Here is a 54,760-nt window from a genome sequence, read left to right as displayed (position 1 = left end):
CGCGTCATCCGCAGCTTCCGGCTGACAAAACAAAAAAGCCGCGCATTTCGCGCGGCTCTGATGTGGTCTGGCGCAGGACGCGCGACGTCTGCCTCACTTCAGCGAGGCGACCGGACCGCTCGAGGCTGCCGGGTCGGGATCGAAGCCGAACACGCCGACCAGATATTTGTAATAGTCCGGCATCTTCTCCTTGAGCGTCTCGCGCGACTTCGGATCGTGGAATTCGCTCTTTCCGGAGAGGAAGATGCTCGCGGTCACGGCAAAGAACTCCATGGGATTCTTCAGCGCATAGGATTCCTTGGGCAGCAGGTCCTTGGACTTGGCCAGGGCATAGTAGGCGATCACGCCCTTGTTGGCGTAGCCGTCCGGCAACAGCCGCGCGTGATAGGCGTGCAGCAGCTCGTGCAGCAGCACGGCCTCCTTCTCGTAACGCATCATGTCGGGCCGCAGCATGATCACGCCGAGGCCCGAATCGACCGCGAGATCGATGGCATTGGGATTGGTCCAGCGCTGCTTGCCGGGGTCCCAGACCGTCAGCGTCCGGGGCGCGCTGCGCTGGATGTCCGGCGTGACCCGGCCGTAGCACGCGGTCGCGGCACCTTCGTCGAGGCAGGCCAGCTCGCTCGCGACGATCGGAACGGTGTGGAAGAAGCGCAGCACGCGCGGCGACAGGCCGACGCCTTCGACGACGTCGATCTGGCTCTTCAGATTGTCGGTGAGCTTGTCGACATCCTTGCGGTCGCGATTCTCGGACAGGTCGAACATGTAGCCGCGGTAGCTCTGGAAGCCTGGCGGCAGCGGCTGCGCTGCGTCAGTGGACGCATCGAGCGATCCGGCAATGGATGGATTGGCGAAGAGCGCGCCGACGATGGTTGCGGTCAGCAGCAACGCAATGCGCATGATGAACCCCCTGATCTCACTTCGCCGGCAGGATAGGCCACCGTTGTTTGCGAAAAGTGAGTGGGGCAAGACTAAGGCACCGATGTTGAGGCGTGCTTAATCCTTGGTTGCAGATCGTGGAGGCGGATTAGGGCGGGGTTAACCAAGCGTGGATTGGCGGCGCGCTTCGGCGTAACATCCGCTTCGGGCACCGGGCCCTCACATCAGTAGCCGGAAGGAGGATGCCATGTATGCCGCCATCCGTCAGGCCAAGGCGAAAAGCGGGAGTGCGGAAGAGCTGGCGCGCCGCATCAAGGACGGCGCCGTTCCGATCATCAGCGACGTCGACGGTTTCCGCGCCTATTACGTCGTCTATGCCGGCGACGACACGGTGACCGCGATCTCGATCTTCGACAAGTTCGAGCAGGCGGAGGAGGCGAACCGGCGCGCGATCGCCTGGATCGAGAAGGATCTGGGGCCGCTGCTCGCCGGCGACGCCCGCGCCGTGGCCGGGCCGGTGATCGTGCATACGCTGGCGTAGGCCCTTCGTCATTGCGAGGAGCCCGCGACAAAATTGCGAAGCAATTTTGCGCTGGCGACGAAGCAATCCAGGCTGTCACCGCGGAGACAGTCTGGATTGCTTCGCTTCGCTCGCAATGACGTGGAAGCAGCCGCGCTCACAACTCCCGTGCATTCGAAAACGCAAACGAACTCACCCTTCTCGTCGTCTCGTCCAGGATCAGCGTGCGCGTGATCGGCGGCTCGGCGCGCTGGGCGCAGTTTTCGCGCTCGCAGAGACGGCAGTTGACGCCGATCGGCGTGCCTTCGGTCTTCTCCAGGTCGATGCCCGCGGCGTAGGTCAGGCGCGCGGCGTGACGGATCTCGCAGCCGAGGCCGATGGCGAAGCGTGGCTGTGGCAGCGGATGCGGCGCGACCGGGCGGCGCACCATCTGCGCGATCGAGAAATAGCGCGTGCCGTCGGGAAGCTCGATCACCTGCTTGAGCAGGCGGTCCGGCGTGTCGAAGGTCGAGTGCACGTTCCACAAGGGGCAGGTGCCGCCGAATTTCGAGAACGGGAACGTGCCTGACGAGAAGCGCTTCGAGACGTTGCCGGCATTGTCGACACGGAGCAGGAAGAACGGAATGCCGCGCGCGTTCGGCCGCTGCAATGTCGTAAGGCGATGGCAGACCTGCTCGAAGCCGGAATTGAAGCGTTGCGCCAGCACGTGGATGTCGTAATTGAGCGCCTCGGCCGCGGCGAGGAATGCCGGGTAGGGCATCATGACAGCGGCTGCAAAGTAATTGCCGAGCGTGATGCGGAACAGTCGCCGCGGCGCGTCGTCGAGCGGCCCGGATCGACCGATGATGGTCTCCAGATGCTGCGCGCATTCACCTAGGCCCAGCTGGAAGGCGAGCTGGAATGCGCGGCCGGGCGGGTCGACGAGCTCGGAAATCAGGAGCTGGCGACGGTGGCGGTCGAACCGCCGCAGCGTCTCGCGCATCACGTCGACGGGCATGATGCGGGTCTGGATCGAATGCTTTTCGCGCAAGCGCGCGGCCAGCGCCGCGTAGAGCCCTTCGGCGGGCACGTTCAACTCGTCGCGAAGAGTTTCCGCGGCCTGCTCCAGCTCCGGGAAATAGTTGCGATTGGCCTCGATCAGCTCGCGCACGCGCTCGACCGGGTTGGCCTCGTAGCGCGTGCCAACGTCGCGGTCGGCCATTTGCGCCGCCGCCAGCGTTTCGCCCTGACGCGCCTCGGTATAGGCCGCATAGAGCCGTTGCAGCGCATGGGTCACGCCCGGGCAGAGCTCGGCGAGGTCGCGCAGCTCCTGCTTGGGAACGTCGATCTGGCGGAACAACGGATCGGAGAAGATCTCGTTGAGCTCGGCAAAGAAGCGGTCCTCGTCGGCGGTGGCGAGGTCGCGCAGGTCGAGGTCATAGGTCTCGGCCAGCCGCAGCAGGATCTGCGCCGTCACCGGGCGCTGGTTGCGCTCGATCAGGTTGACATAGCTCGGCGAGATCGAGAGCCCTTCGGCGATCTGGGTCTGCGACAGCCCCAACTGCTGCCGGATCCGCCGGAAGCGCGGACCGACGAAGAGTTTCTTGCCGGAATCGGCGGCCATTTCAGTCTCCGTGTGCATTAAGGACAGTCTCATTGACCCAAATTTTTAACAAGATTTACAAAATAACATCTATTACATGTTCCGATGTTACATGACATCACCAATAAAAAACAAGGCACCTGTACGAAGTTTCCGTTTTCGCGTTTAGCTCCTGACACGCATTTCGCAATGCACTGTCAAAAATGTCGATGGCAAAACAGCCGTCGTCAGCGAAAAGGATCAGGCCATGAATTATCAGCCCCGCGGCATCAGCCCCCTCCTGCGCCCGGCTTCGTATCAGAGCGAGGTCGAGGCGGCTCAGACGCTTCTTAAGACCCAGCCGACCTGGAACGGGGTGACGGCCGAGGCCGTCGCACGCATGCGCCTGCAGAACCGCTTCAAGACCGGCCTCGACGTCGCCCGCTACACCGCGGCCTTGATGCGGGCCGACATGGCCGCCTATGACGGCGACCCCACCAAGTACACCCAATCGCTGGGCTGCTGGCACGGCTTCATCGCCCAGCAGAAGCTGATCTCGGTCAAGAAGCACTTTGGCAAGACCGATCGCACCTACCTGTATCTCTCGGGCTGGATGATCGCCGCGCTGCGCTCCGAATTCGGCCCGCTGCCCGACCAGTCGATGCACGAGAAGACCTCGGTGCCGGCGCTGATCGAGGAGCTCTACACCTTCCTGCGTCAGGCGGATTCCCGCGAGCTCAACGACATCTTCCGCGCGCTCGACAAGGCGCGCAAGGAAGGCGACAAGGTCAGGGAGAAGGAGCTGATCGGGAAGATCGACAACTTCCAGACCCACGTCGTGCCCGTCATCGCCGACATCGATGCCGGCTTCGGCAACGCGGAGGCGACCTATCTGCTCGCCAAGAAGATGATCGAGGCGGGCGCCTGCGCGCTTCAGATCGAGAACCAGGTCTCAGACGAGAAGCAGTGCGGCCATCAGGACGGCAAGGTCACCGTGCCGCATGACGTCTTCCTCGCGAAGATCCGGGCCTGCCGCCACGCCTTCCTCGAGCTCGGCGTCGAAGACGGCGTCGTCGTGACCCGCACCGACTCGCTCGGCGCCGGCCTGACGCAGCAGATCGCCGTCAGCCACAAGCCCGGCGACATCGGCGACCAGTACAACAGCTTCCTGGATTGCGAGGAAGTGACGGCGGAGAACGCCAAGAATGGCGACGTCATCATCAACCGCAACGGCAAGATGATGCGTCCGAAGCGGCTGCCTTCCAACCTCTACCAGTTCCGCCCCGGCACCGGCGAAGACCGCTGCGTGCTGGACTGCATCACCTCGCTCCAGAACGGCGCCGACCTGCTCTGGATCGAGACCGAGAAGCCGCATATCGAGCAGATCGCCAAGATGGTCGACCGCATCCGCAAGGTCGTTCCGAATGCGAAGCTGGCCTACAACAACTCGCCGTCGTTCAACTGGACCCTCAACTTCCGTTGGCAGGTCTACGATGCGATGAAGGAAGCCGGCAAGGACGTCAGCCAGTACAACCGCGCCGAGCTGATGAAGGCGGAGTATGACGACACGCCGCTGGCGAAGGAAGCCGACGAGCGCATCCGCACGTTCCAGGCGGATTCGGCCAAGCGTGCCGGCATCTTCCACCATCTGATCACGTTGCCGACCTATCACACGGCGGCGCTCTCGACCGACAATCTCGCACGCGAGTATTTCGGCGAGCAGGGCATGCTCGGCTACGTCAAGAACGTCCAGCGCGCCGAGATCCGTCAGGGCATCGCCTGCGTGAAGCACCAGAACATGGCCGGCTCCGACATCGGTGACGACCACAAGGAGTACTTCGCCGGCGAAGCTGCCCTGAAGGCGGGTGGCGTCCACAACACGATGAACCAGTTCGGCTAACGCATCAGGCACTTCGACAGGAGACTGACAATGACCACAGGCAGCAATTTCTGGGTGATCGGGGGCGAGTTCGGTTCGATGAACTTCCACAAGCTCGTGGAAGGCTCGGCCCAGGTCAAAGGTCCGTTCAAGACCCGCAAGGAAGCCGAGGACTGTTGGCGCGAGGTGTCGGAGGAGAGCCGCCACAAGGCCGGCGTCCGCTTCTCCATCGTGGAAGAGCCGTCGCGGGTCCCGGCCTGACGCACTGAACTAAGAAGACGTCCAAGGACGGATGGTCCCATCCAGGCCCTGCCTGGGTGGGATCGTCTGTTTTTGGCACGGGTGAAACGTCTGTGGGTGCCGTAAGTATCTGGAATTGTGGGCCCTTTGCGGACGCTGTGGTTGCTGATAGGTTAACCATGGTGTTTGAGGACGAGGCCGACAATGTCAGAGCCCGAAACCAGCGGAATCCATCCCAGCCAGCCGCGCCCGGTGCGGCTGCGCGATGCGCTGTTGCGCGCCCGGATCGAGGCCGCCGACCGGACCGGCGTGGTCGTCGATCTCAGGGACGCCGAGGTGGCCCGGCTCGAAATCCTCAACGACGCGCTCGATCCCTTGTTCGCGCAGGTGCCTGATAAGATCGACCTGTTCGACCGCGGCATCAGCCAGGGCGATACGCCCAGGCTCTGGATCGACGTCGTCGCCCATATCATGATGGGACGTGACAAGCGGCTGTACCGCTTCGTCCAGGACACCCGCTTCGGCCGCATCGTGCTCGCCGAATCGCACGACACCGCTGTTATCGTCGAGGCCGTCACCGACTATGTCGCGCGTCGCATGATCGAGCGCGAGCATGCGATGGTGGTCCCGCCCGAACCGCAAGCACCGGCCACCGAGCCGCCGCGCCGCTCGCGCCTGTGGCCGTTCGTGTTTGGCTTCATCCTCGGCGCCGCCGCCTTGTTTGGCGTCGCCGTGCTGGCGGCGCTGCGGAGCTGGTGAGGCTCCCTCCGTCGTCATTGCGAGGAGCCCTTGCGACGAAGCAATCCAGGAATCTTTCCGCGGAGGGACTCTGGATTGCTTCGCTGCGCTCGCAATGACAGTGAACTAAATCAACCGCGTATGCTTGATCTGTCCGATCTGGAATCCAACCCCCAGGCTCCGCACCGTCTGCTCGCAACGCCAGCCGGCATTGTCCTTCTCGATCGTGAACAGATTATACGCCGCCGCCGGGTAGCGTCCGTGCGCGAGCGCGGAGGCGGAGGGCACGCCGACCGCAGGGATGTTGCCGTTCGGGCCCTCGAACCACATCGTCGAATGAATGTGGTCGTGGCCGTGCAGGATCAACTCGACGCCGTGGCGTTTCAACAGTGCCAGCAGCTCGGCCGCGTCCGTCATCCGCTTCTGGCGCGCGACGGATTTCAGTGGGTGGTGCACCAGCAGCACGCGGAAGACGTCTTCCGCGGCGAGCCGGTCGAGAACCTGTTCGAGCGACGCGAGCTGATCGCGCCCGAGCGTGCCCGTCGCCATCAGCGGCAGGGTCGGCACCGCCGTCGACAGGCTGATCAGCGCCAGCGGCCCACGCCGACGGACGGCTGGGAAAGCCACGGTGTCGGGCGTGTCCGCGGCGATGTAGTGCAGGAACGTCTCGCCGAAACGATGACGCGTCGCGCTGACATAGGCATCGTGATTACCGGGGATCGCGGTGACGCGGTCGGGCGGGCCGACGCTTTCGAGCCAGGCCAGGGCCGGCGCGAATTCGGCTTCCAGCGCGAGGTTGACGAGATCGCCCGTTACCGCGATGTGGTCGGGCGCCTGCGCCTTCATGTCGGCAACCAGCGTGTCGAGCACCTCACGGCGCTGGTATTTGTGCCGATTGCGCGTCCAGTTGACGTAGCCGAGCGCGCGCTTGCCGGCGAGCTCGATCAGCCGCGGCTCCGGCAGTGGCGGCAGATGCGGATCGGACAGATGGGCGAGCGTGAAGGGGGCCATGGCGCGCGATTGCCTCGCTATTGCTCCGCTGTAATGGCAAGGTCGCAGCCGGCGCGCAAGCAGGGCCTCAAAAGGGGGTGTCAAGGAAAGCCTGATGGGAGAACGTCTGAACACCATTCGACGAAAATTCGAGCCGGTGCTGCGGCGCCTCTTCCATGTCTATTTCCTGTTGGTCCGCGGCATGACGCTCGGCGTCCGCGCCGTGGTGCTGGACGCGGAGAACCGGGTGTTCCTGGTCAGGCACAGCTACGTCAGCGGCTGGTACCTGCCCGGTGGCGGCGTCGATTTCGGCGAGACCATGGCGCACGCGCTGCGGCGCGAGCTCAAGGAGGAGGGCGACATCGATCTGATCGGAGATGCCGTGCTGCACGGCATCTTCCTCAACAGCCACGTCTCGCGCCGCGACCACGTCGCGGTCTACGTCGTCAGGCAGTTCAGCCAGGACCGCCTGCCCGCGCCCAATCACGAGATCGTCGAATGCGGGTTCTTCGCGATCACGGCGCTGCCCGAGGGGACCACGCCCGGCACACGGCTGCGGATCGCGGAAGTGCTGGGCGGCAAGCCCCTGATTGCGACGTGGCGCTGAGGGCGGGCTGTACTGGTCGTGAACACCTCTCCCGCCGGCGCTGAAAAGGAACTGAGCATCTTTGCTGCCCGATGGACCGCGCTGCGTTCAGGTGCTATCCCGCCAACTGACATGACCGATCTCTCACTCACCATCCTTCCCGAGGCCGCCGGCGACGCCCAGGCGATCGAACGGCTGCACGAGCGCACCTTTGGTCCCGGCCGCTTCGTGCTCAGCGCCTATCGGATTCGCGAGCACGTCGACCATCTGCTCGAACTGTCCTTCACCGCGCGCATCGGCACGCTGCTGGTCGGCTCGGTCAGGCAATTGCCGATCCTGATCGGCGACACGCCGGCGCTGCTGCTCGGGCCGCTCACCGTCGAGCCGCCGTTCCGCGACCGCGGCATCGGCCGTCTCCTGATGGAGCGCGCGCTGAAGGACGCCAAGGAAAAAGGCCACGCCATCGTGCTCCTGGTCGGCGACGAGCCCTATTACAGCCGGGTCGGCTTCAAGCCGGTCCCCAAGGGCCGCGTCACCATGCCGGGCCCGGTCGACGCCGCCCGTATCCTGGTGTTCGAGCTCGTCGACGGCGCCTTCGAAGGCGTGTCGGGCGCGGTCGGTCCCGACTGGAGCAAGGCGCGGGGGTAGGGGCTACGACGCTGCGAATTGGAAGCGCGGCGTTGCCTCATACACCGTCATTGCGAGCGCAGCGAAGCAATCCAGAATCTTTCCGCAAAAGCAGCCTGGATTGCTTCGTCGCAAGGGCTCCTCGCAATGACAATGTATGTCGGGGGCCGTAGGCCCGACTGACACGAGATCAGAACTTGAAGTTCGCGAATGCCCTGACGCCGATGCCGGGCATCAACACCTCGTCCTTGGTGTAGGACACCGAGTTGCGGATGTTCTCGTTGAGGAGATTGTTGCCGACGATGCCGGCCATCATCTCGCGTGCGCCGAACCAGTTGCGGTCGAGCTTGGTCTTGTAGCTGACTTCGGCCTTCAGCAGATTGTAGCCCGCCGTCGGCGTCTCCGCGATCACCGCGACGTTGTTCTGCGCGAAGGCATGCAGCAGGTTGACGCGCATCAGCCAGTTGTCGTCGCGCCAGAACACGCCGCCGCCCATTCTGAGCGGCGGAATCCGCGGCACGTTGGTGCCGTCGCTGAAGGTGGCGCGGACGAAATCGAGCTGGTTCTCGATGCCCCAGATGCCGCCCTGGAACGCGCCGACGTCGAGCTGCGACTGGAATTCGCCGCCGCGGAAATTCGCATTGCGTTGCGAGTAGACCGCCTGGTTCAGCTCGGCGCCCGGCGTGCCGCAGGACGCAAAGTCGTCGTCGCAGGACACGCCGGTGAGACGGCGGAAGATGAAATTGTCGAAATGCGTGTAGTAGACCGTCGCCTCGAACCGGAACGGCCCCGTCGCCTTGCGCACGCCGAGCTCGACCGACTTTGCGGTCTCGATGGTGAGGTTCGGATTGCCGATGTCAAAGGTCGCGGTCGCGTCGTGGCCGCCGCGGGAAAACAGCTCGGCCGCCTTCGGTGCGCGCTCGACATATTGTGCGGTGATGCTGCCGACCATGCCGCCCGGCAGGTCCTGCAACAGGCCGATGCTGCCGCTCTTCGGCGTGAAGGACGGATTGCGCGCGATCGCCGCCTGCGGCGTGCCGTCGGGCAGGTAATCGGCGGGGAAGTCCGGCGTCGTGCCGTGCAGCTCGACATGCTCGATGCGGCCGGCGATCTGCGCCCGCGTCGCCTCCGTGAACTTGAACTCGTTGAAGGCGTAACCGGCAACGCGGGTGCTGTTGTTGGGGTCCCACAGGCCGTTGAACAGCGTGCCGGGATTGTCGGGGCTCGGCGCGCTCAATTCCTGATGCCCGACCTGGAAGCCCAGCGCCGTCGTCACCTCGGCGAAGCGGGCGTTGAACGGCATCAGCTGCACCTCGGTGCGGATCTCCTGCTCCTTGTTGGTGAAGGTCTGCCTGATGCCGTCGCTGCTCAGGTCAGCGGGATCGGCAAGACCGATCTCGTTGTGCCGGTAATCCGTCGCGCCGGCCCAGAAGCGGACGGCATCGATCGCGGCCGCGTCGGGATGGTACTCGCCCTTGAGGTTGATCTTGGTCTGGTGGCCGTCGATCCGCGTGTTGTGGTCGGCGCCGTCGATGCCGGGGATGTGGTAGAGCGAGTCGTTCTGCGTGATCGACGCGCCGATATAGCCGCCCTGGAAGAAGTAGGAGCCGCCGATCGAGGCGCCGTCGGAGCGCGTCGCCGAGTTGGGCTGGCGACCGTTCACGGGGCGCGACTGGTCGGTGAGATAGGGATAGCTCGGGATGTAATAGTCGGAGGTCGTGCGGCCATAGGCGTCGGCATGGAACGCAAAATTGCCGCCGCCGGTATCGAGCAGCACGCCGCTTTCGACGCCGCGATCGACCGAGCTGAACGCGGTGCGCGTCTCGGCGGTGACGCAAGGCGAGGTCGCGGCGCTCGCGAGCGGGGCTTTGGTCGGCAGGCCGTAGGTCTGGAACGACGGCGCGCAGGACGGCATCGCGTCCGGAATCCGGTTGTTGGTGGCGCTGACGACGCCGCCGATCGAGGTCGAGCCGTAGCGCAGCGCGGCCGGCCCGCGCACCACTTCGACCTGGTTGGTGGCGAGCGGATCGATCGGGACGAAATGATCCTCGCCGAGATCGGACGCGCCACCGCCATTGGTGCCGTTCTCAACGATGCCGACGCGGTTGACATCGAGGCCGCGGATGATCGGCCGGCTGGAGGCGCCGGGCGCGAAGCTCGAGCCGGTGATGCCGGGCTTGGAGAACAGGAGATCGCCGAGTTGACCGCCGCCCTCGCGGCGGATCTCCTCGTTCGGCACCACGGTGACGGTCGCGAACTGGTTGGTCACGATAGGCAGCACGCCCTGCTGAGGCGCGGCGGGCGCAGGGGCTGCGGGCGGGGCTTCCGCCGTTTGTTGCCGGCTGCGCACCCGCGCGGTTCGCGTGCCGCGACCCGGGGTCCGCGACGGCACCACCGCTCGGCGCACGATCGGGCTCGGCGCCGTCACGGTGACGGCCGGGATCTCGGTCGACGATTTGTCTTGCGCAGGCTGTTGTGCCGGCTCTTGGGCGAAGGCGGGCGTGGCGGCGGCGCCGAGCAGGAGCAGGCTTGCTCCGCCAAGGCGCTGCGCGCGTCGCAATTGAAATGACATGGTTCTGATTCCAGCCAGGCCGTCCGCATGATGGTCCGTTGATCGGAGGCGGCCTGCCGTCGCAGCGCGACGGAATTCGACTTCAACTTCTCCCAGGCATTCGCCGCCATGCGGCGAGGCTGGGCGTGATCAAGCGTTGGAGGTCAGGAGGCGGGAGGGGCACGGGGCTGGAACGCCGTGCCGGTCGATTTCAGATGGATGAATTCGGCATCGGTGGTGCGGTGGAGCAGTTCGATCGCCCGCGGCAGCAGCAGCACCGGCGGCGTCGCGAACACTATTGTGCCCGCCATCGCGACGACGGCGCAGATCGCGCAATTGTCGTCGCCGGGATGCTCGCGGTCAGGACGGGCGGGCGATTGCTTCTGGACCGCGGCGCGGTCCATCGCAGCAACGCCCTTGGCGATGTCCTTGGCGCTGTCCGTCTGCTGCAGCGAGGATTGGGCGAGGGGCGCGGCCTGCGCGAACCAGTGGCTGTGGCCGAACGTCAGCGCGAACTGCACCAGCATCGCGAACAGCGCGAGCCGGGCACCGTGCCTCACATTTGACCGAAACCATTTCATCCGAAAGCGCCCCACACCGCGCGGCCAATCCCCTGGCATCGCGGCGTTACAATGTAACATCGCCCGATCGATCAGCGGATGTCAACGGCGGGCGGACCGGCGCGCGCAGGCCGCCGACCCGATGTGTCGTTCCGGCAACTAGAGTGGATTGAGATTAGGCCTGATGCAGCAACGCAGAAGGTGCGCTCCCTCTCCCGCTTGCGGGCGAGGGTTGGGGAGAGGGTGTCTCCGAAAGGCGAGACCCCCTGTTTGGAGAGAACCCTCACCCGGCGCTTCGCGCCAACCTCTCCCGCAAGCGGGAGAGGTTGAACGAGCCCCGATCAAGAGATCACCGCCCCTCGCGGACCCAGGTCGCGGCGAAGGCGCCGAGCAGCAGCAACAGGCCGATCAGGCCGGCGAAGATGGGCAGCACGCCGACGCCCTTCACGACGCTGGCATCGCGCATCCGCACGCCCATCCAGCCGTCGCCGTGGAAGACGCTGGTGGAGCGCACCGGCAGGATGCGCGGCAGCTCGACGCTGGAGCCACTGGCCACGCGCACGGCGTTGCCGCCGGTCGCCTGGGTCAGCGGCTTCAACGTGTCTGTGGTGGAGGTGACTTCCGAAAACTCCTTCGGATTGGTCGGGCCGACATTGATCAGCGCCTTCAGCGTGCCGTCGGTGGCCTGCCACAGGCCGAGCTCGTTCGCCGGCAGGCTGGCGCGCCACTCGCCGGGATCGCCGGGGCTGAGCGTCAGGTCGTGCGACACGCCCGACGGCGAGGTCACGTTCACCGGCTGGACGCTGTCCGACATGGTCTGGCGCACCACCACGAGATCCTTGCCCTGCACCTGGAGGCGCAGCGCTTCTTCATCGAGATCCGGCTGCTTCATCAGCCAATGCGACGTCCGCCTCAGCAGGTCGAGATGCGGGCCACCGCCCTCATAGCCGCGCGCCCACAGCCAGATGTGATCGGACAGCAGCAGCGCGACGCGGCCCTCGCCGAAGCGCGACAGGAACAACAGCGGCTTGCCGTCGACGCCGGTCATGACCGGCGGATTGACCGCGTTGCGGGTGTCGACGGTGCGGAAGAACCGGCTCCAATGCGGCGGCTCGGATCCCGAGCCCTCCAGCCCGCGCGTGACGGGATGGCGTTTGCCGATGTCTGACAGATGCGCATAGAACGGCTTTTCCGTCACGCCGACGGGCTCGGCCGGCAACACCGAATCCAGCGGCGTGCGCCAGATGCTGGTGTTGGAGGCGTAGTCGGGGCCGGCCGAGACCAGCACCGCTCCGCCGGAGCGCACATAGCGCGCGATGTTGTCGAAATAGGCGATCGGCAGTACGCCCTGGCGGGCGTAGCGGTCGAAGATGATCAGCTGGAATTCGTTGATCTTCTGCTGGAACAGCTCGCGGGTCGGAAACGCGATCAGCGACAATTCGTTGATCGGCGTGCCGTCCTGCTTCTCCGGCGGACGCAGAATGGTGAAATGCACGAGATCGACGCTGGCGTCGGACTTGAGCAGATTGCGCCATGTGCGCTCACCCGAATGCGGCTCGCCCGAGACCAAGAGCACGCGCAGCTTGTCGCGCACGCCATCGATGGCGACGACCGCGCGGTTGTTCACCGGCGTCAATTCTCGCTCGAGCGGCGAGGCCTCGATCTCGACGATGTTCGGACCGGCATGCTTGATGTCGACGTCGACGCTCGCGGCCTGGCCGCTCGACAGCGTGCGCTCGTTGATGACCTCGCCGTCCCTGCGGACCGTGACCTTGGCACGCTCGCCGGAGACCCCCTGGTCGTCGAGGCGGTAGCTGATGGTCTGGGTCTGCCCGACGATGCCGAAGCGCGGTGCCGCCGTGATCGCGATGCGGCGGTCGCGCTCGTCCTTCTGTCCGGTGACCAGCGCTTGTACCGGCGCCTGGAAGCCGAGCGCGGCGGCGTTCGCCGGAATGTCGTGGACGCGGCCGTCGGTGATCAGGAACGCGCCGGCGACGCGGTCGACCGGCACGTCCGACAAGGCCGAGGCGAGGGCGCCGAACAGTTTCGTGCCGTCTGTCTCGCCGTCGGCCTGTCCGGCATCGACGACGCGGACTTCGAGGCCCTTGATCTTCTTCAGGCTGTCGACCAGCGCTTCCTGCGCTTGCGCGGCCTCGCGATTGCGGTTGCCGAAATTCTGGCTCGGGCTCTTGTCGACGACGACGGCGGCGACCGAGGTGAGGGGATCGCGGTCCTCGCGGGTGAAGGAGGGATTGGCGAGCGCCAGCAGGAACAGCGCCAACGCGGCCACACGCACGGCGGCGCCGCGTGCGCGCGCCAGCAGCAGCACGAGCGCGACAATGACGATCGCAGCCAGCGCAAGCCAGAGGACGATCGCGGGAACAAGCGGCGTGAACGCGATGCCGTAATTCATATCGCCCTTCTATTCGTTGTGAGCATGATCTTCACGGAAAACCGGTTCCCACTTTTCCGGATCATGCTCATTGCCCGAGCCGTTCGATCAGGGCTGGTGCGTGCACCTGGTCGGCCTTGTAGTTGCCGGTCAGGGTGTACATCACGATGTTGGCGCCGGCGCGGTAGGCGAATTCGCGCTGGCGGGTGTCGCCGCCGGTCACCGGCAGCATGGCCTGGCCGTCGGGCCGCACCGCCCAGGCGCCGGCTAGGTCGTTCGAGGTGATGATGATCGGCGAGACGCCGTCGCCGCCGCGCGCCGGCCGCTGCGCGCTGTCCTCGTCCTCGTCGCGCGGCAGCGTCTCGACCCAGGTCTGGCCGGAGACGAAGCGGCCGGGGAAGTCGCGCAGCAGGTAGAAGGTCTTGGTCAGCACGTGCTCGCGCGGCACCGGCTCGAGCTCGGGCACGTCGAGCGAGGACAGGATCTCGCGCAGCGTCTGCATGGCCGGGGTCTGCGCCGCGCCGTTCGCGCCGGGCGGTGCTTCGATCGCGTCGCGGGTGTCGAACAGCACGGTGCCGCCCTGCTTCATGTAGGCGTCGATCTTGTTGATGGCATCCTGCGGCGGCTTGGGCGCCCCGGGCACGATCGGCCAGTAGATCAGCGGGAAGAAGGCGAGCTCGTCGCGCGCGGGATTGACGCCGACGGGGTCGCCGGCCTCGAGCGCGGTGCGCTGCGCCAGGAACAGCGTCAGCCCGTTCATCCCCGCCCTGACGATGGAATCGACGTCGGCATTACCCGTCACGACATAAGCGAGGCGGGTCTGCGACACCGCCTTCATGGCGAACTCGTCCGTGACGCCGTCGGCGCGCGCCGGCGTCGGCGAGAGCGCCGCGACGCCCGCGAGCACCAGGGCAAAGATGATCATCGCTGGCGCAGCGCGGCGGCGCAGCAGCGCGGCAATCCCGCCGCCGAGCAGCGCGACGATAATTGCGTCGATCAGGAACAATGCCAGCGCCGTCGACAGCAGCCAGCCGCGCAAGTCGCGCGGCTCGGCATTGGTGTAGGTGGCGTGCCGGGCGCGCAGGCTCGCGGTGTTCAGGGCTGCGATGCGGTCGGCGGCGGCAAGCGTGTTCACGGCGAGTGGTCCTTCGGCCGGACCATAGAAGCCCGGCGGATGATCGGGTGTGGCGCGGTCGCGATAATCTGCCGGCAGCGGTTTTGCGGTGGCCGGCGGCGGGCCGAACGCGCCGAAACCGTCGAGGATGTGCAGTGGCGCCACCGTCTCGGCGGTCGTCTCGGCCGCGACCCCAGCGCCGGGCTTGGACGTGTAGCCGGACATGTCGACCACCCGCCGCAGCATTTCGACGAAGGTGCCTGACATCGGCAGATCCGACCAGCGCATGTCGGCGCTGACGTGGAACAGGCTGACCAGCCCCTTGCCGCGATGCTCGCCCGTCACCAGCGGCGTGCCGTCTTCCAGCGAGGCCCAGCTCTTGGTGGCGAGCACCGCGTCGGGCTCGGCCAGCACCTGGCGGCTCACGGTGACGTCCTTGGGGGCCACGACGCCGGCAAACGGACCGTCGGCGGCGAAGGAGGCGAGATGCTGCGGCTTCTCCCAGGTCAGGCTGCCGCCGAGCGTGCGGCCGCCCTTGCGCAGCTTGACCGGCACGAGATCGTCTTCGGCCTGCGCCAGCCGGGGCCCTGCGAACCGCACCAGCACGCCGCCCTGATCGATCCAGGCATTGAGGCGCTCGCGCAGCTCAGGGGCGATGGTGCCGACATCGGCGAGGATGATCATCGGCAGCTTCTGGTCGAGGAACTGGGTGATGCCCTGCTGCGGCGAGCCCTTGTCGGCGAGCCGCACGTCGGCGAACGGCGCCAGCGCGCGGGTGAGATAGAAGGTGGGCGCCAGCAGCGGCTGCGCGGTCTCGCTGGTCGAGCCCGAGACGATGCCGATGGCGCGACGGCGCCAGCGCTTGTCGAGCAGCTGCACCGCGCCGGCGGAGCGCTCGCCCGAGATCTCTAGTCGCGTGATGTCGTTGCGCAGCTCGACCGGCAGATCGAACGCCGCATCGGTCTCCTTGTCCTGCGGGCCGAATGAATAGCGGGCTTCTCCGATCGGCGAGGCCTTCTGGTCTAGCGCGCGCACGGTGCCGACGGCGATGCCGCTGTCGGTGCGCAGCACCTTCACCGTCATCCTGGCGGCGGCGTTCTCGGCCGCGACCAGCGCCAGCGGCGCCGAGGTGCCGCCTTCGAACACGGTCAGGCTGCGATCGCCGATGGTCTTGCCGAGGCCAGCCACGAATTCCTCGCCGCGGCCGGTGTCGACGCCGTCGGACAGCCAGGCGATCTCGCAGTCGCCGGTGGCTTTGAGGAAACGATCGATTGCGGGCAGAGTCTCGACGCGGTCGATCGAATAGGGCTTTGGCGCAAGCTGCCGCAGCGCGACGCGCGCTGCACCCGCCGGCATCAGGGTGATGTCGCGGTTCGGCTCGGACAGCGGCACCAGCGCGATGGCGCGGCGGTCATTGTCGGCGTTGGCGATCAGCTCGTCGGCGGCCCTGATCCTGACGTCCCAATGCGATGCCGCGCTCCAGCCGTCGTCGAACATGATCATCAGCGGCGCCTTGCTGCCGGCAAGACCCGTCTGCGGATTCCAGATCGGGCCGGCGGCGGCGAAGATCACCAGCGCCGCCGCGAGCAGGCGCAACGCGGTCAGCCACCACGGCGTCCGCGAGGGCGTCTCTTCGCGCGGCGCGAGGTCGAACAACAGCCGCGTCGGCGGAAATTCGATCCGGCGCGGCCGCGGCGGCATCACCCGCAGCAGCCACCACAGCACGGGCAGGCTGACGAGGCCGATCAGGAGCAGCGGTTCGGTGAAGGCGAGCGGCAATCCCATCATGCGGCCGGCCCCGCCTTGATCGTCGTGGTGCGTGCGCCCGACTTGCTCACCTGCAGGCCGGCATGCAGGAACAACAGCAGTTCGGCGGCCGAGCGGTCGGTCGCGTGCGTGGTGAACAGCCAGTCGAGCTTGTTGGTCTCGGCGCGGATCTGGTCGCGGTGCAGCGTGAGCCGCGCCGTGTAATCCTGCACCCAGCTCTCTGCCCGGCCGGCGGTGATCACGCCGAACCCTTCCGGCTCGACGAACTCGATGCGGCCGGAGTACGGAAACGACTCTTCGGCGGGATCGACGATCTGCACCATGGTGCCATGTGCGCCGGAGCCGGAGAGCCCTGCGAGCGTGGCCCTGATCTCGGAGATCGGCGACCAGAAATCCGACAGCACGATGGTCTCGGCAAGCGCCGAGGGCACGAAGGACGGCGGCAGGCTGAGGCGTTCGGCATCGTCATGCAGCATCGCCTGCGCCATCTTGTCGATCACGCTGCGGCTCGCGGTCGGCGCCATCAGCCCGGGAATGCCGACGCGTTCGCCGCCGGACACCAGCAGCTCGGCCAGCGCGAAGGCGACGATCAGCGTGCGTTCGAGCTTGGATTCGCGCGCGGTCTTCGAGGCGAAGGCCATCGAGGGCGAGCGGTCGGGCCAGATCCAGACCGTGTGCGCGGCCTCCCACTCCTGCTCGCGGACGTAAAGATGGTCGTCACGCGCCGAGCGCCGCCAGTCGACGTTCTGCGACGGCTCGCCCGAGACGAAGCGACGGTACTGCCAGAAACTTTCGCCGGAGCCGGCGCGGCGCCTTCCATGCAGGCCGTGGATGACGTTGGCGGCGATACGGCGGGCCTCGAGCACTAGGCGCGGCAGCGAAGCGGCGAGCGTGCGGCTTTCGCCATCGGCACGTCGGATCGCTATGATCTCCTTTGCTGTGTGCCCGTTCTCTGCCGCCATCAACCGATCCGTGTCTTCAATTGCCGGATCACGTCCGGAATCGTGCGTCCTTCGGCGCGCGCCTGGAACGTCAGCGCCATGCGGTGCTTCAGCACGGGCTCGGCGAGGTCGAGCACGTCGTCGACCGAGGGCGCGAGACGGCCGTCGATCAGCGCACGCGCGCGCACAGCCAGCATCAGCGATTGGCTGGCGCGCGGGCCGGGTCCCCACGCGATGAACTTGCCGGCTTCGCCGGCGTCGGGACCCGGACGGGCCGAGCGCACCAGCGACAGGATCGCCTCCACCACGGAATCGCCGACCGGCAGGCGGCGGATCAGCCGCTGCGCGGCGATCAGCGCATCGGCGGTCATCGATCCCCTGGCCAGCGTCTCCTCGGCGCCGGTGGTCTCGAACAGGATGCGGCGCTCGGCGTCGCGATCGGGATAGTCGACGTCGATCTCCATCAGGAAGCGGTCGAGCTGCGCCTCGGGCAGCGGATAGGTACCTTCCTGCTCCAGCGGGTTTTGCGTGGCGAGCACGTGGAAGGGCTTCGGCAGGTCGTGGCGCGCACCGGCAACCGTGATGTGCTGCTCCTGCATCGCCTGCAGCAGCGCCGACTGCGTGCGCGGACTGGCGCGGTTGATCTCGTCGGCCATCAGGAGCTGCGCGAACACCGGACCTGCAATGAAGCGGAACGCACGCCTGCCCGCGGTGCTCTCGTCTAGCACCTCGGCGCCGAGAATGTCCGACGGCATCAGGTCGGGCGTGAACTGGATGCGCTTGGCATCTAAGCCGAGCGTGACGCCGAGCGTCTCGACCAGCTTGGTCTTGGCGAGGCCGGGGACGCCGATCAGCAGCGCATGACCGCCGGAGAGGATGGTGACGAGCGTGTTCTCGATCACGCGATCCTGGCCGAAGATGACGGATGCGATCGCTTCCTTCGCCGCGCGAATCTGGCCCGACACCTGCTCGGCCGAACGGACGATACCGTCCTCGAGTTTCTCGACACTTTCCGCCATTCGCTCGCTCCTTCAGCCTGCCACGCGGCTTGCCTGCGCCGTCACGTCAGCACTTCACCTCAGCACATCACGTCAGGTCATCCGTCGGATCATGGGCCCTATGCTAGACTTGCAGGAAGGCCATGTATTCGTTGAATTAACCTATCCCCACCTTATCGGCTTCGGGTTATGTACGGCATCACGAAGTGGCGACCTCGCACACCGGACTCGTCCGGAGTGGAACCGCTCACCGAGGTACAACGTAGACCTGCACCAATCGTGCCAAATGACAAAGTCAGGGCAAACCATGGCGAACCAAGGGCAGAGTGCCGATCGCGGTCTCGAGGGGCTGACTGCCGCCGCCAAAAGCGCTGCCAATGCCGAGGGCGCCAAAAAGGGCCTGCCTCCGGTGCATCTATGGAATCCGCCGTTTTGCGGGGATCTCGATATCCGAATCGCCTCTGATGGTACTTGGTTTTACATGGGGACGCCAATCGGACGTCATGCGCTGGTCCGCCTGTTCTCCACCATCCTCAAGCGCGAGGGCGACAAGCATTTCCTGGTCACGCCGGTGGAGAAGGTCGGCATTCGCGTCGACGACGCGCCGTTCATGGCGGTCGAGATGCTGAAGCACGGCGAGGGCAGCCACCGCGTGCTGAGCTTCCGCACCAATGTCGACGACTGGGTGACCTGCGATGCCGCGCACCGGCTGCGCTTCGAGCAGGCGAAGGATGGCGGGCTGACGCCCTACTTGCATGTCCGCGCCGATCTCTGGGCCAAGGTCACCCGTGCGCTCTATTACGATCTGGTTGACATGGGCGAGGAGCGGATGGTCGATGGCCAGCCGATGTTCGGCGTCGAGTCGGCCGGCGAATTCTTCGCCATGGCTGACGCGGAGCAGGTGAGGGCCGCGCTTTGAACAAAACTATCCTGAAGACCGATCCGGTTGCGCTCAGCGCGGCGGATTTCTTCGCCCGCTCCAGGGCCAGGCTCGGCTTCGACGTCCCGCCCGGCCTCTATGATCCGAACATCATTCCCGCCTCGGGCGATCCCGGCACCGACAAGATGCTGGAGATCATCGCGCGCGAGCAGCCGGTGCGGCCGGCGGCGGTCCTGATCGCGGTGGTCGACCATCCCGAGCCGACCATCCTGCTGACGCAGCGCTCGGCGCACCTCAACGACCATGCCGGCCAGATCGCCTTTCCCGGCGGCAAGATCGACGCGACCGACTCCTCCCCGCTCGATGCGGCGCTGCGCGAAGCCGAGGAAGAGGTCGGACTGTCGCGGGACTTCGTCGAGCCGATCGGCTATCTCGATCTCTACGGCACCGCCTTCGGCTTCCGCATCCTGCCGACGGTCGCGAGGGTCAGGCCGGGCTTCAAGCTCACCATCAACCATTCCGAGGTTGATGACGCGTTCGAAGTGCCGCTATCCTTCCTGATGAACCCGGTGAACCACCAGGTGCACAGCAAGGAATTCCGCGGCATGGAGCGGTTCTATTACGCGATGCCGTTCGCGGAACGCTACATCTGGGGTGCGACAGCGGGTATGCTGCGTGTGCTTTATGAGCGGATCTATTCATCATGATCCGGCCGGTTCTGACCGAGATCGGAATCTTCCTCATCCCCTTTGCCGTCTATGCGCTGTTCCTGGCCGCCACCCGGACCGGCCTGTTCGCGCGATCCTCCTGGCCGGTTGCGATCGTCGCGCGCCTTGCGCTGGCGGCGATCGTGCTGGTGATCGCAGGGTTGATCGGCCTCGCGCATTTCTCCGGCGCGGCGCCGGATTCGACCTACGTTCCCGCCCATATCGAGCACGGCAAGCTCGTGCCGGGCGTGGAAAAATAGGGGCCGACGGATGATCGCGGAGCCTTTACTTGCCCATGCGCCCTGGCTGACCGCAGGCGGGACCGCGCGCGTGCTGCAATTGCTGGGCGCGGACGGCGAAGAGGCGCGGGTGGTCGGCGGCGCGGTGCGCAACGCGCTGCTCGGTCTTACGCCCGGTGACATCGACATCGCGACCACCGCGTTGCCGGACGAAGTGATGCGGCGCGCCAAGGCCGCCGGCATCAAGAGCGTGCCGACCGGCATCGATCATGGCACCGTCACGCTCGTCATCGACGGGCATCCCTACGAAGTGACGACGCTTCGCGAGGACACCGAAACCTTCGGCCGCAAGGCCAAGGTCGCATTCGGCCGCGACTGGGTGAAGGACGCCGAGCGGCGCGATTTCACCATGAACGGCCTGTCGGTCGATGCTGATGGCGTCGTGCACGACTATGTCGGCGGGATCGCGGACGTCAGAGCGCGTCGCGTGCGCTTCATCGGCGATCCCGGCCAGCGCATCGCCGAGGATTATCTGCGCATCCTGCGTTTCTTCCGTATCCACGCCGCCTTCGGCGCCGGCGAGCCAGACCGCGACGGCTATCTCGCCTGCATCCGGGGACGCGCGGGGCTGGCTAACCTCTCGGCCGAGCGGGTGCGCATGGAGATGCTCAAGCTGCTGGTCGTCGGCGGTGCGTCGGCAGCGGCGCTGGCGATGGCCGAGGGCGGATTGCTGCAGGCGCTGACCGGGGGCGTCGTCTATACAGGTCCGCTGTCGGCGATGATCGCGATCGAGTGCGAGCTCGGCCTGCCGGCGAATGCAACGCGGCGCCTGGCCGCGCTGACGGTCGCCGTGACCGAGGATGCCAAGCGCATCGCCACGCGCCTGCGGCTCTCCAATAGCGAGACCAAGGCGCTGGATTCGATGGGGCACCGCTGGTGGCGCTTGGCCATCAAGGACGAGGCCGACGCACGCCGGCTGCTCTATCGCCTCGGCGCCGAGTGCTATCACGATCGCGTGTTGCTGGCCTGGGCGCGGGCCGGCGGCGACATCGGATCGTCGCGATGGCGTGCGCTCGCCGAGCTGCCGCAGCGCTGGACTGCGCCGAAATTTCCGCTGAAGGCCGCCGATTTCATCGCGCGCGGCATGGCGGAAGGGCCTTCGCTCGGACATGTGTTGACGCTCGCCGAGGACGCTTGGCTTGCGGCGGATTTTCCACTAGAGCAAGCCGCGCTCGCTTCCATCGCCGATCAAGCTGCGGCACGCGTCAGCCGCGATGAGAAAACGTGACCATCGTCTCAGGCTTCGCCGACATCTCGATTCTTCAGCTCCTGCTGGTCGCGTTGATGGCGTTGTTGGCTTCGATCATCGGTGGTCTCGCCGGTTACGGCACCGGCGCCTTGATGCCGCTGGTGCTGGTGCCGCTGGTCGGCGCCGAGCCCGTGGTGCCGATCATCGCGATCTCCGCCATCTTCACCAATTGCAGCCGCGCCATCGCCTATCTGCGCCATGCCGACCGCCGCCGCGCGCTGATCGTGCTTCTCTGCGCGGCGCTGACGACGGCACTCGGCGCCTATGGCTACACGCGGCTGACCAATGCGGGCGCGGCGCTCGTGATCGGCTCCATGCTGATCCTGAGCGTGCCGCTGCGCCGCGTGCTGCGCCGCCGTGAGGTCAGGATCGGCGACACCGGCCTTGCCGCCGGTTCGATCGGTTACGGCGTGCTGGTCGGCGGCACCTCGGGCTCCGGCGTGATCCTGCTATCGCTGCTGATGGCCGCCGGGCTCGAAGGCGCGGCGGTGATCGCAACCGATGCGATGATCTCGCTCGGCACCGGCCTGATCAAAATCTCGGTGTTCGGCCTTGCCGGTGCCGTGACCGCGCAGGTGCTCGCCTTCGCGCTGCTGATCGGCGCGATTGCGATCCCCGGTGCGTTCCTCGCAAAAGCCTTCGTCGAGCGGATGCCGGTGCACATCCACACCGCGATCTTGGACCTCGCGGTGATCACCGGCGGGCTGGTGATGATCTCGGCGGCGGCGAGGCAGCTGACCTGATACACGGCCGAGGCATTGATATCTTCGATTGTGCACCGGTGGAGCGCTTCTAACGTCGTCCGACCTCAGACTCGTGCTCCATCTGCAAGATGCGCTCTCGGAGCGCGCCGAAGGTCTCTTCGGCAGCCTCGCTAAACAGCGGATCCTCATGATCGATTGAGGTCGAAGCGATTTCGCTCCAATCTGCAGGCTTTAGAGCCTTGAGAGCGGCAGGAAAGAAATCGCGGTCTTCAATCATGATGTGGCGCCGCTCGCTCTCTATGAAGTCGCGAACGATATTGTCCACGTTTTGCCGGAGGATTTCCCGCTCCGACAGGACACCGTCGATCGCCCGAGCAACGCGGCGCAATCGATCGGTCCCCTTTTGGTGCTCAAGTCTCAGGTTGCCGACGCTTGCCGCCGCAGCCGGATCCCGAAGCTCTAGCTTGGCAAGGACCAGCTCCTCCAGGGGATGATGGTAAATCTCGGGATAGAGTTCGAAGTAGCTGATGATTGCGCGAATGACCTCATAGTCGGGGTGGTCGCCGCGATCGAAAATCTCAAGCTCGTGCTCAAGCACGGCGAGCAGCGTCTCAATATTGCGGTGTTCTTGGGATAGGCGCTCAATGATCATTGTGGCCTCCAACGAACCATTGAATGATCAAAGCTATCCTGAAAGCGATTCAGAATCTTGCGCTGGATCAAACCCGGGGGACCGGGTCGCCGGGCTGAACAGCCCGCCCGGCATCTGGCTGCACTCGACCGGCGCAGCACCTCGCGCAGGTCTCGCGGAACAGATCGCCTTCCATGCCATCCAAAGGCAAAGTCCTCCTCCTTCACTCCCGCAACCGTCCGCGCCGGCCGCCAATTTCGTGCCTGCCCCGCCGAAAAGGGGTAGAGTGCCCCAGGGTCACATCCGAGGAGCAACACCATGACCCAACTCCCCGAGCTGGTTCCGGCCGAGATCGACCGGCACGTCTTCGCGATCATGCCCGACACGATGCCGCCCCGAGATCCTGATGACGACGAAGAGGATGAGGAGGAAGAGCAAGACGATGAAGAGAACCAAACCGACGAACCGCCGGTCGTGCGCGAGCCGGACGAGGACTAAGCAGGACGCTTAGACGTCGCCTGAGTTTCGGTGAGTGCGATCCCCAGCCTGCGTGCGGCGCGCTGGTGTGTCCGGCGGCTTCCAAGGTCGGTCTGATTCCGAGAGCAGCGGGCAGGCGCTGAATGGACCACGGTTCTCGGCGCAGCAACCTATCGGCGTTCGCAGGTAGAGGAGGTGAGCATGACTCTCATATGGCTTGGTGTGCTCCTTGTTTTCGTCGGCGTACTCCAAATGGCGTTTCAGCCCATCTGGCGAGGCCGATTCAGCGGTGGAAAGTGGCTTCGCTCCGGGCGTGACACGCTGGAACCTGAAAGGCCAGGTAGCGGCTTCGGCATCAAATCGAACTGGCCTGGGCTCGTGATGGTCGTGCTTGGCGGCGCTTTCTTGCTGGCCGGAGCTGCCATCTGAGTTGAAAGCAGACGAAGGCTTGGGAAGCTACACGGCGGAAGAACCCGTCGAACCGGGCCAGGCACTGACGGGAGCGCAACGACGTTCGTGGTGAGCTCTTAGCCCGTGTTTCTGACCGCCTCAGCCAGCATGGCGTAAAGCTGCTGCTTGCTGAATTCCTTGGGCTGCTGCCTCTCCGCTGTGTTCCGCGACACCTTCTTTGCGACTGGACGGGCGCAGGCTGCCGACGACGTCGGCCTCAGCTTCGGGGCCGGCCTTATCTTGGGTCTTGCCGTGGGCGGCTTGTGGCCGCGCTTCAGGCCCTGACGAGTCAGCATGCCGCAGACCGCGTTACGACTGCACCCGAGACGGCGCGCGATCTGCGCTGCGCTCTGTCCTGCGGACCAGAGCCTAGTGAGGAGCGCTATGTCTTTCGCATCCCAGCCCATGGCAGATATTATAGCGCCGACTGTCGAGCACGCGCTAGCCTAGTCTTCGTCCGGCTCGCGCACGACCGCCGGTTCGTCATCGTCCTCTTCGTCGTCTTCCTCCTCCTCGTCTTCATCGGGATCTCGTGGCGGCATCGCAGTGTCCATAAGCACGAGCGGTGTCCAGCCGATTGCTGTGATGGAAAATGCTTCGGAGGTGTGTTGCTTCATGTCGTTGTGCTCCCCAAGCGCGTGCAGTCACATATTCCTGGCCGACGACATGCAGATGCCCAGGGCGTGATCGCCGCAAACGCGACGGGGACATCAGGTCGACATGAGTAAGGGGCGACACCCGCCACGCAACTGCTGAGGTTTTCGGCTACTTGATGCCCGAGGGCCCATTAGGCTCGATGTTCACCAAAACCTCGCCGGCAGCGATTTCGGGAACTCCAAGATCGAGGTCATGCAGACTGGCTTGAACAAACGCGAGTATCTTGGCGTTCGCCGCATTGGCGCTTTCGCGGTCGTCAAATATCATCACGGCGATACCGACACCGTCGCCGGCATCCAGCACATGGTAAGATCTGAAGCCGTGCGATTGCCTGAGGATCTCGCCGACGCCGCTCTTGGCGCGGCGGGCGGCGTCCGCGACCGAACGAACCTTGGTGTACTTGCGAATGACCATGTACATGAGGCCACCACGCGCCACTCGCCCCCACCCATCAAAGCATATCGCTCTCGGTCGGACCAGAGCCTACTTTCCGAGATGGGCTACAGCGCCCGGTTGGGCGGACCGCGCAACGCGCCTTTGCGTCATCCAGCGACCAACCGCAATGTCGGCACGCGCCGCCTCAAGCTGGAGGTCCGGAAACTTGAAGTTTAGGCGCAGCCACCGAGGGCACCTGCACGGGTTTCAAACCCTGGCGCAGGAGTCGCTGGTATGCCAATGTTAGTCTTGTGCCAAACCCGCGGGAGGTCAGCATGCGAACGAACATAGTGGGAGCACTTTGCGCCATCGCCATGGTCGCGAGCGCACACGCAGCGGTCAGGGAAGAGCCGGTCACCTACACGGATGGCCAGACCACGATGAAGGGCTTCGTTGTCTACGACGACGCGACCCAGGCGAGGCGGCCCGGCATCGTCATGGTGCCCGAATGGTGGGGCATCACCAAGCATATCCATAACGAGGCACGGAAATTCGCACAGCAGGGCTACACGGCGTTCATTGCGGACATGTACGGCGACGGCAAGACCGCCGACAACCCGAAGGACGCCGGCGCGCTCTCGGGATCCGTGATGAAGGATCCGAAGGTGATGGAGGCGCGCTTCAACGCAGCGCGGGAGCAACTCGCCAAGCAGAGCTCGGTCAATCCCCAGCGGATCGGCGCAGTCGGTTACTGCTTCGGCGGCGCGGTGGTGCTGAACATGGCACGCGCCGGCGCTGATCTCGCCGCCGTTGCGGGCTTTCACGCAACGCTTGGTCTCAACACTCCTGCACCGGCGCCGGGAACCGTCAAATCTAAAATCCTCATTCTGAACGGCGCGGACGACCCGTTCGCGAAGCGCGAGCAGTACGATGCGCTCAAGAAGGATTTCGACGCAGCGAAGGCCGATTATCAGGTTATCGAGTATCCCGGCGCTGTGCACGCGTTCACGAACCCCGAAGCGACCGAACTCGGCAAGAAGTTCAATTTGCCGCTCAGATACGACGCCAAAGCTGATCAGGAAGCGAAGGCGGAAGCCGCCAAGTTCTTCGCCGCAAACCTTCAAAAATAATCAAAAGGGCCACCGCAGGGTGGCCCTTCCTGTGGCTTTGGCCTCGGAATAGGTCGGACCGCATGCTTCGGGTTGGGAGCGTCGGGGAGTGGCGATGCAGCGACGGGAGTTCATCAAGCTTCTGAGCGGTGCGACAGCGGCTTGGCCGCTCCCAGCTTGGGCGCAGCGGGCTCCGCGGCAGCACCGCATTGCGTTTGTTCATTCGGGCATTCCCGCTGGTCAGCTGACGGAGACTGCCGGCCCCTTCTGGGTGCGGCGGTTTCATGAAACGCTGCGCGGGTTGGGCTATGCGGAAGGAGCCAATATCGTCGTCGAGCGTTATTCCGCAGAGGGGCGCTCCGAACATTTTGCGTCTCTTGCCGCCGCCGTCGTTGGCCGCGACCCGCAGGTGATCGTTGTCAATCTTAACGATCTCGTCGAAGCGTTCGCGGCGGCCACCACAACGATACCGATTGTTGCGATCATGGGAGATCCGGTCGCGACAGGATTGGTTGCAAACCTCGCGCATCCCGGAGGCAACCTTACGGGTGTCAGCATCGATGCAGGCTACGAAATCGTCGCCAAGCGCTTGCAAATCCTGAAGGAGGCGGTGCCCTTGGCCGCCAAGGTCGCTTACCTGACGTCGTCCCGTATCTTTATCGACACCTCACTCGGATTGTCGCTTCAGAAAGCTGGGCAGGGCCTGGGCATCGTGCTGACCTGGAATTTCCTCCCGGAGGTAAATGACGCGCAACTCCGTCGCGCCTTTGCCGAGATGACGTCACAGCAATTCGACGCTGCCATGGTTGACGCGAGCGGCACCTTTTTGGCACGACGCGCCTCCATTGCCGAACTCGCCGGGAAACTTCATATTCCGATCATCTATCCCTTTCGCGACTATGTGGATTCAGGTGGGCTGATGAGCTATGCGCCGGATCTGGGCGAGCTTGCCCAACGCCTTGCCATTGACGTGCATCAGGTCCTGAACGGGACCAAGCCGGGCGACATCCCGATCTATCGGCCCAACAAATTCCAGTTGGTCATCAATCTGAAGGCTGCCAAGGCGCTCAGCCTCGAAATGACCCCGACACTCCTCGCCGGCGCCGACGAGGTCATTGAATGATGTCCGCTTGTGGCCCGATCCTGCCTAGCTCGATGCCGGTCCAAGCGTCGGCTGTTGGGTGTAGACCGGAAGGGGCTCGCAACGGTGTAGACTGCCGATTTTGACCCAGGGCGGACATCCGATCGGAGCACGAGTAGCGGCTAGCTAGCATCCGCTTTGATCGCCAACGGACCACGCCATTTGATCCTTCAATTTTGAAAAACATTCGTCGCATACCCACTCGTAACCAGCACCAAGTTGGTAATCCGGTCCTGTGGTGTAGCCTTCTCTCAAGGTGTCCGGCATGGTGTCAGAGAACTTGGCCCAGCAAGCCGCACAATGGTCATGGTCCCAATCGAGCTTAGGGCGCGTCCAGATCGAACGACGCCAAGTCAATCCCCTCAGAGCGTCAAGGTAGTCAAGCTTCTCGGTCACGTTCACTCGGAAAGTCGCGTCAGTTTGCATTTCCTATATCAGTCTAAGCGCAGGATGTCGCCTATTGGCCCGAATGCGAAGCCTAGGGGGCCGCCAAACAGTCTGCTTATCGGGGGTGACCGGAAACGGCGATACGCCTGCGAGCAATAGCCTCTGCGCTCGCGGCCGGTTGCTTAAGGGCGTCCGACAAGCAATGGCAGCACGTCTGCACCGCCCGCCATGAGCGGATTCGACGGCTCGAAATGTTCCCGCAATTCTCGCTTCCGGACGAGTGAGCGCGCATCGAGAAACGCATCCTTCAGGCTGACGGCTTTCCGGAGCGCGACATTGAAAAAAGCGTCGCCAAAATAGGTCCACTTGGCCTTGTCCTGGCAGCCGAATGACGGATGCTTGTCATCGGCCGCGGTGATGACCAGCACATCGGGACTCGCCAGGCGCGGGATAAAAACTCCGGAATAACAAGCCGAGATGACCACCACCTTGTGTCGCACACCAGTCTTCGCGAGCATGTCGCGGAGACGAGATGGTGTAAGCGTTTCTGTGAGCCGCCCCGCCTTGATTGCAAGGCCATCAGGAGAGCCATGCGAGGTGAGAATCAAAAAGAGAACGTCTTTCTCGGGATCCAAGCGGTTGGCGGCCGTCTGCAACGACTTGGTCAGAGCTTCGATCGTTGCACGTCCCCCTTTCTTGGAATTGTACTCCACGTTGATCGGTCCAGTCTCGAAACGGTCGGCCACGACCTGAGCCGCGCCGGTCGCCTCGGATCTAAACACGCCTTGATCCCCGTAAAGACCAAAGGACACCACGCCAACCTTTGCAGCGTCCTCAATCGCATGTACCGGAGGGACCAACGGCCAGATGGTCAGAAAAAAAGCGACGAGCGGCGCGCCGAGCCGCCTGATCGAGGACCTGGAGGTCATCGCGAACCTCGTTTCGAGATCGCCGCTACAGAATTGCGGCTCAACACAAAATAGCGGAAAGCCAGTGAATTTCCATCCTTGGGAATGGCACGTGCAATATGGCCCGTTTGAGACGAGCCGACGCGCGGTAACGATGTCTGTTTATAGGGGGAGGGCGGAAGTCGTCGGCACCGGCCAAACCGACGCGAATGCCCCAGAGACGACCTGCCGAATCCAGAGCAATCGGGCCAACAAAATCCCCGGGGGTGCGATGCCGAAGGCTGGCACTCCTTTGTGCACGAGGCTGTTTGAGACGAAGTTGAACGTCAAGATATGGTGAACATCATCCAATGAATTCCGTTTGCTCCGTCAGTTCTTGCGCCGGGAGCCCTGCTCATTTTGGCGACCGCAATTCGACATTGTAATGCGCGTAGATCCGCGCGAGGGTGCCGTCGGCGAGCAATGCTTCAAGGGCTGCGTCGAGTCCTTGCCTGAGCTTCTCGTCTGGGCTGAGCATCCCAACAGCGACATTCCAGTTCAAGTCGGGATCGTCTTCGAAAGCAGGAATGCGGCGCACGTGCGCATCGGGATGAACTTGGTTGAACCAACCAATTGCGGCGGGTGTAACCGCCGCGGCGTCGATCTCGTTCTTGGCAAGCGCGTCCATGATTTCATCTTCGAAGACAAACGGAGAGGTTTGGACGCCTCGCTTGCTGAGTGTCATGGAGGCGATCGAGCCGACCTGCACCCCGACGCGCTGACCAGGCCTCAAATCCGCCAGCGACGCCGCGCCAGAGTCGGCCCGGACGGCCAACGCGACCCCGCTGCGCTGATAGGGCCGCGACATGCGCAATCCCACCTCCGCCAGCGCCGCGGGGTTCGCGATCGCATCCATGATGATGTCGCAGTCCGCGCGGCGGTACTGAAAGCTGTTGACGACCCAGTGCTGCTCCAGCGCGACCTTCAACTGCTTCGCCAGTTCACGGGCGATCTCGACCTGGAATCCGGGGTCGACATCACGCTTGCTGGCAAACGGCAACGCATTGGGGTGTGCGCAAAGCGTGAGCGCCCCGCGTGTACGAATCGCCTCCAGCGAGCGCGCGCTGGCACCGGTGGCTCCGAGCAGGATCAAAAGGCCTACGAAAACGCTTTGGCGCATCTCCGGCCTCATTCTTCCAGATTTCGGATGTAGGCCAGGATCGCCATGATCTGGCTCTCCGAAAAGGCGCCTCCGAAGGCGGGCATGGCTCCGGGCTTACCCTTCTTGATCCGCTCCACGATAAAATCGTCGCTGCGCGCCGTACCCGCGAGCTTCGGCCCTTTGCCGGCGGCGCGGCCGCCGTTCTCGTGACAGAAGCCACACGAGGTCGCGAACATCGTCCCGCCCTCGATATCGGTTTCGCGGGCCGATTGATCCTGCTTGGGAGCCTGGCTCTGCTGCGCAAAGAGGCCGAAGGGCAATGACAACGCAATGCCGGTGATGAGAAGAATCGACTTCAACATTGGCATCTGGACCGGAGAGACAGGGGGCGACTGCACCCTGGCTCTCCTCACCATTCTTATTGTTTCAGCGTGAAGACAACGAGCGCACCGGCGTCCTTCGGCATGCTCGTAAAGGGTTCGCCGAAAAGGGCCGGGAACTCGTCCGCCACCATGCCGCCCCAACCGGCCGGCACTGCGATGTATTGCTTGTCGCCGGCGCTGTAGCTGATGATGCCGCCATTGTGACCGACGCCATTGAAATGCGACCACAGTTCCTGTCCGGTCTCCGCATTGTAAGCACGCAGCACACCACGCGAGTCAGGCACGAACACCAGATTGCCGGCCGTCGCAAGCACGCTCGCCAGCGGAGGCTCGTCGAAATTGACCTCCCATTTCTTCGCACCAGTCACGGGATCACGTGCATCAAGATGACCGCGCGCCGCTCCGTCCGGCGGCGGAACGAGCTTGAAATTCGCGCCGATATTGAGCTGCGCCATCGGCTCGGTGATTGGCGTGGTCTTTATCACGTCCACATCCATGCACCATTCCTGGGCGAGCTTGTACCACAGGCCTGTCTTCGGGCTGTAGGCACCGGAGTTCCAGCTGACGCCGCCGGCAATCGCCGGACAAAGCGGCTCGCTCGCTTTCCCGAGAGTCAAGTCGCGTCGGCCGATCAGTTCGCCGGTTTTCGGATCGATATCCTTGACGAAATTGATATTCTTCGCGATCCGCCACACGTTCTGCACCTTCCCATCGGCGCGGTCGTAGACGAACACAAAACCACCCTTGTTCGGATGCACGACGAGCTTGCGGCCGTCGCGGTCGATCATCACGAACTCACCGACTGCCGAGTCGAAATCCCATGCATCATGGGGCAGCTCCTGATGATAGAATTTCAGCTTGCCGGTGTCGGGATCGAGCGCGATGACCGAAGTTGTGTAGAGATTGGTGCCTGGCCGCGGTCCGCTGTTCTTCCAGTCCGCCCCGGACCAGTCGTAAAGCGGTGCAGGATTGGCCGTTCCCCACCAGACGGTGTTGGTTTCAGGATCGTAGGTGCCGGGCATCCATGCGCCGCCCCCGCCGGTGCGCCAGGAATCACTACCCCAGGTGGCCTTGGCTTCCTCGGTGCCGGCGACGGTGAAGAATTCCCATTTCTTCTTGCCCGTCTTGATATCGACTCCGAACAGCGGACCGCGCGAGGTCCATTCGCCGCCCTGGCTGCCGATGATGACGGTGTCCTTCACCACCAGCGGCGCACCCGTGAAGCCGACCGTGAGCTTCTTGGAGTCGACCAGATGCGTGTTCCACACCTCCTTGCCGGTTTTCATGTCGAGCGCGATGAGATGCCCGTCGACGGTGCCAACGAAGACCTTGCCATCGCCGAGCGCGACACCGCGGTTGTACGGTGAGTGCGTCTGCATCGCGACGAGTTCCTCGTCGAGCACCGGAAAGTGCGACCAGATCATCTTGCCGGTTGCCCCGTCGAGCGCATAGACGCGGCTATAGGACCCCGAATAATAGAGCACGCCGTCAGCAACGAGCGGCATCGACTGCAGACCGCGCGTGGAACGTCCGGGCATATGGATCCAGGCGACCTCGAGATTCTTTACATTGCTTGCATTGATTTGATCGAGCCCGCTGTAGTGATACGATTTATAGCCGCCGTGATAGGTCAGCCAATCACCTGGGTTCTGCTCGGCCGCCTCGATGCGAGCGGAATTGATCTCTGACGGCGCGATCGCCCAAGCTGATGGTGCAAGCATAGCGGCCAGTGCGGCAGCATAGGTAAGGTGCCTTGTACTGACTGTCATTGTTCTGCCTCCCTTATTGTATCGTACATCCAACATGCAGTCTGCTGCGGCCTCTTGCAGAAGCTGCCTCATCCGTGCAGCTCGTCTCCTGACCTCGGCGAGGGGTGCAGACACCAGACGGTGATCGCTGCGGTCGAATGTATTCGTTCAGCAGCGCCGTAGCATCACGATGAATTCAACTCTCAAAGTAGTACGGGCGCAAGCGATGTAATTTGGCAGCCAGACTGTCCGAACGCCCATTCTCTTTGAGCCGACACATCGCCATCGTCGGATGATGTCCGAACAGTGGATGCGACTCTTTGTGTTCTCGCGGCATCCGGCTACGGCGGCCGAGGCGCGGGTCCAAGAAGGCGGCGCACAGGAGCCTAGTTCACCCCCTTGCCAGAAGCAGCACGATGGCTATTTGACAGCGCCCCCGGTGATGCCGGCGATGAAGCGATCGAGGAAGATATTGTAGGCGATGGCTACGGGGATGGCGGCAATCAAAGCGCCCGCCATGATCTCGCCCCAGAAGAACACGTCGCCCCGGATCAGGTCGGTCGAGACGCCCAGCGTGATCGGCTTTTGGTCGGACGACGAGATGAAGGTCAGCGCGTAGACGAATTCCTGCAAGGTCAGGGTGAACGTAAAGATCACAACCGTCAGGATCGCCGGCACCGACAGCGGGATCGCCATCTTGATGAAGGCGCCAAACAGGCTGCAGCCGTCGACGATTGCGGCTTCCTCGATCTCGACCGGGAGCGCCTTGAAGAACCCCATCAGCAGCCAGGAGCAGAACGGGATCGTGAAGGTCGGGTAGACCAGCACCAGCGACCACATCGAGTTTTGCAGTCCGAGTTCGGCGATGATTCGGGACAGCGGCAGGAACAACAAAGTCGGTGGCACCAGGTAGGTCAGGAAAATCATGATTCCGAGCGCTTCGCCCTTGCGACTGGTCATGCGGGCCAGGCTGTAACCGGCCGGAACCGCGGTGACCAGGGTGATCGCGGTAACGCAGACGCCGACGATCAGCGAGTTCAACAGCCAGCGCGCGAACAGGGTTTCCTCGAACAGGTACTTGATGTGCTCCAGCGTCGGCGGCTCGTTGAACCAGAACGGGATGTTGGTGACGTTGTAAAGGTCACTGTTCTGCTTGAACGCCGTGATCACCATCCAATAGAACGGAAACGCGGCCAGGATAACGAAGAATGCGACGCCGAGGAAAAACCCGGTTCCGCGGAGCGAGCGAACAAAAGGCTCCGACATGTCAAATCTCCCGGCGACGAATAAAGCGAAGCATGAAGATCACCACGACTAGCAGCACCGGCAGCATGAACAGCGAGATCGCGGCGCCGTGCGCCACGTCGCCGGAAACAATACCGGTCTGAAAGCCTTCAAAGCCCAGCACCGAGGTTGCGCCACCGGGGCCGCCCTGGGTCAGCAGGAAGACGATGGAAAGATCAGTGAACGTGAACACGATGCCGAAGATCAGGCCGATGGCCATGATCGGCAGGATCATCGGCAGGATGATCTGGTAGTTGCGGCGCCAAAAGCCTGCACCATCGACCGTCGCGGCGTCGATCACGTCCTGCGGAACCGCAGTGATGCCGGCGAGGAAAATCACGATGGCAAATGGAAAGAAGCGCCAAGCGTTGATAATGACAATGCACAGCATCGCAAGGTACGGATTGCCGAGCCAGTTCGGCGCCTCTTCGCGAGTAAGGATGCCAGCCGCAATCAGGGTCCAGTTGATCACGCTGTAGAGCGAATCGAACATCCACTGCCAGGCGATCGTGGCGAGCGCGACCGGTACCGCAAAAGGCAGGATGATTAGCGCTCGCACGATCTTGCGGCCGGGGAAGGGCTGCAACAGCAGGAAGGCGCCGAACTTTCCGAGCATGAGGCCGAGCAATTGCGACCCGAATGTAAAGATGAAGGTGTTGCGCAACGTGTCGAGGAAATTCGGATTTTGCAGGATCTGCTCGAAGTTCGCCAGGCCGACGAACTTCCAGGTTGGGTTGTAGATGGTATAGGCGCTGAGCGAGTAATAGACCGCGAGCAGGAGCGGCAGGCCGACCAATAGCAAGACGTAGAGGATCGCCGGCGCGACCAAGACCGTTTCAAGCGCTTCGCGCCGGTCCAGGATGAAGCGAAAGCGTGAAATCGGCTTGGCAACAGGCTCTGCGATGACGGCCATCGGCGAATCCCCGGTTCAGTGGCGAGTGCGACGATTGCCGTTGGCGTCGAAATGGCGCAGCGCGCTGTTCTTCACGGCGAACGGATGCCACTCTCCTGGCCGAATGCTTCCTTCGGCGACGTGGGCTGGCGGCAACTTCGCCGTGATCGGCTGCTTCGAGTCAAAGCCATCCACCACGCCGTAAACAATGCGCTCGGACCCGAGATATTCCGAACGGTCGACGCGAAACAAAAATTCGGTCGCGCCTCCGTCTTCAATCATGTCCCTGGGCAAGAAATTCTCCGGCCGGAATCCGAGATAGCCGCCGCCATTGCGGGTGACGATGTTCATCGGCGGCGCGCCGACAAAGGTTGCGACAAAAAGGTCGGCAGGATCTTCATAGATATCGGTTGGCGTTCCCACTTGCCGAACCCTTCCATGATCGATCACCGCGATACGGTCGCCCATGCCCATCGCTTCGATCTGGTCGTGGGTCACGTAAATGGTGGTGAGGCCAACGCGCTGCTGAAAGTTCTTGATCTCCTGGCGGGCCGAGGTACGGAGTTTGGCATCCAGATTGGACAGCGGCTCGTCGAGCAGAAGCGCGGTCGGTTCGCGAACGAGCGCGCGCGCAAGCGCCACACGCTGGCGCTCGCCGCCTGAGAGCTGGCGTGGCCGCCGGTCGAGAAGATGGCCGATGCCGAGCAACTGCGAGGCCCACTCGACCTTGTTTTGGATGTCCTGGGAGGGCATGCGCTGCGTGCGCAGCGGAAAGGCAATGTTATTACGTACCGTGTAGTGCGGATAAAGGCCGTAGCTCTGGAACATCATCGCAATGCCGCGGGCGCGGGGCGGGATGTCGTTGACGACATTGCCGCCGATCAGGAGGTCGCCGCTGGTCTGTTGCTCGAGGCCGCAGATGATGCGGAGGAACGTCGTCTTGCCGCAGCCCGAGGGGCCGAGCAGCACCATGAACTCGCCATCCGGCACCCTCAGCGAGATGCCGTTGACGGCGTTAATCTCGCCGAACTTCTTGACGATATCCCTGGTCAATACGGCTGCCATCGATCCTCCCGGAGCTCATGCGGCGCTCTGCTGCCAATCGCTGGGCAGGGCGCCAATCGTGTTTGCCAATGAGCTGCAACGTGGCCGGCTGCCGGAGCGCGCAAAGGAGGGCTGCGTCCGGACACGGCTTCAAGCTTTCTCGTGCCACTTCTTGAAAATGGCATCAGACTGTTGGTGCGCCCATTTGACCGAGTCCTCGGCGGACATCTGACCGCTCGCCGCCTTTGCCATCATGTCGCAGATAACGAAGTCGTTATAGACCTCGTCGACGGCGGGCCAGGACGGCCCGGGATATCCCGGGGAGGCCGACCACTGCTCGGACTCCTGTAGCACCGCTAATTTGTCTGATGGCGTCGAAGTCGGATCGTTCGAGAGGATCGGCATCGGCTTCGGCACCAGATTGGCGAAGCAGGGGTTATTGTAGCCTTCGCTCGCCTTGAACGCCTCCGGCCAATGATCGGCGTAGTATTTGAGGAACTCGATTGCGCCTTCCTTGTTCTTGGCGAACTTCCAGATGCCGTAGAATTCGGAAGCGCCGCCCATGATCTGGCGTACCGGCCCCTTTGGCGGAGCCATCACGAAGGTGTCGTCGGCGCCCTTCTTGTTTGCCTTCTGGAACGTGCGATAGGCGGAGATCGGATTGACGATCAGCGAGCCGATGCCCGAAACGAGATAGCGATTGTTGCTGGAGTCGTCCCACGACAGCACTTCGGACGTCATCGCCTCCTTGTACAGCGCGGTGACGAACTTGACGGCTTCGATCGTCTCCTTGCTGTTGAGCACGACGTTCTTGCCTTCGGTGTCCTGAAGTGCACCGCCAAAGCTCCACAGCAGGCCGCGCCAGGTCGTGTTCGGGTCGTTGCTGTGTCCGAGCGAAATGCCGACCGGATGGCCCTTGGCTTTCAGCTTGGCGCCGCCGATACGCACGTTGTCCCACGTGTCCGGCTGCATCCCGATCTCGTCCCACATGCTCTTGCGGTACATGGCGGGGAAGTTGATGTAAAAATCGGGGAAAGCTGACCAAGTCTTATCGTCCTGGTTGTATCCGATCTGGCGGCCGATCCTGCTGACCTTGCCGTACTTCTTCTCGGTTGCCTCGACGAGGCTTGTCACGTCGACGAGGAATTTGCGGTAGAGGTGCGCCCCGCCTGCGCCGTTCCATCCGAACAGATCGTGACCTGACTGAGCGGAGGCTTCGGCGGCCGCGCGCGCGGCGACGTTGGCGACCGGGATGTGGTCGACGGTGACGTCGAGGTTATTTTTCGTGCCCCAATCCTTTGCGAACTGATCGAACCATTTGTCGTATTCCGGAACGAAATGGCTCCACTGTACGATGGAGACGGATTTGGTGTCGGCAAGCGCACGGGAAACGAATGGGGCAGCAAGGGACGGCACCGAAGCGGCGGCGAGGATAAGACCAGTTTGTGTCAGGAAACGACGTCGCGTGACGCGCAAAAAATTGCCCGTGCTCATCTGGACTCCTCCTGCGGATATCGCCAGTTGGAGAAAGGCTCATCCAGATGAGGGATCAGTCTAGCTCCGCCCTGGATCTTGTTATCGCTGGCGTCACTATAGCTTTGAGGCCCGGACCGGCCTTTCTACTAAAGCCGGTCAGTCGGTACGCTGCCGTACAAAGATTGACAGCGGACGAAGTCGCGCGGCGCTGGCCGGAAGCAAGCTGTTTGGATGGCTGCGTCAGACGCAGCAAAGGCAGGCGCGCATAAGGTCGGCGTCCGCGGAAATGCGGTGCTCGTGCAGGCCGCTGCGATTTAGGTACCGGTATTCCGACGCTATGATCTGATAGCATTCGCATGTTCTAAGCTCGAGGGCCGCGTGATCGCACACGTCGATGCCACCTCGCTGCCTGATGAGCCCGCCGGACTGTTCCAGTTCCGCAAGCGTTGTCGTGATGCTGGCGCGTCGCACGCCGAGGATGACCGACAGCATATCGTGCGTCACGGGGATGATCCGGTCGTCCAGACGGTCGGCTGCGAGCAGCAGCCAGCGGCTCAGCCGTTCCTCCAGGCTGTGGCGGGCGCTGCAAAGCGTTGTCTGGGCATTCTGGACCAACAGCGCGTGGATATAGCTGAACAGCTGCTGCTGGATGTCCGGGGATCTGTGCGCGGCCCTGCTTAGGTCCGGCACCGCGATGCGCAATGCATAACCGGGGACCGACATTAGGCAGCGATTGGGTGAGCGCTGCATACCGAGCGCCGCCGCCACTCCGACAAAACCGAGCCGTCCAACCATGGCGATTCCGACTGGACCATCACGCTGCGTTCGCACCAGCAGCGAGGCGACGCCGCGTTCGATGAAGTAGATATGCTCGATGGGATGGTGGTAGTCCTGAAGAATTGCCCGGCGCTTGAGCGCAACGGGCTGCAGGAAGGGACGAAGCTGCTCAAAGGACGCCGGCGCAAGACCGCCCAGCAGACGGTTTTGAACCCGCACCGTCTGTTCGCGGTCGCCACCACCCAGCGTACCTTTGAACACTATCCCATGGGGCTATCCCCTGGATGCATCTCGATCCGGCCTTGTTCCGCCGGCATTGGGGCTTCCTCCTCGCGAAGCTACTCCCTCTTCGACCTGGAGTCACCGGCACCCGACAATCCAGCGACGGCAGGTCAAAGGCGCCTTCAACTCCCCAACGAATAGGCTGTTAGCTGGCGGCCCAATCTCTTCACTCGGGCATCAGAGGCAATTTGATTTCGGTCATCGAGCTCTACACCGACTTCGCTTATTGGCCCGATGCTGCCTAGCTCGATGCGCGTCCAAGCGGCGGCCGTCGAGTAGACAGGAAGCGGCTTGCACCGGTCCAGACCGCCGGTTTTGACCCGAAGCGGTCCTGGACCTTCGCTCGCCATCTCGCCTGACGACGCAAGCCGAAGTGATGTCATTTATTGCGTCGCTTCGCGCCGTCAGTGGTTCAGGCGGGCGGGGTTCGTCGGCGCAAGATTGCCGCAATGCAGCGTGGCCGCTTCCCAATCCATCCGGTCCTATTCGACTTGCAGGTGGTGGCTGTCCGCATCTCCTGCGCATCCCTATGTCTGATATAATTGATATCTGCCGGGTTCATCCAAGAAAGGCCCGCATGAAAACTTGATCCCCGGAGGAGCACTGCCGTCGAAATCGTCGCGGGCCGGCGGTTCTATTCAATGTGCAATCATCCACAGGGGAAACGCCATGAAACGTCGTCAATTTCTAAGTACGGCAGGCGCCGGCCTCGCCGCGTCTGCCGCCGTTGTTGCGCCAGCCATCGCCCAGTCGATGCCTGAACTAAAGTGGCGCTGCACCACGAGTTGGCCGAAGTCGCTGGATGTGCCTTTCGGTGCATCAGAGACGATCGCGAAATATGTTGCGGAAGCTACCGACAACAAGTTTCAAATTCAGCCCTTCGCAGGCGGCGAGATCGTGCCTGCCTTGCAGGCTGTCGATGCAGTAAGCAATGCAACGGTCGAAATGTGCCACACCGCCGCCTATTATTTCATCGGCAAGGATCCGACCTTCGCACTCTATTGCTCGGTACCGTTCGGCCTGAACTCGCGCCAGCAGAATGCATGGTTTCAGGATCACGGCGGTCAGGACATGCTCAACGAGTTCGGCAAGAAGTACAACATATACGGTATTGCGGGCGGCAATACCGGCACTCAGATGGGCGGCTGGTTCCGCAAGGAGATCAACAGCGTCGAAGATCTCAGCGGATTGAAGATGCGGATCGGCGGTTGGGCGGGCAAGACCCTTTCAAAGCTCGGCGTGGTTCCGCAGCAGATCGCAGGCGGCGACATTTATCCCGCATTGGAAAAAGGCACGATCGACGCAACCGAATGGGTCGGTCCCTATGACGACGAGAAGCTCGGCTTCTACAAGGTCGCGAGGTACTACTATTATCCGGGCTGGTGGGAAGGTGGCACGGCGCTGCATTTCTTCATCAACCTGGACAAGTGGAACGCCCTGCCAAAGGCTTACAAGTCGCTCCTCGCTCTGGCCTGCGGCTATGCCAACATGGACGTTCAGGCGCGCTATGATGCTCGCAATCCGGCGGCCATCAAACGGCTCGTCGCCAACGGGACACTTCTGCGTCCATTCAGCCAGGCGGTGATGGAAGCGTGCCTAAAGGCTTCGAACGAGGTCAATGCGGAAACCTCCGCGTCCAACCCTGATTTCAAGAAGATCTACGATTCGCAAGTGGACTTTCGAAACGACGAGAATCTCTGGTGGCAGATCGCGGAGTATTCATATGAAACATTCATGATCCGCATGCGTTCAAAGGGCTGAACGAGCCGCGCGCGGGCCCTGCGGGATACTCTTCGACCTGTCTTATCAGCTTCAGCCGGAAGGAAGCCGGCCGTCGCGGTCCGATGGCGGGCCGACGACAGCATTCGCGCTGACCGCGTCGATGGCGGCACGTTTCCAGAACTCGGTTGTCTTCTGCGGTCAGCAGCAGATCGCTCTTCGGATTGAAGTGGTCTTGTCTTGAAAGTTCGTCACGTTGGTCGGATACTGGATAGGATCCCTTGGGCCATTATCAATCCGAGGAGGACGATCATGGCGATTCAGATCGTGATGGACCGCACCGGCGACAGCCATCACCCTTTCAACCCCCGCGACCTGCAGGAAGTGGCGAAGGCGGAGCAGCGGTTCTATGAACTGACGAATGCCGGCTTCACCGCCGCGGTCCGGACGGGTCCCGGTCAGATCTCGCAGATCCGATCGTTCGACCCCAGTGCGGATGAAACCCTCTTTTTCCCCAGATTGATCGGCGGCTAGCCGCTCATGTTCGGCTTTCGGCCGTCCGCGTCGGGCGTCCGCTCCCGCACGAGAGCGGCGCGAATGCTCTTCATCAGGCACGGCGCCGAGCGCACACCAGAGGGGCGGTCGCTGCTGCTCTTGCGGCGTTGGCTATCGCCCGCGCAGTGGGAGCAGTTCGCAAGGAGGGGCTACTTCGAGGTTGTCGGAAGCGAAAGTGGGAAGCGGTACCGGATCCACGCCGGGACGTCGGTGAACGTGTGCGAGATTGACGAAAGAGGCCGCGTGCGGGAGGGGCTGTGCTTCATGCCGATCGGCGCGCTGCCGATCGGAGATGTCATGCTTGCCCAGAAGATTGCGTTGGAAACATGCGAGGGCAAGGCGCGCGCCGTGGCCAGGAGGTTCACGCCGAGCACTTTCCAGTTCAGACAAGCCCGACCTCTCGGTTGACGCCATCGCCAAAGATGTCGTGCGGCTCGACGATTACGTCGCCGATATTGACGCCGACGCGGAAAGCAAGGCGCCTGTCTTCAGCGTCTCCGACTGTAAGTTCATGAATGCGGGTCTGGAATTGCACCGCAGCCCGTACTGCTTCAACCGCGATCGGAAACTCCGCCAAGAACCCGTCGCCAATATTTTTGACGACGTGGCCGCGGGACCATTCCAGTTGTTGTCTTGAAATGTCAGCCGCACTGACCGATGCCTGCTTCGGTTGGGTGAACAAACATTTCGAAGACGTGCTGCTGATGTCGCCGAAGGGCCGCTAAGACGAAGATCACGGTCGCGCTCGGCATGTCAGCAGTTGAGGCCAGACCGGACATGCCGAGAACCCGCCCCAATCGAACGTCTGCTCGTTGGACAACGACGTGACCCGCGACTTCACATGCGCAAGTAGTCTTCAACCTCGCCCTCAGCCCAGGCGAGCGTCTTCTCTAGCGGCTCGCCCTGCATGTGGCGGACTGTCATCTGGGTCATGAGGCCCCAGGAATAGATCTGCACTGCGATCTTGAGCGGTGTTGGCTGCGCGGCAATCGATAGGATCTGGTGGTCGTAGGGATTCGGGTAGTGGTAGAGCGTGCCCTTCGGCGGTCCTTGGTCGGCCCAGGTCTTGAGCGTCGTCAGGTTGTCGAAGGCCCGAAGGTCGTGGCCTCCGCTCGCGGCCACCATCCTTTCGATTGCCTTCGGCTGCGACAGGTGCGCCAGCAGGCTCTTTGCCGTCGGCTTGCTCTTGGTGAAGGACCAAAGCTAGCACTTGATTTCCTGCTGCGACGGGCGACAATGACGTCACGCCAGCTTCCGGTACTGAACTTCATATAAGACGGGGAAAACCCGCTTGGCCACGGCAATACCGTCGCTGCGCGGGAGGGACCGTTATGACGGTGCGGTTCATGCTGCAGCGCCGACACGATCCGGGCCGCCGGGCGTATCGCCGCTACGATTGGGAACGACGTGGTCGCGCCGCTGCTCTGCGAAGAATTCACCATGTTTCGCGGCGAACTCGCCACCACGGCGCTGCAAGTGGAACACCTACAAAAGATCATCGAGCCAACGTATTGCGCAGGCGACGGCGTGGGCATGCGTTGAGCCACGGAGGCGCGATAGGCTGAAAGGGAGTCCAAGCCGGCGTAAGACCGGCCGAAGGGCATCAGCTCAGACACACAGAGGGAGGGATGCATGACGACGGTAACCCGACGTAACGTCCTCAAGGGCGGTGCCGCGGTTGTGGGCGGCATGGCCGGCATCTTGGCGACCGGCAGGGCGCCCGCCTATGCGCAAGCCACCACGGTGCACTGGCTGCGCTGGACCGACTTCGTTCCGGCGTCAGATCAGCTTCTGCGCAACGAGATCGCCAAGGAGGGCGAGAAGGCGCTCGGCATAAAGCTCAATATCGAGACCATCAACGCCAACGATATCCAGGCCCGCGTCACCTCGGCTATCCAGTCGGGGTCAGGCCCGGACGTCGTCTGTGTCCTCAACAATTGGGGGCAACTTTACGGCGAGAGCGTCGCGGATGTCAGCGACCTCGCTGAGGCACTCGGCAAGAGCCAGGGCGGCTTCTACGAAACATCCCGCGCGGTCGCCAATGACGGAAAAAAATGGATCGCAGTGCCGTGGTGCATCGTCGGCCTGCAGATCGCATACCGAAAGTCCTGGTTTGCCGAGATCGGCTACACGGATGGAAAATTTCCCCAGACTTGGGAAGAGTATCGCGAGGCCGGCAAGAAGCTGAAGGCAAAGGGACGGCCGATCGGCCAAACGCTGGGTCACACGTTCGGCGATGCGCCCGCCTTCGCTTACCCCTATCTGTGGTCCTGGGGCGGCAAAGAGGTCGAAGCAGACGGCAAGACCGTTGTGCTGAATAGCCCAGCGACAGTCGAGTCGGTAAAGTTCATGGTGGCCTTCTGGAAGGACGCCCACGATGAAGGCGGGCTCGCCTGGGACGATTCCAACAACAACCGCGCTTTTCTGTCCGGGACGTGCAGCGCCACGCTCAATGGCGCCTCGATCTACATCGAGGCTCTGCGTAAGCCGGATACCTACAAGACGGAGGCAGGCGGGCAATTGAAGGACGACATCCTGCACGCCGCGCTGCCCAAGGGCCCCGGCGGGCAGTTCAGCTATCACGTCCCGTTCTCGAACCTCCTGATGGGGTATTCGAAGAACCAGGATGCGGCGAAGAAATTCCTTGGCTGGATTCACTCCAAGGACGTCTACGACAAGTGGTTCGTCTCCCAGAAGGGCTTCTCGGTCGGCCCGACCACGGATTGGGAAAAGCACAAGCTGTGGGGCGACGATCCGATCATGCTGCCCTACAAGCAAGCGGCGCGCACAGGGCGCTTCGCTGGCTACCAAGGCCCCTCTACGCGCAAGGCAGCCGAGGTCGTTACCAAGTACATCATCATTGATATGTACGCAAAGGCCGTCCAAGGCATGCCCGCCGAGGATGCCGTGAAGTGGGCAGAGGCTGAGCTCAAGAAGGTCTACGTCTGAGGTTAAGCCGTCCCTCTCCCATTTTCGTGGGGGAAGGGAATCTTCCGGCCGACGAGGATCGAACATGGCGATAAGCGCGGTTTCCGCCACCACGCTCCGCGAGGCGCCCCCTCCGCGGCGACAGCGGTTGCTCGAGGACGAGCGCTGGTTGGCATTCGTGCTGCTGGTGCCGACCATCGCGCTGCTCGGCATGTTCATTGCCTATCCCTTCATTCGAGGGATATTGCTGTCGGTCACTAACTCGCGCGTCGGTATGCCCGGCGACTTCGTTGGCCTCGCTAACTTCTACAAGATCTTCAATGACGGAATCTTTCGCGCCTCCGTTTACAACACCTTCCTCTATACGGGCGTGACCACCGTCTTCAAGCTGGCGCTCGGGCTGTGGCTGGCCATGCTGCTCAACCGTAATTTCCGCGGCAAGGCCTTTACCCGTGCTTTCATCCTGCTGCCTTTCATTATCCCGACCGTGCTCTCGACTTTCGCCTGGAAGTGGATGTTCGACCCGACGTTCAGCGTTCTCAATTGGCTCCTCTACCATTTCGGCTTGATCACCGGTCGGATCAATTGGCTGGGCGATCCGGACCTCGCCATGATCTCGATTATCATCGTCAACATCTGGCGCGGGGTGCCGTTCTTTGCCATCAGCCTGCTCGCAGGCTTGCAGACCATCAGTCCCGAACTCAACGAGGCCGCCGCCATCGACGGCGCCAAGCCGTGGCAGCGGTTCTGGCACATCACCTGGCCGCTGCTGCTGCCCGTGACCATGGTCGTGGTGCTGTTCTCAGTGATTCAGACGTTCGCCGACTTCCAGATCGTCTATGTGATGACGGGCGGCGGACCAGCCAACGCAACGCACCTGTTTGCCACCTACGCCTATCAGATTGGTATCGGCACCGGCCTCTTGAGCGAGGGCGCCGCAATATCGCTCGCAATGTTTCCGGTCCTGTTTCTGGTCGTCATCATCCAACTTCTCTACATCCGCCGCGTGGAGGTCCGCTGAGCCATGATCGAAGGCGCAAGGTGGCGAAAGTGGATGTTCTTCTACGTCCCCATGGCGCTGTTCCTGCTTTTCCTGCTGTTCCCGTTCTACTGGATGGTGATCACTTCGGTGCGGCCGGACGGCGAGCTTTACCGGCCTTGGAATTCGATCAACTACAATCCGTTCTGGACTTGGAAACCGACCTGGGACCATGTCAGGTACTTGTTCGAGGAAACGCTGTTCGCATCGTGGCTGTGGAACACGACGTTCATCGCGCTCGCGTCAACCGCTATCTCGCTCGTGTGCGGCGTGTTCGCCGGCTATGCTCTGTCGCGGCTGAACTTTCCATTTGCCGGCAGCCTGGGCACCGGCATCTTCATTACTTATCTGGTACCGCAAACGCTGCTGTTCATTCCGCTGGCAGAGATCATACGCAACTATCGGCTGGGTGACACGCCTTGGTCACTGATTCTGACCTATCCGACCTTTCTTATTCCGTTCTGCACCTGGCTCATGATGGGCTACTTCAAGGCGGTACCCAAGGAGCTCGAGGAATGCGCGCGCATTGATGGCGCCTCGCGCTGGCAGGCTATGCTCTACATCGTCATCCCGGTGGCGATCCCGGGCATCCTCTCGGCCGGCATCTTCGCTTTCACGCTGTCGTGGAACGAGTTCATCTATGCGCTTGTCTTCCTGTCCTCGCCTGAGCAGAAGACTGTGCCGGTCGGTGTCACATCGGAGCTGATCCGTGGCGATGTATTCTACTGGGGACCGCTGATGGCTGGGGCCCTGCTTGGATCGATACCGGTTGCTATCGCCTATTCGTTTTTCGTCGAGCACTACGTCGCAGGATTGACCGGATCGGTGAAGGGCTGACAGCACGACGGATCATAGGGATTCGAAGGCGCGAATCCAGATTGCGCGTAGGTCGTTGGGAGGCAGGTGAAAGTGAATGGGCCAGGTCGTCCTCAAGGGGATCAACAAGTTCTTTGACAGCGTGCACGCTGTCAAAGACGTCAATCTGCAGATCCGCGATAAAGAGTTCGTGGTGTTCGTCGGCCCCTCCGGCTGTGGCAAGACGACGACGCTCAGGATGATCGCCGGGCTTGAAGCGATCAGTTCCGGCGACATTTCCATCGACGGCAACGTGGTCAATGAATTGGCGCCCATGGACCGCGACATCGCCATGGTGTTCCAGAACTACGCGCTGTACCCGCACATGAGCGTGTACGACAACATGGCGTTCGGCCTGAAGATGCGCAAATTCGAAAAGTCCGAGATAGACAAGCGCGTGCTGGAGGCGGCTGACATCCTCGGCATCGGCGAACTGCTAAAGCGCAGGCCACGCCAGCTCTCAGGCGGCCAGCGCCAGCGCGTGGCGTTAGGCCGTGCTATCGTGCGCCACCCTCGCGTGTTCCTGTTCGACGAGCCGCTGTCGAACCTCGATGCCAAGCTGCGGGTGCAGATGCGCGTTGAGCTGAAGAAGTTGCATCTGCGACTCGGCACTACAGCCATTTACGTTACTCATGATCAAGTCGAAGCCATGACGCTGGGTGACCGGGTCGTGGTCATGAAAGACGGCGTGGTGCAGCAGGTGGGGGAGCCGCTAGAGCTGTACAATCAGCCCGCCAACAAGTTTGTCGCCGGCTTCATCGGCTCCCCGGCCATGAATTTCGCCGCCGTTACGGTGACCGAGGCGAACGGATCGCTGATCGCCGAGAACTCCGGCCTGCGCATCAAGCTACCGGACGAGACCGCGCAGCGGCTGCGCGGCCATATCGGACGCGAGGTCATGCTCGGCGTGCGGCCGGAGGACCTCACCGTGGCGGGTAGCGTTGATCTCGGCCACCCATGCTTCGATGCTGTGATTGAGGTGGTCGAGCAACTCGGCTCGGAAATCCTGCTCGATATGAAGGTCGGCGAGAGCATCATGGTGGCGAGCATCGAGCCGACCGCGAGGGTGAGGGTGGGCGATAAGCTGCGCGTTGCCATGCGGCCTTCCAGGCTTCACGTTTTCGACGCGCAGACCGAGGCGGCCATCTAACGCCGGCAGTTGGCCAATTCCGGTGGTGAGGGGAATTCGCTCAGGACTGGTGACCTCCCTGTCACCAGCTTCCATGACGCCCAGCGAGTGCGAAGGCTGTTGGCCTAACCATTCCCGAGCCCTTCTTGCAACGTGCTGGCGAGGGTGATGATGCCATTTGATGCGGCAGTACGGAGTCCGTTATTGGCTCTTCTGCGACTTCCAGCGATGTCCGCTATTGCGCTGCTATTGACAGTGAAGCGGACATCGGGCGCGCCGGAGCCGAGCACTCCGATCTGACCAGGCGCTGTGGTCTTCGCCTACTCATCGTCGTCTTCGTCCTCGTCGTCATCCTCGTCGTCTTCGTCGCTCTCGTCCTCTTCCACGCGCGCGAGTGTGGCCAGCGGCAGCGTCTCGTGGAACAAAGCGCCTCCCATGCCCATCCAGGGGCAGAGCACGTCGTTCTCCTTCACCTCCGCAACCGTCAGCGGCTGGCCGCCGGAGGGCGGCTCCGAGCTAACCTGGCGGACCAGCGCCATCATGTCCGCTCATGGCGGGTCGACGGGAAAGGGTCCGATTGGCTGTCACTTCTGCGAGAGGCAGGATTAATGCAGTGCGCATTGATCGCGCGCACGCTTGAGGTCAGCCGTTTCGGCTCCTTCGTCAAACCAATCGCAGATCGGTTCTAGCAGCGTGCGCGCCTCATCAATCCTTCCTTGGCTCCGCCAGAGTTCTGCGAGGCTTGTGGCGGCGCGCAACTCCAAGGACTTGGCGCCTTGACCACGCGCCACCTCAATGGATTTCCTAAGATGAGACTCGGCTTCGCCGACTTTCGATGGGTCGAGCGATAGGAGAATTTGGGCTTTTTGCCGGTGTAATTCCGACTCCCATGCCCTGCCCGTCACATCACCTATGCCGGCCAGGAGCCTTTCGACCAACGATAGTGCGCGTTCATTCTCGCCGGCCTTGGCGTCAATTTCGGCCAGCCAGCTATTCATCATTGGCATCATGAAACCGACACCGTTGCGCCGCGCCTCGTCGATTCCCAGTGCGATCTCGGATCGGGCCTCCTCAATTCGGCCAATCTCGCCGATGGCCCGGCCTCGCGAAATTCGCGATAGAATTACGTACAGCGAAAACCGCTGTTCTTGTGACATTTCGAAGCTGTTCTGGGCGCTCTCGAGAGCGCGAGCGGCGTCCCCGCGCAGAAGGTGCACGACAGAGGTCATGTAATGAGCGAACGCCACTGTGTACGGGTGAGCAAGATCCTGAGCCAGGGCCAACGCTTCCGACACGCGCGAAAGGGATCGATCGGGATAGCCGAGGAACCACAAGTCCCAGGACTGAAGCAGCAGTGAAGCCGCTTGAGGCTCCACCACGTAAAGGTGATAAAGGGGCTGTCTTCCTTCGCTGATCGAAAGCCTGATCGTCTCTTCGAAATGGTTCGCTGAGGATTGGAAGTCCCCGATTGTCAACAACGTGCTGCCCATCACTCTATGAGCCACCATCGCCGGCACGGGGCTAGACAAGTCTCGTGACCGCAGCAGAAACTCATCGGCCATGCTGAGCGCCTCATCGTTCCTTCCACCCATCCATGAGTGTCCCCACAACCCAAACAGGGCTTGGAAATATTCAGGGATGTCGCCGAGACGCAGGCATAAGGCGCTAGCTCTGGAAAACGCTTCGCGGGTTTCCGTGGAGGCATACCCTTTGACGGCGATAAGCGGTATTCCCAGCGCCAGCTGAACCTCGACCTCTTGTTTGGTCCGCTCGGGCGTTTCGGGCATCGTTTTCAGAAGCTGAAGCGCACTTCGAAAATTGGCAATCGCTTCGATGTTGGCGGAGTGCGCGAGCGCGCGCTGCCCGGACTTGAACCAATAACGGATAGCCGAATTGTGATTGCCTGCTTCCTGATGATGATACGCCACGACTTCGGTCTGATTTTCCGCAAGCTCCGGAAAGTCATGCTCCAGGACCATGGCGATCTCGGCGTGGATCTGCTGTCTTTTGCTCCTGAGCAAAGAATCGTAGATCGCATCACGCAGCAATACGTGTTTGAACGCGAAGCGGAGGGAAGGCGAAATGTCGACTCGATATATGATGTCAGCCTGTTCGAGCAGCGAGAGTGCTGACAGGATATTATCTTCGTCGAGTTGCGATACGGCCGACAACAGATCATAGGAGAACTCGCGCCCGATCACCGCCGCAATCATTGCAAGTTTGCGACTCGGCGCAACGCGGTCGAGCCGCTCCATCAATGCGTCACTCAGCGTGTCCGGAACCCTGAGCAATGCTGCTTGTGCCGTCCGCTCGGACGCACCTCGACCGAGTACAGGTGCGCTCAACATACTGTTTGTCAGTTCCTCGATGTATAGCGGGACGCCATCGGCCTTTTCGATAATTTGGTCCAGCAGCGGCTGAGGCATCCTCCCGCCCCTCAACAGACCTCCAATCATCGCCTTCACTTCCGTATGCGATAATCGAGTCAGCGAGTGCACGGTGATATTCGCATGAGTGATCCATGCAGGGCGGAACTCCGGTCGGCACGACACGATAAGCAGCACGCGGGCGTGGTCGATCCGGCTGATAATCAGGTCAAGCAGCTCAACCGTCGACGGATCCAGCCAGTGTGCATCCTCAAAGATGCAGAGCGTGGGCCCTTGGACGGAGAACCCCAACAGCATATCGACAAGCGTAGTTATGGTTCTGTTCTTTATTTGCTGCGGGGTCAGGGGAGACAATTGGAGGTGATCCTGCACTGGGATGGATAACAGCCTGGCGACCAGCAGGACCGGCTCGGCGGAATTATCGGGAAGGTAAGCCCTGAGCTTGGCGAGCTTGTCTGCATCGGGCTCGCGCGGTGTTATTTGGGCCGAATGTTGGATCTGCTCGATGACGGGGAAGAACGCGCTCTGATTGTGGTAGGGCGAGCATTGATGATGCAGCAGAATATGCGGTTCCTGCTGAATATGCGATTTCAACTCGTGGAGCAGCCTCGACTTCCCGACTCCCGGAATACCCGAAAGGAGTATGACCTGGCCATCACGCTCCTTGACTTTCTGCCACCTGTCGAGCAGCAGGCTCAGTTCGCTTGAGCGTCCAATGAGCGGAGTAAGAGAGCCCGTATGCGCAGCCTCGAAGCGGCTAACCGTGCTTTTCGCCGCCAGCACGCGATACAAATGAAGGGGGTGAGTCACACCCTTGAGTTCGTGGATGCCGAGGTCCTGAAAATCAAAAGCGGCCGATATGAGACGCCTCGTCGTCTCTGAGATGAGTACCGTATCTGGAGCGGCAAGGGCCTGCAGGCGCGCCGCAATGTTCGGTGTCTCTCCCACCGCGTCCATCGACCAGCGGCCGCTATCTCCAATGTCACCGACAACAACCGGTCCAGAGCAAACACCTACTCGACAAGACAGAGTAACCGGACCTGAAATCTTCGTGACCCCGGACGCGATCTCCAGTGCGGCGTGAACGGCACGAATGGCGTCATCCTCATGAGCGGAGGGCCAGCCGAAAAATGCCATGACGCCATCGCCGAAATACCGGGCCACCTCGCCGCCATACCGCCCGATCGCGGTGCTGCATTCCTCCCGGTACGCGTCGATAAGTTTTTGGAGATCCTCAGGGTCAAGCTTCTCGGAGAGCTGTGTAGAAGCCACAAGGTCGCTGAACAGTACGGTAATCTGACGGAACTCAGGTTCGCGATGCTGCGCAATGGAGGGCGGCGCCACAGCGACTCTTGAACCCGCAGGCGTCTCGCCGCCGGGCTGGCGCGAAGCGGTCAATGCTTCAATCGCCCTAAGCAGCTTCTTGCGGTGACCTAAGGAAGAAACTCCAATTTGCTTGAGATCGTTTTCCGTCAAATCCGGAAGGAGGGAATATTCGATGTTGTTTTCCGCGAAGGCTTGGGCGTACTGGCCTAGACCGTGTCTGACCAGCCACTCGGCTAAGTCGGTGTTTGTCCTCGTCATCGAAGAGGCCCTCCTCTTACCGCCGTAGGACCCCTTATACTATCTCACGACGGGGACGCCGGAACAGTGCGTGGTTGCGCTCAGGCCCAGCAAACCGCGATGACGTCGCGCTGTTCCGCTCAAGCCGCGGGACGAGCGCTGCAATCCTCGTCTTTTGAAGGCCCTGAACTGAGACAGTATGGGAGCGCTTCTCCGATCGCCTGTCGAAGCTCGTCGACCATCTCGGCTTCGGATTTATGGAGTTCGTGATTATAGCCTTCCGCCATGATCAGTGCCGATTCATACGTCTCCTGAACGACTGCGATACGGTCACTCGCAGGAAGAGACGCGACGAAGTCGATGGTGTCTTTGACGTGCGTGGCCTCACTTCCGAGAGAGCTATGGCTTCTGAGAAAGCGGGTCGCGTCGACGCCATCCGGACACAGCGCCTGGACCTTCTCGACGTCGCCCTTCTGCTTGAGCGCGGCGATGCGCTCCAGGCAGTAGGAGTACCCTATGCAGCCGATCGGGTAGTCCTGCGAGCAAAGGTCATCGAAGCGCTTGCAGAGCGGCTTGATCCCGTGCGGGATGAAATTGGTGACGAGTCGCTCGGCCGGCAAACCGAGCGCACGCAGGTCCTTGAGCGCGAGGCGATCGTGACCAGACTCCTCGCGCGCCCGTTCTTCAAGGTAGGCCGCGACCTCGGGCCTGCCCAGTTCCTCGAAGCGGCTGGCCGCGCGCCGCAGATTTCGAGGCGTATCGACAGACGTGTGATAGGCGCCGACCAGGGCCACAACATAGCCCGCGAGCGTCTGGTCCGGACGTGCGAGGCGTTCTTCAATCGCGGCAAATCCGAGATTGATCGCGCCGTCGAGCAGCCCGATCGCGCTGCCCGCCGTACCCACGCCCGTCATCGGCGTCGCGAATGGATCTACGTTCCCTTTCGTCCCACCCGTGGTGTGGAACCAGACCTGTCCGGAGTCGCGAGCAATGATCGAAATATCACCCGTGACGTTGACCCACTCCGTCCTCAACCGCTCCATTAGAAACCTCCCAACCTGCAGTGCTCAGCACGGACCGTCTGTCTGCCGTTGCCACTTCGGACACGCGCTTCAAACTGGAGACGGATCGCGCCTCCCCTCGAACCGAACGGTAACAGCGCTAGATTCCGTTGGGCGTACAAGACATCAGCAAGCGAGCCGTTTCCAGAAGAGACTGGCCGGGTCGAGGGGTCACGCGGCCTCTGTTCGGCAGCACAAAGACGACTTCATCGGGGTCTTGCATGATGTAGTGACCATCGTGCTCTTCTTCCGTGATGATGACCGCGCGGTTCAGATAGATACCTCGCGCCGCGAGCGCGACTTTGGCTCGGTTCGCGGCGGCGGCCGTCACGGTAGTGTTGTCCGCCTCACGTTCCAGCAGCGAATTTCGGAAATCGTCTTCGACCCACGCGTCGACGATCAACTGCGCGAGCGAATCGTTGGGGCTGAAGGAGAAGGTTGGAACCGTCACCTCTGTCGGAGCCGCCGCGCCTCTCAAAACGACATTCTTTTTAATGGCCATGATCAGCCTTCCCTAATTAAGCGGGCTCGGGATCTCGCCGTCCCGCACCATTTAAATGCATTATATTTTTTGCATTTTAATTGTATAACCTCAGGATGGCAAGTTAGAATAGCGGTCACGGCCGCATGATCATAAATTCATCGTGCCGCTCCGGGGGGACACCGGTGACGGTATTCGGATTGGCCAACTCCAAACAAATTGGATACGAAATTTAAATATCCAGCGCGCGCCTCTACCCGGCGTTGCAATTTAAATGTCTGCCGATTGCGGCACGCTTTGTTGCTTGAAAATCGGGAGTGCGTAGGCCCCGGCATCTCCAATCTTGCCCGCACTCAGAGGTTGGCCGAAAAAACTGGTCTAAGGCTTCGAGACGCGCGATGTACGAGCGGCAGCACAGGTCATCATTCTTTAGATTTCGAAGAGGAGGGCAGCGCATGGCCTCAAAAATTATCCAGCGCCTTGATCACGGTGTGAATCCAGCGACGACAAAGTCGGATAGGCTCAGGCCAATTTGCTGCCCGCATGAGTCCGGATTTGGCCCTTCTGCGACATTCAGCGATGTCCGCTATTGCGCGCTAGTGGCAGTGAAGCGGACATCGGGCGCGCCGGAGCCGAGCACTCCGATCTGACCAGGCGCTGTGGTCTTCGGTCTGCCTACTCCTCGTCGTCTTCGTCCTCGTCTTCATCCTCGTCGTCTTCGTCGCTCTCGTCCTCTTCCACGCGCGCGAGCGTGGCCAGCGGCAGCGTCTCGCGGAACAAATCGCCTTCCATGCCCATCCAGAGGCAGAGCACGTCGTTCTCCTTCACTTCCGCGACCGTCAGCGGCTGGCCGCCGGATTTCAGCATCACGACATCACCGGCTTTCACTTCCATGGATTGTCCTTTCGCGTTGATCGACCGGACGCGAAGCTAGCAATTTGTCATGACATCCGGAAAACGGGGGCGGTGGATGAGACCGCGCACTCCCATGCACGGAACGCTCAGGTGCCGGGGCCGCTGGCAAAGGGGGCCTTCATCGCAAGGCCCGCGACGATGCCATCATGCCCCTGTTTTGCCCGACGTGTCAAAAAGAATTTCGTAAAATCGAAAATCAGCTTGCGTTGCCGTAAGCCCTTGAATTTGCAGCAACGCCCTACTGTGCATGGGGTTGTTTTTCGATAATTTGTTGTCGCGCGCTTAGTTTACCCCGGCAGCAGCTCGGTCAGCGAGCGGATGATGCGGTCTGGCTTGACGATCGAGCCCTCGGGCAGGCCGTCGCCATGCACGTCGATCCAGATCGAATAGATGCCGAGGCGCTGCGGCGTCACGACTTCCCATTCCAGATTGTCGCCGATCATCCAGGTGTCTTTCGCGCTGACGCCGAGCGCCTCCATCGCGTGCAGATAGGCGCGCTCCTCGGGCTTGCCGAAGCCGTGCTCGCCTTCGATCTGGATGTGATGGAAGCGGTGCGCGAGCTCGAAGCGCTCGACCTTGGCGCGCTGGGTGTCGGCGGCGCCGTTGGTCACCAGAGCGAGCTTGATGCCGAGCGCCTTCAGCTGGTCGATTGCCTCATGCGCGCCGGGGAAGACGAACATCTCCTCCTCGCGATAGGCGGTGAAACGGTCGGCGATGCGGATGGCGAGATCGTCGGGCAGGGCGCGGTGGCCGGCGGCCGCGAGCGCGGCAAAGCCGCCCTTGACCGTGAGGTGGCGGGCTTCGGCGAGCTTCAGCCGCCATGCGGCTTCCGCGTTGGCCCAGAAGTTTCGCGCGAACGCCAGCACCGCGGTTGCGACCAGCTGTGGCGGCAGCGGCGCGAGTTCTTCGGCGAACTCGGCCGTGATCGTGTTCCACGCGATCTCGGGCCGGCCATAGGCCGACAGGATGGTGTCGTCCATGTCGATCAGCATGGCGCGAGGGAGTGGCGGCATGGCGAGGCTCATGGCCATTTCACTTCCGGCGGCAGCGACGACAGGATCGAATCCACATTGCCGCCGGTCTTGAGCCCGAAGATCGTGCCGCGGTCGTAGAGCAGGTTGAACTCGACATAGCGCCCGCGCCGGATCAATTGCTCTTCGCGGTCTTCAGCGGTCCAGCTTGTCGCGAAATTGCGCCGCACGATCTCAGGATAGATCATCAGGAAGGCGCGGCCGACATCCTGGGTGAAGGCGAGATCTGCGTCCCAGTCGCCGCTGTCATGCCAGTCGTAGAAGATGCCGCCGATGCCGCGCGCCTCTTTGCGGTGCGGCAGGTAGAAATATTCGTCGCACCACTTCCTGTACTTGTCATAGTCGGCGACACCGCTCGGCTGCGCGCAGGCCTCCCTCATCGCGGCGTGGAAGGCGATGCTGTCGGCATCGTCCTGCGTCCGCCTTCGGTCGAGCACCGGCGTGAGGTCGGCGCCGCCGCCGAACCAGGCTTTTGTGGTGACGACGAAGCGTGTGTTCATATGCACCGCGGGCACATGCGGATTGCGCAGATGCGCGATCAGCGAGATGCCGGAGGCCCAGAATTTTGGATCCTCCGCGGCACCGGGAATTTGGGCACGAAATTCAGGGGCGAATTCACCGTGAACGGTCGAGCAGTGCACGCCAACCTTCTCGAACAGGCGGCCATGCATCGTCGACATCACGCCGCCACCCCCGGCCGCGCCGGTATGATCGGTGCGCTGCCACGGCGTGCGCTTGAAGCGGCCGGCTTCGCCCGGATAGAGGCCTTGCGGCGCGTCGTCCTCCAGCCGCTCGAAGCTCGCGCAGATGTCGTCGCGCAAGGCTTCGAACCAGGCGCGGGCGCGGCCCTTGCGGTCTTCGATTGTTGAGGCGTCCATCTGCATTCCCGTCGTCAACCAAGCGGAGTGTGCCGTAGGGTGGGCAAAGGCGCCCTTGCGCCGTGCCCACCATCTTCACCGCGATTCCGAACGGTGGGCACGCTTGCGCTTTGCCGACCCTACGAATCTCACTCTTGCGGACCGTAATAGGTGCAGCTCTCGTTGCAACTGTCGCGGTGGATGCTGACGCGGGTGAGCTTGCCGATATGCGCCAGCCTGTCCCAGACGAAGCGCGAGAGGTTTTCCAGCGTCGGGGTGCCCAGCGCCTCGATCTTGTTGAGGTATTTGTGGTCCAGCATCAGGCGCACGTCCTCGATGGCGCGCTGAAGGAGCCCGAGGTCGACGACCATGCCGGTGTTGGGATCCGGCGTGCCGCGAACCGTTACCTCGGCGCGGAAGGAGTGGCCGTGGATCTCTTCGCTCGCCGCACCGAACGTCGTGCCCGACAAAGAGTGCGCCGCCTCGAAGCGGAACGATTTCGTCAATTCCCACATCTGTCCGTCAACAATCCTATCTGATGCCGAGCGATTTATGTGTCTGCACGCTCAACCGCCATTGCGGATGGCGCAGGCAATAGTCGATCGCACGCGCGGTGTTTTGGGCGACCTCGGGTCCGTCCATCGGCTGCAGCGAGAAACGCTCGAAGGCGAGGCCTTCGTAGGTCTCGGGCGCGGCGAGCGCCTGCGGATAGACCAGCTTCAGTTCGTGGCCGCGGCGTAGCACGAGTTCGCTGCCGCCCTTGGGGCTGACGCAGATCCAGTCGAGCCCCGCGGGGGCGGCAATCGTGCCGTTGGTCTCGACGCCGATCTCGAAGCCGCGGGCGTGCAGGGCGTCGATCAAGGCGGTATCGACCTGGAGCAGTGGCTCGCCGCCGG

54 protein-coding genes and 2 pseudogenes (1 of these 56 only partly in view) are annotated in these 54,760 nt (G+C 62.7%); 23 read left to right on the top strand and 33 right to left on the bottom strand.

Going from position 1 to position 54,760, the window contains the following annotated elements; translation table 11 throughout:
• Nucleotides 1-93 precede the first annotated feature (93 nt).
• The gene (locus tag ACNJX8_RS31985; protein WP_249760222.1) at nucleotides 94-900 is read right to left on the bottom strand and encodes a hypothetical protein; all 807 of its coding nucleotides are present in this window, start codon (nucleotides 898-900) and stop codon (nucleotides 94-96) included.
• Between the two features lie 226 nt (nucleotides 901-1,126).
• Here ACNJX8_RS31985 and ACNJX8_RS31980 point away from each other — a divergent pair, with 226 nt between their 5' ends.
• Nucleotides 1,127-1,420, top strand: coding sequence for an antibiotic biosynthesis monooxygenase (locus ACNJX8_RS31980; protein WP_249760223.1), 294 nt, complete (start codon nucleotides 1,127-1,129; stop codon nucleotides 1,418-1,420).
• 136 nt (nucleotides 1,421-1,556) lie between these two features.
• Here the strand turns inward: ACNJX8_RS31980 and ACNJX8_RS31975 are convergent, their stop codons facing one another.
• Nucleotides 1,557-3,002 (bottom strand): helix-turn-helix domain-containing protein, encoded by a 1,446-nt coding sequence (locus ACNJX8_RS31975; RefSeq protein WP_128935633.1) that lies wholly within the window; start codon nucleotides 3,000-3,002, stop codon nucleotides 1,557-1,559.
• Between the two features lie 226 nt (nucleotides 3,003-3,228).
• On the opposite strand from ACNJX8_RS31975, the gene ACNJX8_RS31970 reads away from it, so the two are divergent.
• From ACNJX8_RS31970 to ACNJX8_RS31960, 3 genes are all read left to right on the top strand, one after another.
• Nucleotides 3,229-4,860, top strand: a complete 1,632-nt coding sequence (locus ACNJX8_RS31970; protein ID WP_128935632.1) for an isocitrate lyase — start codon at nucleotides 3,229-3,231, stop codon at nucleotides 4,858-4,860.
• 30 nt (nucleotides 4,861-4,890) lie between these two features.
• Nucleotides 4,891-5,100, top strand: a complete 210-nt coding sequence (locus ACNJX8_RS31965; RefSeq protein WP_128935631.1) for a DUF4170 domain-containing protein — start codon at nucleotides 4,891-4,893, stop codon at nucleotides 5,098-5,100.
• Between the two features lie 183 nt (nucleotides 5,101-5,283).
• A complete protein-coding gene (locus ACNJX8_RS31960) occupies nucleotides 5,284-5,838 on the top strand; it encodes a hypothetical protein (RefSeq protein ID WP_164939188.1) in 555 nt (184 codons plus the stop codon).
• Nucleotides 5,839-5,943: 105 nt separating this feature from the next.
• Here the strand turns inward: ACNJX8_RS31960 and ACNJX8_RS31955 are convergent, their stop codons facing one another.
• Nucleotides 5,944-6,828, bottom strand: coding sequence for a metallophosphoesterase family protein (locus ACNJX8_RS31955; RefSeq protein ID WP_439358037.1), 885 nt, complete (start codon nucleotides 6,826-6,828; stop codon nucleotides 5,944-5,946).
• 94 nt (nucleotides 6,829-6,922) lie between these two features.
• Between ACNJX8_RS31955 and ACNJX8_RS31950 the strand changes: the two genes are divergently transcribed.
• Nucleotides 6,923-7,414 (top strand): NUDIX domain-containing protein, encoded by a 492-nt coding sequence (locus tag ACNJX8_RS31950; RefSeq protein WP_439358036.1) that lies wholly within the window; start codon nucleotides 6,923-6,925, stop codon nucleotides 7,412-7,414.
• Between the two features lie 111 nt (nucleotides 7,415-7,525).
• Nucleotides 7,526-8,041, top strand: a complete 516-nt coding sequence (locus tag ACNJX8_RS31945) for a GNAT family N-acetyltransferase (protein ID WP_128935627.1) — start codon at nucleotides 7,526-7,528, stop codon at nucleotides 8,039-8,041.
• Nucleotides 8,042-8,210: 169 nt separating this feature from the next.
• Here the strand turns inward: ACNJX8_RS31945 and ACNJX8_RS31940 are convergent, their stop codons facing one another.
• The 6 genes from ACNJX8_RS31940 to ACNJX8_RS31915 all read right to left on the bottom strand — a co-directional run bounded on the left by ACNJX8_RS31940 (nucleotide 8,211) and on the right by ACNJX8_RS31915 (nucleotide 18,364).
• Complete coding sequence (locus ACNJX8_RS31940) at nucleotides 8,211-10,592, bottom strand: TonB-dependent receptor (protein WP_439358035.1); 2,382 nt, start codon at nucleotides 10,590-10,592, stop codon at nucleotides 8,211-8,213.
• A 143-nt stretch (nucleotides 10,593-10,735) separates the two neighbouring features.
• Nucleotides 10,736-11,152: a DUF2946 family protein gene (locus tag ACNJX8_RS31935; RefSeq protein WP_439358034.1), complete on the bottom strand. Its 417-nt coding sequence runs from the start codon at nucleotides 11,150-11,152 to the stop codon at nucleotides 10,736-10,738.
• A gap of 328 nt (nucleotides 11,153-11,480) precedes the next feature.
• A complete protein-coding gene (locus tag ACNJX8_RS31930; protein ID WP_439358033.1) occupies nucleotides 11,481-13,544 on the bottom strand; it encodes a hypothetical protein in 2,064 nt (687 codons plus the stop codon).
• A 67-nt stretch (nucleotides 13,545-13,611) separates the two neighbouring features.
• The gene (locus tag ACNJX8_RS31925) at nucleotides 13,612-16,425 is read right to left on the bottom strand and encodes a DUF4159 domain-containing protein (protein WP_128955366.1); all 2,814 of its coding nucleotides are present in this window, start codon (nucleotides 16,423-16,425) and stop codon (nucleotides 13,612-13,614) included.
• A complete protein-coding gene (locus ACNJX8_RS31920; protein WP_128935622.1) occupies nucleotides 16,422-17,366 on the bottom strand; it encodes a DUF58 domain-containing protein in 945 nt (314 codons plus the stop codon). Before ACNJX8_RS31920 ends, ACNJX8_RS31925 begins: the two co-directional genes overlap by 4 nt.
• Nucleotides 17,366-18,364, bottom strand: coding sequence for an AAA family ATPase (locus tag ACNJX8_RS31915; RefSeq protein WP_128935621.1), 999 nt, complete (start codon nucleotides 18,362-18,364; stop codon nucleotides 17,366-17,368). Before ACNJX8_RS31915 ends, ACNJX8_RS31920 begins: the two co-directional genes overlap by 1 nt.
• Before the next feature lie 286 nt (nucleotides 18,365-18,650).
• Here ACNJX8_RS31915 and ACNJX8_RS31910 point away from each other — a divergent pair, with 286 nt between their 5' ends.
• The 5 genes from ACNJX8_RS31910 to ACNJX8_RS31890 are packed head-to-tail and all read left to right on the top strand — an operon-like array spanning nucleotide 18,651 to nucleotide 22,221.
• Entirely contained in the window at nucleotides 18,651-19,262 is a 612-nt protein-coding gene (locus ACNJX8_RS31910) for a DUF1285 domain-containing protein (protein WP_128935620.1), read from the top strand.
• Nucleotides 19,259-19,930 carry a CoA pyrophosphatase gene (locus tag ACNJX8_RS31905; protein WP_439358032.1) on the top strand — a complete coding sequence of 224 codons (672 nt, stop codon included), beginning with the start codon at nucleotides 19,259-19,261 and terminating at the stop codon, nucleotides 19,928-19,930. Before ACNJX8_RS31910 ends, ACNJX8_RS31905 begins: the two co-directional genes overlap by 4 nt.
• Complete coding sequence (locus ACNJX8_RS31900; protein WP_439358031.1) at nucleotides 19,927-20,190, top strand: DUF6111 family protein; 264 nt, start codon at nucleotides 19,927-19,929, stop codon at nucleotides 20,188-20,190. Before ACNJX8_RS31905 ends, ACNJX8_RS31900 begins: the two co-directional genes overlap by 4 nt.
• Nucleotides 20,191-20,200: 10 nt before the next feature.
• Entirely contained in the window at nucleotides 20,201-21,457 is a 1,257-nt protein-coding gene (locus ACNJX8_RS31895) for a CCA tRNA nucleotidyltransferase (RefSeq protein WP_439358030.1), read from the top strand.
• Nucleotides 21,454-22,221, top strand: a complete 768-nt coding sequence (locus tag ACNJX8_RS31890; RefSeq protein ID WP_128938060.1) for a sulfite exporter TauE/SafE family protein — start codon at nucleotides 21,454-21,456, stop codon at nucleotides 22,219-22,221. Before ACNJX8_RS31895 ends, ACNJX8_RS31890 begins: the two co-directional genes overlap by 4 nt.
• Nucleotides 22,222-22,270: 49 nt before the next feature.
• On the opposite strand, the gene ACNJX8_RS31885 is transcribed toward ACNJX8_RS31890, so the two are convergent.
• The gene (locus tag ACNJX8_RS31885) at nucleotides 22,271-22,834 is read right to left on the bottom strand and encodes a hemerythrin domain-containing protein (protein ID WP_439358029.1); all 564 of its coding nucleotides are present in this window, start codon (nucleotides 22,832-22,834) and stop codon (nucleotides 22,271-22,273) included.
• Nucleotides 22,835-23,131: 297 nt separating this feature from the next.
• Here ACNJX8_RS31885 and ACNJX8_RS31880 point away from each other — a divergent pair, with 297 nt between their 5' ends.
• Together ACNJX8_RS31880 and ACNJX8_RS31875 are read left to right on the top strand one after the other, a co-directional pair.
• A complete protein-coding gene (locus ACNJX8_RS31880) occupies nucleotides 23,132-23,311 on the top strand; it encodes a hypothetical protein (RefSeq protein ID WP_128935614.1) in 180 nt (59 codons plus the stop codon).
• Between the two features lie 180 nt (nucleotides 23,312-23,491).
• Nucleotides 23,492-23,719 (top strand): hypothetical protein, encoded by a 228-nt coding sequence (locus ACNJX8_RS31875; RefSeq protein WP_439358028.1) that lies wholly within the window; start codon nucleotides 23,492-23,494, stop codon nucleotides 23,717-23,719.
• 98 nt (nucleotides 23,720-23,817) lie between these two features.
• Here the strand turns inward: ACNJX8_RS31875 and ACNJX8_RS31870 are convergent, their stop codons facing one another.
• The 3 genes from ACNJX8_RS31870 to ACNJX8_RS31860 form a co-directional block, all read right to left on the bottom strand.
• Nucleotides 23,818-24,147: a GcrA family cell cycle regulator gene (locus tag ACNJX8_RS31870; RefSeq protein WP_128938058.1), complete on the bottom strand. Its 330-nt coding sequence runs from the start codon at nucleotides 24,145-24,147 to the stop codon at nucleotides 23,818-23,820.
• Nucleotides 24,148-24,186: 39 nt separating this feature from the next.
• Nucleotides 24,187-24,357 (bottom strand): hypothetical protein, encoded by a 171-nt coding sequence (locus ACNJX8_RS31865; protein WP_164939190.1) that lies wholly within the window; start codon nucleotides 24,355-24,357, stop codon nucleotides 24,187-24,189.
• A gap of 148 nt (nucleotides 24,358-24,505) precedes the next feature.
• Nucleotides 24,506-24,817 (bottom strand): hypothetical protein, encoded by a 312-nt coding sequence (locus ACNJX8_RS31860; RefSeq protein ID WP_091894301.1) that lies wholly within the window; start codon nucleotides 24,815-24,817, stop codon nucleotides 24,506-24,508.
• 290 nt (nucleotides 24,818-25,107) lie between these two features.
• On the opposite strand from ACNJX8_RS31860, the gene ACNJX8_RS31855 reads away from it, so the two are divergent.
• Both ACNJX8_RS31855 and ACNJX8_RS31850 read left to right on the top strand, forming a co-directional pair.
• Complete coding sequence (locus tag ACNJX8_RS31855) at nucleotides 25,108-25,902, top strand: dienelactone hydrolase family protein (RefSeq protein WP_439358027.1); 795 nt, start codon at nucleotides 25,108-25,110, stop codon at nucleotides 25,900-25,902.
• A 94-nt stretch (nucleotides 25,903-25,996) separates the two neighbouring features.
• Nucleotides 25,997-27,004 carry an ABC transporter substrate-binding protein gene (locus ACNJX8_RS31850; RefSeq protein WP_439362005.1) on the top strand — a complete coding sequence of 336 codons (1,008 nt, stop codon included), beginning with the start codon at nucleotides 25,997-25,999 and terminating at the stop codon, nucleotides 27,002-27,004.
• 587 nt (nucleotides 27,005-27,591) lie between these two features.
• On the opposite strand, the gene ACNJX8_RS31845 is transcribed toward ACNJX8_RS31850, so the two are convergent.
• From ACNJX8_RS31845 to ACNJX8_RS31805, 9 genes are all read right to left on the bottom strand, one after another.
• Nucleotides 27,592-28,338, bottom strand: coding sequence for a C13 family peptidase (locus tag ACNJX8_RS31845; RefSeq protein WP_245509148.1), 747 nt, complete (start codon nucleotides 28,336-28,338; stop codon nucleotides 27,592-27,594).
• Nucleotides 28,339-28,711: 373 nt separating this feature from the next.
• Nucleotides 28,712-29,476, bottom strand: coding sequence for a substrate-binding periplasmic protein (locus ACNJX8_RS31840; protein WP_439358026.1), 765 nt, complete (start codon nucleotides 29,474-29,476; stop codon nucleotides 28,712-28,714).
• 8 nt (nucleotides 29,477-29,484) lie between these two features.
• Complete coding sequence (locus ACNJX8_RS31835) at nucleotides 29,485-29,820, bottom strand: c-type cytochrome (protein ID WP_128937540.1); 336 nt, start codon at nucleotides 29,818-29,820, stop codon at nucleotides 29,485-29,487.
• Between the two features lie 56 nt (nucleotides 29,821-29,876).
• The gene (locus ACNJX8_RS31830) at nucleotides 29,877-31,562 is read right to left on the bottom strand and encodes a pyrroloquinoline quinone-dependent dehydrogenase (protein WP_128938343.1); all 1,686 of its coding nucleotides are present in this window, start codon (nucleotides 31,560-31,562) and stop codon (nucleotides 29,877-29,879) included.
• 447 nt (nucleotides 31,563-32,009) lie between these two features.
• Complete coding sequence (locus ACNJX8_RS31825) at nucleotides 32,010-32,855, bottom strand: carbohydrate ABC transporter permease (protein ID WP_128935607.1); 846 nt, start codon at nucleotides 32,853-32,855, stop codon at nucleotides 32,010-32,012.
• Between the two features lies 1 nt (nucleotide 32,856).
• Complete coding sequence (locus ACNJX8_RS31820; RefSeq protein ID WP_439358025.1) at nucleotides 32,857-33,786, bottom strand: carbohydrate ABC transporter permease; 930 nt, start codon at nucleotides 33,784-33,786, stop codon at nucleotides 32,857-32,859.
• 15 nt (nucleotides 33,787-33,801) lie between these two features.
• Nucleotides 33,802-34,830 (bottom strand): ABC transporter ATP-binding protein, encoded by a 1,029-nt coding sequence (locus ACNJX8_RS31815; protein ID WP_439358024.1) that lies wholly within the window; start codon nucleotides 34,828-34,830, stop codon nucleotides 33,802-33,804.
• A 129-nt stretch (nucleotides 34,831-34,959) separates the two neighbouring features.
• Nucleotides 34,960-36,303, bottom strand: coding sequence for an ABC transporter substrate-binding protein (locus tag ACNJX8_RS31810; protein WP_439358023.1), 1,344 nt, complete (start codon nucleotides 36,301-36,303; stop codon nucleotides 34,960-34,962).
• Nucleotides 36,304-36,525: 222 nt separating this feature from the next.
• Nucleotides 36,526-37,323: a Crp/Fnr family transcriptional regulator gene (locus tag ACNJX8_RS31805; RefSeq protein WP_249760239.1), complete on the bottom strand. Its 798-nt coding sequence runs from the start codon at nucleotides 37,321-37,323 to the stop codon at nucleotides 36,526-36,528.
• A 690-nt stretch (nucleotides 37,324-38,013) separates the two neighbouring features.
• Between ACNJX8_RS31805 and ACNJX8_RS31800 the strand changes: the two genes are divergently transcribed.
• The 3 genes from ACNJX8_RS31800 to ACNJX8_RS31790 all read left to right on the top strand — a co-directional run bounded on the left by ACNJX8_RS31800 (nucleotide 38,014) and on the right by ACNJX8_RS31790 (nucleotide 40,026).
• Nucleotides 38,014-39,105: a TRAP transporter substrate-binding protein gene (locus tag ACNJX8_RS31800; RefSeq protein WP_128938342.1), complete on the top strand. Its 1,092-nt coding sequence runs from the start codon at nucleotides 38,014-38,016 to the stop codon at nucleotides 39,103-39,105.
• Nucleotides 39,106-39,375: 270 nt separating this feature from the next.
• The gene (locus ACNJX8_RS31795; RefSeq protein WP_128935602.1) at nucleotides 39,376-39,597 is read left to right on the top strand and encodes a hypothetical protein; all 222 of its coding nucleotides are present in this window, start codon (nucleotides 39,376-39,378) and stop codon (nucleotides 39,595-39,597) included.
• Between the two features lie 6 nt (nucleotides 39,598-39,603).
• The gene (locus ACNJX8_RS31790) at nucleotides 39,604-40,026 is read left to right on the top strand and encodes a hypothetical protein (protein WP_128935601.1); all 423 of its coding nucleotides are present in this window, start codon (nucleotides 39,604-39,606) and stop codon (nucleotides 40,024-40,026) included.
• On the opposite strand, the pseudogene ACNJX8_RS31785 reads toward ACNJX8_RS31790, so the two are convergent.
• Both ACNJX8_RS31785 and ACNJX8_RS31780 read right to left on the bottom strand, forming a co-directional pair.
• Nucleotides 40,022-40,228, bottom strand: a pseudogene (locus ACNJX8_RS31785) (adenylate/guanylate cyclase domain-containing protein); the annotation flags it as partial. The gene ACNJX8_RS31790 and the pseudogene ACNJX8_RS31785 sit on opposite strands and share 5 nt — an antisense overlap.
• Before the next feature lie 227 nt (nucleotides 40,229-40,455).
• Nucleotides 40,456-40,821, bottom strand: a pseudogene (locus tag ACNJX8_RS31780) (ABC transporter substrate-binding protein); the annotation flags it as partial.
• 204 nt (nucleotides 40,822-41,025) lie between these two features.
• Here ACNJX8_RS31780 and ACNJX8_RS31775 point away from each other — a divergent pair.
• The 5 genes from ACNJX8_RS31775 (at nucleotide 41,026) to ACNJX8_RS31755 (ending at nucleotide 45,590) form a co-directional block, all read left to right on the top strand.
• Nucleotides 41,026-41,160, top strand: coding sequence for a hypothetical protein (locus ACNJX8_RS31775; RefSeq protein WP_439358022.1), 135 nt, complete (start codon nucleotides 41,026-41,028; stop codon nucleotides 41,158-41,160).
• A 90-nt stretch (nucleotides 41,161-41,250) separates the two neighbouring features.
• Complete coding sequence (locus ACNJX8_RS31770) at nucleotides 41,251-42,567, top strand: ABC transporter substrate-binding protein (protein ID WP_128935600.1); 1,317 nt, start codon at nucleotides 41,251-41,253, stop codon at nucleotides 42,565-42,567.
• Nucleotides 42,568-42,631: 64 nt separating this feature from the next.
• Entirely contained in the window at nucleotides 42,632-43,567 is a 936-nt protein-coding gene (locus tag ACNJX8_RS31765) for a carbohydrate ABC transporter permease (RefSeq protein WP_439358021.1), read from the top strand.
• A gap of 3 nt (nucleotides 43,568-43,570) precedes the next feature.
• Nucleotides 43,571-44,422 carry a carbohydrate ABC transporter permease gene (locus ACNJX8_RS31760; RefSeq protein ID WP_091894290.1) on the top strand — a complete coding sequence of 284 codons (852 nt, stop codon included), beginning with the start codon at nucleotides 43,571-43,573 and terminating at the stop codon, nucleotides 44,420-44,422.
• A gap of 76 nt (nucleotides 44,423-44,498) precedes the next feature.
• Nucleotides 44,499-45,590, top strand: a complete 1,092-nt coding sequence (locus tag ACNJX8_RS31755) for an ABC transporter ATP-binding protein (protein WP_128935598.1) — start codon at nucleotides 44,499-44,501, stop codon at nucleotides 45,588-45,590.
• Between the two features lie 299 nt (nucleotides 45,591-45,889).
• On the opposite strand, the gene ACNJX8_RS31750 is transcribed toward ACNJX8_RS31755, so the two are convergent.
• The 9 genes from ACNJX8_RS31750 to queE all read right to left on the bottom strand — a co-directional run.
• Nucleotides 45,890-46,108 (bottom strand): DUF2158 domain-containing protein, encoded by a 219-nt coding sequence (locus ACNJX8_RS31750; protein WP_439362003.1) that lies wholly within the window; start codon nucleotides 46,106-46,108, stop codon nucleotides 45,890-45,892.
• A 66-nt stretch (nucleotides 46,109-46,174) separates the two neighbouring features.
• A complete protein-coding gene (locus ACNJX8_RS31745; RefSeq protein ID WP_439358020.1) occupies nucleotides 46,175-49,540 on the bottom strand; it encodes an adenylate/guanylate cyclase domain-containing protein in 3,366 nt (1,121 codons plus the stop codon).
• 119 nt (nucleotides 49,541-49,659) lie between these two features.
• Nucleotides 49,660-50,562 (bottom strand): hypothetical protein, encoded by a 903-nt coding sequence (locus ACNJX8_RS31740; protein ID WP_439358019.1) that lies wholly within the window; start codon nucleotides 50,560-50,562, stop codon nucleotides 49,660-49,662.
• A 118-nt stretch (nucleotides 50,563-50,680) separates the two neighbouring features.
• Complete coding sequence (locus ACNJX8_RS31735) at nucleotides 50,681-51,082, bottom strand: hypothetical protein (RefSeq protein ID WP_128935595.1); 402 nt, start codon at nucleotides 51,080-51,082, stop codon at nucleotides 50,681-50,683.
• A gap of 654 nt (nucleotides 51,083-51,736) precedes the next feature.
• Nucleotides 51,737-51,955 carry a YodC family protein gene (locus tag ACNJX8_RS31730; RefSeq protein WP_128935594.1) on the bottom strand — a complete coding sequence of 73 codons (219 nt, stop codon included), beginning with the start codon at nucleotides 51,953-51,955 and terminating at the stop codon, nucleotides 51,737-51,739.
• A 308-nt stretch (nucleotides 51,956-52,263) separates the two neighbouring features.
• On the bottom strand, nucleotides 52,264-53,007 hold the full coding sequence (locus ACNJX8_RS31725) for an HAD family hydrolase (protein WP_439358018.1): 744 nt from the start codon (nucleotides 53,005-53,007) through the stop codon (nucleotides 52,264-52,266).
• Nucleotides 52,998-53,885: an oxygen-dependent coproporphyrinogen oxidase gene (gene hemF / locus ACNJX8_RS31720; RefSeq protein WP_439358017.1), complete on the bottom strand. Its 888-nt coding sequence runs from the start codon at nucleotides 53,883-53,885 to the stop codon at nucleotides 52,998-53,000. Before hemF ends, ACNJX8_RS31725 begins: the two co-directional genes overlap by 10 nt.
• A 128-nt stretch (nucleotides 53,886-54,013) precedes the next feature.
• Entirely contained in the window at nucleotides 54,014-54,379 is a 366-nt protein-coding gene (locus ACNJX8_RS31715) for a 6-pyruvoyl trahydropterin synthase family protein (RefSeq protein WP_128935592.1), read from the bottom strand.
• 16 nt (nucleotides 54,380-54,395) lie between these two features.
• On the bottom strand, nucleotides 54,396-54,760 hold the 3' portion of the coding sequence (gene queE / locus ACNJX8_RS31710; RefSeq protein ID WP_128935591.1) for a 7-carboxy-7-deazaguanine synthase. 268 nt of this gene lie beyond the right edge of the window; 365 of the gene's 633 nt are visible here — the last part of the coding sequence; its start codon lies off the right edge, out of view; it ends in the stop codon at nucleotides 54,396-54,398.

The sequence above is a fragment of the Bradyrhizobium sp. SPXBL-04 genome (genome assembly GCF_051853035.1).
Taxonomy (GTDB): Bacteria; Pseudomonadota; Alphaproteobacteria; order Rhizobiales; family Xanthobacteraceae; genus Bradyrhizobium; species Bradyrhizobium zhanjiangense.
Note: the sequence above shows the minus strand (reverse complement) of the source record. Positions and strands in the feature narration are given on the sequence as shown.

Excerpts from the sequence above, each read along its gene's own strand:
- ACNJX8_RS31985 (WP_249760222.1), bottom strand. The coding sequence starts at position 900 with ATGCGCATTGCGTTGCTGCTGACCGCAACCATCGTCGGCGCGCTCTTC.
- ACNJX8_RS31980 (WP_249760223.1), top strand. The coding sequence starts at position 1,127 with ATGTATGCCGCCATCCGTCAGGCCAAGGCGAAAAGCGGGAGTGCGGAA.
- ACNJX8_RS31975 (WP_128935633.1), bottom strand. The coding sequence starts at position 3,002 with ATGGCCGCCGATTCCGGCAAGAAACTCTTCGTCGGTCCGCGCTTCCGG.
- ACNJX8_RS31970 (WP_128935632.1), top strand. The coding sequence starts at position 3,229 with ATGAATTATCAGCCCCGCGGCATCAGCCCCCTCCTGCGCCCGGCTTCG.
- ACNJX8_RS31965 (WP_128935631.1), top strand. The coding sequence starts at position 4,891 with ATGACCACAGGCAGCAATTTCTGGGTGATCGGGGGCGAGTTCGGTTCG.
- ACNJX8_RS31960 (WP_164939188.1), top strand. The coding sequence starts at position 5,284 with ATGTCAGAGCCCGAAACCAGCGGAATCCATCCCAGCCAGCCGCGCCCG.
- ACNJX8_RS31955 (WP_439358037.1), bottom strand. The coding sequence starts at position 6,828 with ATGGCCCCCTTCACGCTCGCCCATCTGTCCGATCCGCATCTGCCGCCA.
- ACNJX8_RS31950 (WP_439358036.1), top strand. The coding sequence starts at position 6,923 with ATGGGAGAACGTCTGAACACCATTCGACGAAAATTCGAGCCGGTGCTG.
- ACNJX8_RS31945 (WP_128935627.1), top strand. The coding sequence starts at position 7,526 with ATGACCGATCTCTCACTCACCATCCTTCCCGAGGCCGCCGGCGACGCC.
- ACNJX8_RS31940 (WP_439358035.1), bottom strand. The coding sequence starts at position 10,592 with ATGTCATTTCAATTGCGACGCGCGCAGCGCCTTGGCGGAGCAAGCCTG.
- ACNJX8_RS31935 (WP_439358034.1), bottom strand. The coding sequence starts at position 11,152 with ATGAAATGGTTTCGGTCAAATGTGAGGCACGGTGCCCGGCTCGCGCTG.
- ACNJX8_RS31930 (WP_439358033.1), bottom strand. The coding sequence starts at position 13,544 with ATGAATTACGGCATCGCGTTCACGCCGCTTGTTCCCGCGATCGTCCTC.
- ACNJX8_RS31925 (WP_128955366.1), bottom strand. The coding sequence starts at position 16,425 with ATGATGGGATTGCCGCTCGCCTTCACCGAACCGCTGCTCCTGATCGGC.
- ACNJX8_RS31920 (WP_128935622.1), bottom strand. The coding sequence starts at position 17,366 with ATGGCGGCAGAGAACGGGCACACAGCAAAGGAGATCATAGCGATCCGA.
- ACNJX8_RS31915 (WP_128935621.1), bottom strand. The coding sequence starts at position 18,364 with ATGGCGGAAAGTGTCGAGAAACTCGAGGACGGTATCGTCCGTTCGGCC.
- ACNJX8_RS31910 (WP_128935620.1), top strand. The coding sequence starts at position 18,651 with ATGGCGAACCAAGGGCAGAGTGCCGATCGCGGTCTCGAGGGGCTGACT.
- ACNJX8_RS31900 (WP_439358031.1), top strand. The coding sequence starts at position 19,927 with ATGATCCGGCCGGTTCTGACCGAGATCGGAATCTTCCTCATCCCCTTT.
- ACNJX8_RS31895 (WP_439358030.1), top strand. The coding sequence starts at position 20,201 with ATGATCGCGGAGCCTTTACTTGCCCATGCGCCCTGGCTGACCGCAGGC.
- ACNJX8_RS31885 (WP_439358029.1), bottom strand. The coding sequence starts at position 22,834 with ATGATCATTGAGCGCCTATCCCAAGAACACCGCAATATTGAGACGCTG.
- ACNJX8_RS31880 (WP_128935614.1), top strand. The coding sequence starts at position 23,132 with ATGACCCAACTCCCCGAGCTGGTTCCGGCCGAGATCGACCGGCACGTC.
- ACNJX8_RS31875 (WP_439358028.1), top strand. The coding sequence starts at position 23,492 with ATGACTCTCATATGGCTTGGTGTGCTCCTTGTTTTCGTCGGCGTACTC.
- ACNJX8_RS31870 (WP_128938058.1), bottom strand. The coding sequence starts at position 24,147 with ATGGGCTGGGATGCGAAAGACATAGCGCTCCTCACTAGGCTCTGGTCC.
- ACNJX8_RS31865 (WP_164939190.1), bottom strand. The coding sequence starts at position 24,357 with ATGAAGCAACACACCTCCGAAGCATTTTCCATCACAGCAATCGGCTGG.
- ACNJX8_RS31860 (WP_091894301.1), bottom strand. The coding sequence starts at position 24,817 with ATGTACATGGTCATTCGCAAGTACACCAAGGTTCGTTCGGTCGCGGAC.
- ACNJX8_RS31855 (WP_439358027.1), top strand. The coding sequence starts at position 25,108 with ATGCGAACGAACATAGTGGGAGCACTTTGCGCCATCGCCATGGTCGCG.
- ACNJX8_RS31850 (WP_439362005.1), top strand. The coding sequence starts at position 25,997 with ATGCAGCGACGGGAGTTCATCAAGCTTCTGAGCGGTGCGACAGCGGCT.
- ACNJX8_RS31845 (WP_245509148.1), bottom strand. The coding sequence starts at position 28,338 with ATGACCTCCAGGTCCTCGATCAGGCGGCTCGGCGCGCCGCTCGTCGCT.
- ACNJX8_RS31840 (WP_439358026.1), bottom strand. The coding sequence starts at position 29,476 with ATGCGCCAAAGCGTTTTCGTAGGCCTTTTGATCCTGCTCGGAGCCACC.
- ACNJX8_RS31835 (WP_128937540.1), bottom strand. The coding sequence starts at position 29,820 with ATGTTGAAGTCGATTCTTCTCATCACCGGCATTGCGTTGTCATTGCCC.
- ACNJX8_RS31830 (WP_128938343.1), bottom strand. The coding sequence starts at position 31,562 with ATGCTTGCACCATCAGCTTGGGCGATCGCGCCGTCAGAGATCAATTCC.
- ACNJX8_RS31825 (WP_128935607.1), bottom strand. The coding sequence starts at position 32,855 with ATGTCGGAGCCTTTTGTTCGCTCGCTCCGCGGAACCGGGTTTTTCCTC.
- ACNJX8_RS31820 (WP_439358025.1), bottom strand. The coding sequence starts at position 33,786 with ATGGCCGTCATCGCAGAGCCTGTTGCCAAGCCGATTTCACGCTTTCGC.
- ACNJX8_RS31815 (WP_439358024.1), bottom strand. The coding sequence starts at position 34,830 with ATGGCAGCCGTATTGACCAGGGATATCGTCAAGAAGTTCGGCGAGATT.
- ACNJX8_RS31810 (WP_439358023.1), bottom strand. The coding sequence starts at position 36,303 with ATGAGCACGGGCAATTTTTTGCGCGTCACGCGACGTCGTTTCCTGACA.
- ACNJX8_RS31800 (WP_128938342.1), top strand. The coding sequence starts at position 38,014 with ATGAAACGTCGTCAATTTCTAAGTACGGCAGGCGCCGGCCTCGCCGCG.
- ACNJX8_RS31795 (WP_128935602.1), top strand. The coding sequence starts at position 39,376 with ATGGCGATTCAGATCGTGATGGACCGCACCGGCGACAGCCATCACCCT.
- ACNJX8_RS31790 (WP_128935601.1), top strand. The coding sequence starts at position 39,604 with ATGTTCGGCTTTCGGCCGTCCGCGTCGGGCGTCCGCTCCCGCACGAGA.
- ACNJX8_RS31770 (WP_128935600.1), top strand. The coding sequence starts at position 41,251 with ATGACGACGGTAACCCGACGTAACGTCCTCAAGGGCGGTGCCGCGGTT.
- ACNJX8_RS31765 (WP_439358021.1), top strand. The coding sequence starts at position 42,632 with ATGGCGATAAGCGCGGTTTCCGCCACCACGCTCCGCGAGGCGCCCCCT.
- ACNJX8_RS31760 (WP_091894290.1), top strand. The coding sequence starts at position 43,571 with ATGATCGAAGGCGCAAGGTGGCGAAAGTGGATGTTCTTCTACGTCCCC.
- ACNJX8_RS31755 (WP_128935598.1), top strand. The coding sequence starts at position 44,499 with ATGGGCCAGGTCGTCCTCAAGGGGATCAACAAGTTCTTTGACAGCGTG.
- ACNJX8_RS31750 (WP_439362003.1), bottom strand. The coding sequence starts at position 46,108 with ATGGCGCTGGTCCGCCAGGTTAGCTCGGAGCCGCCCTCCGGCGGCCAG.
- ACNJX8_RS31745 (WP_439358020.1), bottom strand. The coding sequence starts at position 49,540 with ATGACGAGGACAAACACCGACTTAGCCGAGTGGCTGGTCAGACACGGT.
- ACNJX8_RS31740 (WP_439358019.1), bottom strand. The coding sequence starts at position 50,562 with ATGGAGCGGTTGAGGACGGAGTGGGTCAACGTCACGGGTGATATTTCG.
- ACNJX8_RS31735 (WP_128935595.1), bottom strand. The coding sequence starts at position 51,082 with ATGGCCATTAAAAAGAATGTCGTTTTGAGAGGCGCGGCGGCTCCGACA.
- ACNJX8_RS31730 (WP_128935594.1), bottom strand. The coding sequence starts at position 51,955 with ATGGAAGTGAAAGCCGGTGATGTCGTGATGCTGAAATCCGGCGGCCAG.
- ACNJX8_RS31725 (WP_439358018.1), bottom strand. The coding sequence starts at position 53,007 with ATGGCCATGAGCCTCGCCATGCCGCCACTCCCTCGCGCCATGCTGATC.
- hemF (WP_439358017.1), bottom strand. The coding sequence starts at position 53,885 with ATGGACGCCTCAACAATCGAAGACCGCAAGGGCCGCGCCCGCGCCTGG.
- ACNJX8_RS31715 (WP_128935592.1), bottom strand. The coding sequence starts at position 54,379 with ATGTGGGAATTGACGAAATCGTTCCGCTTCGAGGCGGCGCACTCTTTG.